This window comes from Micromonospora sp. NPDC050417 (assembly GCF_044458865.1).
Lineage (GTDB): Bacteria > Actinomycetota > Actinomycetes > Mycobacteriales > Micromonosporaceae > Micromonospora_G.
Window position 1 is genome coordinate 1 of the sequence record NZ_JBITIH010000037.1, and the last position, 42745, is coordinate 42745.

The following is a 42745-nucleotide window of genomic DNA, read 5'->3' on the forward strand; positions in this document are numbered from 1 at the left end:
GGCTAGCTCTTCCCGGTGGTGGGGGGGGGCGGGGGGGGGGCCCCCCCCCCCCCCCCCCCCCCGGGGGGGGGGGCCCCCCCCCCCCCCCCGGGGGGGGGGGGGGGGGGCCCCCCCCCCCCCCCCCCCGCTGTGTTGTCGCCGGATTTGTTGTTTCTCCAGGTGAAACGCTAATGGTCGGGCGCGTCGGGCGAGATGTTTGACTACAGTACGCAGTCATGCGAACACAACTTTCCGTGGTCGGTTCGGCCTGCACAGTTCTGCTCATGGCGGCGGGGCTGGCCGTTGCCGCGCCGGTGTTCGCAGCCCTACCCCGCGAGGCCGTGCCACGGGATGCCGTACCGCATCCGGCGGTAGCGGTCGCCGCCGATGTGGACCTCGCGATCACCCTCGACGGGACGACCCTCACCAACCAGAGCCAGCGCAAGACCGCCACCGCGACCGTGACCAACCACGGCACCGCGACCGCGTACGGCGTACGGCTGCGCTTTTCCGGTCGGGTCGACGGCGAGGTGGTCAATCCCAGCAGCGTCGCCTTCTGCCCGACGGCGGCGACACCCACCCCCGCCCCGCCGACCACCGCACCGTCCCTGGAGGTGACGGTCGGCGGCGAGTGCGGGCTGCCGGACCTCGCGCCCGGGCAGACACTCCGGCTCACCAGCACGATCGTCCGAACGGCACACGGCACCGGTCAGGTCGGCGAGGTCACCGTACGGGTATCACACGCCGGGACCGACCGGGCGGCGGCGAACGACTCCGCGACCGCCTCGATCGGTTTCGCCGAGGGTGCCGGACCCGACCTCTATGCCCGTGCCTGGGACGGACCGGCGGACCGGAGCGGGACGCTCACACCGGTGCCGCCGGGTGGCAGTGCCGACCTTCGCTTCGAGATCGGCAACCACGGCGTCGAATCGGTCAGCGGCATGGTGGTGACCATCGGACTGCCGAACCACGTCATGTTCGCCGAGGAGAGCGCCGGGTGCGCGTACGACGCCGGTCGGCGCAACGCCACCTGTACCTATCCGGACCTCTCCCTGGTGCCCGCGCGGGCGGATCGGGGCAGTGGCGATCGGAGCTTCTCGGCGGTCCGGTTCCGGCACCCGGTCCTGATCTCCCGGTCCGCTCCGGCCCCCGCCCGGCTGGACGGTGGGCGGGTCGAGGTCGAACCGCTGCTCGCCGGGCAGTTGCCGCCCACCGAACGGCTGCCCGAGGGGGCAACCGGGTTGGCGGCGACCGAGACGGTCGGTGTCGCCGACAGCGACCGGTTCTCCATGTCGACCGTGACCCGTGCCGGTGCGGCGGCCGGCCTGCCGTTGACCGGTACGCCGACCGGGCTGCTCGGCGGTCTCGGGCTCGGCGTACTCGTCGTCGGAGGCGGGCTGGTACTGCTGGCCCGCCAGCGTCGACTGGTCCCGGTGCTCCCGGCCACGTGACCGCCGCTGGCGGCGGCTCCAACCGGTGGTCATCCGGTGGGGATCCCGCTGGTGTGCCGCCCCGGTCCGGACGCGACGGCGGCGGCTGGCAGAGTGGTACGGCGTGACCGGTACCCCACACGGACAGCGCGCCAGCCTGGACAAGCAGCCGCACGAGGTGGCGGCGATGTTCGATGGCGTCGCCTCCCGGTATGACCTGACGAACACGATCGTCTCCTTCGGCCAGGACCGGGGATGGCGGCGGGCGACCCGGGCCGCGCTCGGGCTGCGCCCCGGTGAGCGGGTTCTCGACGTCGGCGCCGGCACCGGTGTATCGACCGAGGAACTGGCGCACTCCGGTGCGTACGCGGTGGGGCTCGACCTCTCCATCGGCATGCTCCGGGCCGGCCGCCGGAGCCGACCGGACGTGCCGTTGCTCGCCGGTGACGCGTTGCGGTTGCCGTTCCCGGACGCCTCCTTCGACGCGGTGACCATCTCACTGGCGCTGCGCAACGTGGTGGACAGCGAGGCGGCGCTGCGGGAGATGGCGCGGGTGACCCGGCCGGGTGGCCGGCTGGTGGTCTGCGAGTTCAGTACGCCGACCAACCCGGTCTTCCGTACCGTCTACCTCTCCTATCTGATGCGGTCGCTGCCGGCGGTGGCGCGGACGGTGTCGAGCAACCCCGACGCCTACGTCTACCTGGCCGAGTCGATCCGGGCCTGGCCGGACCAGGCCAGGCTGGCCGAGCGGATTGCGGCCTCGGGCTGGGGTTCGGTCGGTTGGCGGAATCTGACCGGCGGCATCGTGGCGTTGCACCGGGCCGTCCGCGAATAACTCCGCACGTCCGTGAAAGACCGGCACGTCCGCGAACAGGCCGACGCGTCCGCACTCGGGCTCCGGATACATAGAGCCGGTTTTCGTGTTTCGTCCCATTAGTACGGTCTGGGCCAGTAGGCTGCCCGCATGGCGGGTGCATATCGGCAGCCGGACCGCGACGACTGGTCGGCGGCGGCGGAGAACGGCGCGCCGGCCGACACGGACGCGGCTGAGCTGATCGCGCAGATCCGGCAGTTGGCCGCGGACGCCGACCCTGCCGGTGTACGGCAGGTGGTCGCGGAGGTGCTCTCCGCACTCGACCGCGCCGCCGGGGGTGCGTTACGCGAACAGTTGCCGAACGGACTGCCCGGCGTGGACGGTTACCCCGAGTCTTCCTCGGGTCACGCCGTGCCGAAGCGCGGTGTTCCCGATCCGGATCAGAGTGGAAACGGTGGGGAACCGTCCGGGGACGGGTGGAACTCCGCCACGGCGGAGCCCTCGGCCGGTTTCGCACAGCCGCCGGTCGACCTGCCGGCCGGGTACGAAAACGCCCCGGTCGATCTGCCGGCCGGAGGCGAATACCCGGAGCTTGGCCGAGCGGCGGAGTCGGACGGACCACCCGCCAACCGGCTGACCGGGGACGACGAGCCACCGGTGGGACTGTCCGATCTGGAGGCTGCCGGGTCGGAGGAGCGCCCGACCGGAGGGGCTTGACGGAATTCGTACGCGGTCGCACGCTCCTGACCGTGTCCACCTCGGTAACTTAGGTTCACCTAACCCGCTGGCGACCTCGTGGCGGTCTTAGACTCCTCACCGGATTCGCTTGTGAAGCATTTCACGAGCACTCGGGAAGGAGGCGCTGATGGCCACGGTCGAGTACGACGCGGACGTCATCGTCGTCGGTGCCGGACCGGGTGGTTCCACCACGGCCTATCACCTGGCCCGCAACGGCCTGCGTGTGCTCCTTCTGGAGAAGACCGAGTTCCCGCGCGAGAAGGTGTGCGGCGACGGCCTCACCCCGCGCGCGGTCAAGCAGCTCGTCAAGCTCGGCGTCGACACCTCGCCGGAAGCCGGTTGGCTGCACAACCGGGGACTGCGGGTGATCGGTGGCGGCATGCGGCTGGAGCTCGACTGGCCGGAACTCGCCAGCTTCCCCAACTACGGTCTGGTCCGGACCCGACTCGACTTCGACGACCTTCTCGCGAAGCAGGCGGTGGGCGCTGGCGCAGAGCTGCGTACCGGAGTCAACGTCGTCGGTCCCGTCCTCGACGACACCGGCCGGGCGATCGGGGTCCACGCGGAGTCCGGCCCGGGCAAGGAGCCGGTGACCTTCCGGGCTCCCCTGATCGTCGCCGGCGACGGCGTCTCCGGGCGTCTTCCGCTCGCACTCGGCCTGGCCAAGCGGGAGGACCGGCCGATCGGCGTCGCGGTCCGCCGCTACTACCAGTCACCGGCGAAGACGAACGACAACTACCTTGAGTCATGGCTTGAGCTGCGCAGCCGCGACTCGGGCGACAATCTGCTCCCCGGCTACGGCTGGATCTTCGGCATGGGCGACGGCCGGGTCAACGTCGGGCTCGGCGTGCTCAACTCCTCGTCCGCGTTCGGTAAGACCAACTACCGCCGGATGCTCACCGACTGGCTGGCGAACACGCCGCCGGAGTGGGGCATGACCGACGAGACCAATGCGGAGGGACCGATCCTCGGCGCCGCGCTCCCGATGGGCTTCAACCGGGTGCCGCACTACACCCGGGGCGTGCTGCTCGTCGGCGACTCCGGCGGCATGGTCAACCCGTTCAACGGCGAGGGCATCGCGTACGCGATGGAGTCCGGTGAACTCGCCGCCGAGGTGATCGTGCAGGCACTGGCCCGCGCCGAGGGCGCGGACCGGGAACGTGCGCTCGCCGGCTACCCGGCCGAACTCAAGGCTCGCTACGGCGGTTACTACCGGCTCGGCGGGATCTTCGTGAAGCTCATCGGCAATCCGCAGATCATGCGGATCGCCACCAAGCACGGCATGCCGCATCCGACCCTGATGCGGTTCGTACTGAAGCTGCTGGCCAACCTGACCGACCCCCGTGGTGGGGACGCGATGGACCGGGTGATCAATGCGATGACCAAGGTGGCACCAGCGGTGTGAGCAGCGGCCCCCGGGCGAAGGTGCCCAGGGGACTGTGAATAGTGTGAATTTCGTTAATCACCGAGGGCAGGGAAGGACGAGCAGGAGAAGAGATGTCGCTCTCGCCTTACGTACCCATCATCGGGCTCCTCGCCCTCGCCGCGGCGTTCGCGCTGTTCTCCGTCGGCGCCGCGCGGTTCGCCGGTCCGCTGCGTTACAACAAGGCCAAGCTCGAGGCGTACGAGTGCGGCATCGAGCCGAGCCCCCAGCCGCCAGGTGGTGGTCGGTTCCCGATCAAGTTCTACCTGACCGCGATGCTCTTCATCATCTTCGACATCGAGATCATCTTCCTCTATCCGTGGGCGGTGTCGTTCGACGCGCTGCCCATCTTCGGTTTCGTGGAGATGGTGCTGTTCATCGTCGCGGTCTTCGTCGCGTACGCCTATATCTGGCGGCGCGGCGGCCTGGACTGGGACTGAGGGAGGACGTCAGATGGGTATCGAGGAGAAACTCCCGGCCGGTGTCCTGCTCACCTCGGTGGAGAAGCTGGTCAACTGGTCCCGCAAGTCGTCCGTCTGGGGTGCGACCTTCGGTCTGGCCTGCTGCGCCATCGAGATGATGGCCGCCGGTGGCCCGCACTACGACATGGGCCGCTGGGGCATGGAGGTCTTCCGCGCCTCGCCGCGCCAGGCCGACCTGATGATCGTGGCCGGCCGGGTCAGCCAGAAGATGGCCCCGGTGCTGCGCCAGATCTACGACCAGATGGCCGAGCCCCGTTGGGTGCTCTCGATGGGCGTCTGCGCCAGCAGCGGCGGCATGTTCAACAACTACGCCATCGTGCAGGGCGTCGACCACATCGTTCCGGTCGACATGTACCTGCCCGGCTGCCCGCCCCGGCCGGAGATGCTGATCGACGCGGTGCTGAAGCTCCGCGAGAAGATCGGGCACGAGCCGCTCGGTCCGAACGGGCGCAAGATGCTTGAGGCCCGCAAGACTCGCGGTGACGTGCCGGTGGTGCCGTACGGCTCGATGCCGTCGTCGTACCGGAACGACAAGGCCCGGCGGGCGGAGTGGACACAGGCGGTGCGCGAAGGCCGCGAGGAACAGCTCCGGATCGAGAACTGGATGAAAGCACAGAACCACATCGGTGGGGGTGTCAAGCCGTGACCACGCCCAGTGACAAGCCCGGTGAGGGCGTACCGGTGGACGCCCCGCCGGTCGGCGCGACCAGCGGGGCACCCGCCGAGTACCCGCCGGCCAGCCCGGCCGGGCGCGGCATGTTCGGCATCCACGGTTCCGGCGACACCTCCGGCTTCGGCGGACTGGTCCGCCGCCGGGTCGGCCTGGTGGACAGCCCCCGGCCGTACGGCGGGTACTTCGACGAGGTCCGGGACGCGCTGGAGGAGGCGTACCCCGCCTTCGCCGACGCGATCGAGAAGATCGTGGTCGACCGCGGCGAGCTGACCCTGCACGTACGCCCGGAGCGGATCGCCGAGGTGTGCCAGGTGCTCCGCGACGACCGGGCGCTGCGGTTCGAGCTCTGCTCCTCGGTCTCCGGGGCGGACTACCTCGGCAGCGACGAGCGCCGGCTGCACGTGATCTACCTGCTGACCTCGATGACCTACCGGCGGCGGATCCGCCTGGAGGCCGCCGTCACCCCCGAGGAACCGCACCTGCCGAGTGTCACCGCGATCTACCCGACCGCCGACTGGCAGGAGCGGGAGGCGTACGACATGTTCGGGGTCGTCTTCGACGGCCACCCCGGTCTGACCCGGATCCTGATGCCGGACGACTGGGAGGGACACCCGCAGCGCAAGGACTACCCGCTCGGCGGCGTGCCGGTCGAGTACAAGGGCGCGGAGATCCCACCGCCGGACAAGCGGAGGAGCTACCAGTAATGACTACTCCTGGATACGCGGCGCAGCGCGAGACGACCGAGGGTCGGGTCTTCACCGTCACCGGTGGCGACTGGGACACCGTCGTCGCCGGCCACGACCCGATCGCGGACGAGCGGATCGTCGTCAACATGGGTCCGCAGCACCCCTCCACCCACGGCGTGCTGCGGCTGATCCTCGAACTTGAGGGCGAGACGGTCCGCGAGGCGCGCAGCGTCGTCGGCTACCTGCACACCGGCATCGAGAAGAACCTCGAATACCGCAACTGGGTGCAGGGCTCGACCTTCGTGACCCGGATGGACTACCTGGCGCCGATCTTCAACGAGACGGCGTACAGCCTGGCCGTGGAGAAGCTGCTCGGCATCACCGACGAGGTCACCGAGCGGGCGACCACGATCCGGGTGCTGATGATGGAGCTGAACCGAATCGCCTCGCACCTGGTCTGGCTCGCCACCACGGGCATGGAACTCGGCGCGATCTCGATCATGCTGTACGGCTTCCGTGAGCGTGAGTACATCCTCGACATCTTCGAGATGATCACCGGCCTGCGGATGAACATGGCGTACGTCCGCCCCGGCGGTGTCGCGCAGGACGTACCGGACGCCGCGATCGTCAAGATCCGTGAGTTCCTCGCCATGATGCCGAAGCGGCTCAAGGAGTACGAGGACCTCCTCTCCGGGCAGCCGATCTGGATCGAGCGGACCAAGAACGTGGCCGTGCTCGACGTGACCGGCTGTGTCGCGCTCGGCATCACCGGCCCGGTGCTCCGTTCGGCGGGGCTTCCCTGGGACCTGCGCAAGACGATGCCGTACTGCGGTTACGAGACGTACGAATTCGACGTACCGACCTCGGAGGACGCCGACGTCTGGGGACGCTACCAGGTTCGGCTCGGCGAGATCCGCGAGTCGCTCAAGCTGGTGGAGCAGGCGCTCGACCGGCTCCGCCCTGGCCCGATCATGGTGGCCGACAAGAAGATCGCCTGGCCGGCGCAGTTGGCCATCGGCGTCGACGGCATGGGCAACTCCCTCGAACACGTCGCGAAGATCATGGGTCAGTCGATGGAGTCGCTGATCCACCACTTCAAGCTCGTCACCGAGGGCTTCCGGGTGCCGCCCGGCCAGGTCTACGTCGCGATCGAAGCTCCCCGTGGCGAGTTGGGCGTACACGCCGTCTCCGACGGTGGCACCCGGCCGTACCGGGTGCACTACCGCGAACCGAGTTTCGTCAACCTGCAGGCCATCCCGGCGATGGCCGAGGGTGGTCTGATCGCGGACGTGATCGCGGGCGGTGCCTCTCTGGATCCGGTGATGGGTGGGTGTGATCGCTGATGGGCTTCAGTGAAGAGACGTACGGACGCGCGCGGGAGATCATCGCGCGTTACCCGGCTGACCGGTCCCGCTCGGCACTGTTGCCGCTGCTGCACCTGGTCCAGTCCGAGGAGGGCTATGTCTCCCCGGCCGGCGTCACGTTCTGCGCCGAGGTCCTCGGACTGAACAAGGCGCAGGTCGGCGCGGTCGCGACCTTCTACACCATGTACAAGCGCCGGCCCACCGGCGACTACCTGGTCAGCGTCTGCACCAACACCATGTGCAACGTCCTCGGCGGGCAGCAGGTCTACGACACCCTCTCCGAGCACCTCGGCGTCGGGCACGACGAGACCACCGCCGACGGCAGCATCACGCTGGAACACGCCGAGTGCCTGGCCGCGTGTGACTACGGCCCGGTGATGACCGTCAACTACGACTTCTTCGACCAGGTGGACCCGGACAGCGCGGTCGGCGTGGTCAACGAGCTGCGGGCCGGCAACCGGCCCACGCCGAGCCGGGGCGCCCGGCTCTGCACGCTCAAGGAGATGTCGCTCCAGCTCGCCGGTTTCTCCGACGAGCGCGAGGGCGCGGTCGCCGACGGGGTGCCCGGCGAGCCGACGCTGCGCGGTCTGCGCCTGGCCGAACAGCACGGCATCTCGGTGAAGGGCTTCGACCCGAACACCCCGATCAAGCGCAAGCAGGACGCCGCACCGGCACCGGCCACCACCCGACCGGCCGCCGCGACCGGCAGCACCGCGCCGGACGTACCGGCGCCGGACCAGAAGTCGCCGCAGTTGCGTACCGCGGAGACCCGCGCGCCGGACGCGAAGACGCCGGCACCGGACGCGCCGGGGGTAGCCACCCCGGTCGACGGCGAACCGCCGGTACCGGCGGACGCCCAGGCCGCCGCCGCCGCAGGCACCGCCACCAACCCGCCCGCCAGCGATGGCAAGCCGGCCGGTGACGACGCTGAGCAGCAGCAGCGTTCGTTGAAGGAGGCTCAATCATGAGTACGCCTCGGCCGGAGACGCTGGCGAAGCTGACCCCGGTGCTGACCAAGCGCTGGCTCTCCCCGGACGCCTGGAAACTCGACGTCTACCAGCGGCTCGACGGATACGCCGCGCTGCGTAAGGCGATCGCCGCCGACCCGGACGACCTGATCCAGCTGATCAAGGACTCTGGGCTGCGTGGTCGTGGTGGCGCGGGATTCCCGACCGGGCTCAAGTGGGGCTTCATCCCCCAGGGCGACGGCAAGCCGCACTACCTGGTGGTCAACGCCGACGAGGGCGAGCCGGGCACCTGCAAGGACCTTCCGTTGATGACGCACGACCCGCACTCGCTGGTCGAGGGCGTGATCATCGCGTCGTACGCGATCCGGGCCAGCCGGGCGTACATCTACATCCGGGGTGAGGCGGTCTACGCCGCCCGGCGGCTGCGGCACGCGGTCGACGAGGCGTACCGGGCCGGTTACCTCGGCAAGAACATCCTCGGCTCCGGGTTCGATCTGGACCTGGTCGTGCACAGCGGCGCCGGGGCGTACATCTGCGGTGAGGAAACCGCGCTGCTCGACTCGCTGGAGGGCTTCCGGGGGCAGCCCCGGCTGCGCCCGCCGTTCCCCGCGACGCACGGCCTCTACGCCTCGCCGACCGTGGTCAACAACGTCGGCACCATCGCCAGCGTGCCGTACATCGTGCTCGGCGGTGCCGACTGGTGGAAGAGCATGGGTACGGAGAAGTCCTCCGGCCCGATGATCTACTCGCTCTCCGGTCGGGTGAACAACCCGGGTCAGTTCGAGGCTGGCCTCGGCATCACGCTGCGCGAGCTGATCGAGCTGGCGGGCGGCATGCAGCCCGGGCACAACCTGCGGTTCTGGACCCCGGGTGGCTCGTCGACCCCGCTGCTCACGGCCGACCACCTGGACGTGCCGCTCGACTTCGAGGGGGTGGCGGCGGCCGGATCGATCCTCGGCACCACCGCGACCCAGATCTTCTCCGACCAGGACTGCCCGGTCTACGCGACCTACCGGTGGCTCGAGTTCTACCACCACGAGTCGTGTGGCAAGTGCACCCCGTGCCGGGAGGGCAACTACTGGATGGTCCGGGTCTACCGCCGGATCCTCTCCGGACAGGGCACCCAGGAGGACCTGGACACCCTGCTCGACACCTGTGACAACATCCTCGGCCGCTCGTTCTGCGGTCTCGGCGACGGCGCGACCAGCTCGGTGACCTCGTCCCTGCAGTACTTCAAGCAGGACTACCTCGACTACATCGAGGGGCGCACCGCGCCGAAGCTGTCGGACAAGCAGTTGGTAGGTGCGCACTAATGACTGATCTGAAGGCCGTCAACCCGGCCGGCGCCGCCGCGCCGGTGGAGACCGTCACGCTCACCATCGACGGCATCGAGGTGACCGCGCCCAAGGGCACGCTGCTCATCCGGGCCGCCGAGACGCTCGGTATCGAGATCCCCCGGTTCTGCGACCACCCGCTGCTCGCCCCCGCCGGGGCCTGCCGGCAGTGTCTGGTCGACGTGGAGGGCCAGCGCAAGCCGGTCGCCTCCTGCACCCAGACGGTGGCCGAGGGCATGGTGGTCAAGACCCAGCTCACCTCCCCGGTTGCCAAGAAGGCGCAGGAGGGGGTCATGGAGCTGCTCCTGCTCAACCACCCGCTCGACTGCCCCATGTGCGACAAGGGCGGCGAGTGCCCACTGCAGAACCAGGCGATGTCCACCGGCCGCCCGGAGTCGCGCTTCCACGAACAGAAGCGCGAGTACGAGAAGCCGATCAACATCTCCTCGCAGGTGTTGCTCGACCGTGAGCGGTGCGTGCTCTGCCAGCGCTGCACCCGGTTCTCTGAGGAGATCGCCGGGGACAAGTTCATCGACCTGATGGACCGCTCCTCCGGTGAGCAGATCAACGTCTACCGGGACGAGGTCTACGGCGGCGAGGGCGACGGCAGCGGACGCGACGCCGGCGGTGCCGGAGACGTCCCGTTCAACTCGTACTTCTCCGGCAACACCGTGCAGATCTGCCCGGTCGGCGCGCTGACCGGTGCCCAGTACCGGTTCCGGGCCCGCCCGTTCGACCTGGTCTCCACCCCGAGCGTCTGCGAGCACTGCTCCGCCGGGTGCGCCCAGCGCACCGACCACCGCCGGGGCAAGGTGCAACGCCGGCTCGCCGGTGACGACGCCGCGGTGAACGAGGAGTGGAACTGCGACAAGGGCCGCTGGGGCTTCCGCTACAGCACCGCCAACGAGCGGCTCACCAACCCGCTGATCCGCGACGCCAAGACCGGTGAGCTGCGGGAGGCTTCCTGGAGCGAGGCGTTCGCCTTCGCCGCCGAGGGGCTGCGTCGGGCCCGGGACGGCGCGTACGGCATCGGTGTGCTCACCGGTGGCCGGCTCACCGTGGAGGACGCGTACGCGTACGCGAAGTTCGCCCGGGTCGCGTTGAACACCAACGACATCGACTTCCGCGCCCGTCCGGTCGCCGCCGAGGAGACCCAGTTCCTGGCGAGCAACGTGGCCGGCGTGACCGACGTGACCTACGCCGACATCGAACAGGCGTCCGCGGTGGTCCTCGCCGGCCTGGAGCCGGAGGAGGAGTGCCCGATCCTCTTCCTGCGCCTGCGCAAGGCGTACCAGAAGAAGGGTCTCAAGGTCTACGCGCTGGCGCCGTTCGCCAGCCGGGGGCTGGAGAAGCTCGGCGCCAAGCTCGCCCGGGTCGTCCCGGGTGAGGAGGCGCGGGTGCTGGCCGAACACGACACGGTCGCCGAGGCGCTCAGCACGCCGGGCGCGATCCTCTTCGTCGGCGAGCGGCTCGCCACCGTACCGGGTGGACTCTCCGCCGCGGCGGCGGTCGCCGAACGTACCGGGGCGAAGCTGGCCTGGGTGCCGCGGCGAGCGGGCGACCGGGGTGCGGTCGACGCGGGCTGCCTGCCCAACCTGCTCCCCGGCGGGCGCCCGGTGAACGACCCCGGTGCGCGGGCCGAACTGGCCGGTGCCTGGGACGTGGCCGCTGGGGTCATCCCGAGCCAGGTGGGTCGGGACACCGACCAGATCATCGCGGCGGTCGCCGACGACCGGATCGGCGCGCTGGTGGTGGCCGGAGTCGACCCGTCCGACCTGGCCGATCCCCGGCTCGCCGAGGAAGCCCTGGAGAAGGTGCAGTTCCTGATCAGCCTGGAGATCAAGGGCGGTGCGGTCACCCGCCGCGCCGACGTGGTCTTCCCCGTCGCCCCGGTGGTCGAGAAGGCCGGTAGCTTCCTCGACTGGGAGGGCCGGCTGCGGACCTTCGAGGCGGTGCTCGACACGACCGCGATGAGCGACGCCCGGGTGCTGGACGCACTCGCCGCGCAGCTCGGAGTCGACCTCGGCACCGCCGACGTGAACAGCATCCGGCGCGAGCTGGGCGGACTGCCGGTGACCCGGGCGGGACGTCCGGCCAGCCCCGCGGTCGCGCCGGCCGAGGCCGCCGCCCCCGGCACGGCCGAGGCGGTCCTCGCCACCTGGCACCACCTGATCGACCTGGGCAGCCTGACCGAGGGTGACGCACAGCTCGGCGGCACCGCCCGCCCGCCGGTGGTCCGGCTCGGCAAGGCCGCCGCGGAGACGCTCGGCGTCGCCGACGGCGACGCGGTCACGGTCGGCACCGACCGGGGCGCGCTCACCCTGCCGCTGGAGATCACCGACATGCCCGACGGTGTGGTCTGGCTGCCGACCAACTCGCCCGGCTCGACGGTCCGGCGCAGCCTCGGCGTCACCTCGGGCGCGATCGTCCGGCTCTCCGCCGGTGCGTCCCACCTGGTCGCCGCCGACGCGGCCGACCGGCCCGGCCCGCTGCTCAACGCGGCAGCAGGAGGTGGAACCGAATGAGTATCGACTATCTGGCCCAGGATCCGACCCTTGCCGACTTCGGCAAGGACACCTGGTGGCTGGTGCTGCTCAAGATTGTCTTTGCCTTCGTCTTCGCGGTGCTGGCCACCCTGCTCGGGGTCTGGTTCGAGCGACGCGTGGTCGGTCGGATGCAGGTCCGTCCCGGACCTAACCAGGTGGGCCCCTTCGGTCTGCTGCAGACCCTCGCTGATGGCCTCAAGATGGCCTTCAAGGAGGACATCCTGCCGAAGGCGTCGGACAAGGTGGTCTTCTTCTTCGCCCCGACCATCTCGGTGATCAGCGCGGTGACCGCCCTCTCGGTGGTCCCGTTCGGCCCGATGGTGAGCATCTTCGGTGAGCGGACGCCGCTGCAGGTCACCGACGTGCCGGTGGCGGTCCTGGTGATCCTCGCCTGCTCCTCGATGGGCGTCTACGGCATCGTGCTCGGTGGCTGGGCTTCCGGCTCGACCTACCCGCTTCTCGGTGGGCTCCGGTCGAGCGCCCAGATGATCTCGTACGAGGTCGCGATGGGTCTCTCCATCGTCGCCGTCTTCATGACCGCCGGCACCATGTCGACCAGCGGGATCGTCGCCGCGCAGTCCGGCAACTCGTCGGCCAGCTGGGACATCTTCGGCTGGCACCCGACCGCACCGGCCTGGTACGCGATCCTGCTGCTGCCGAGCTTCATCATCTTCTTCATCGCGATCGTCGGCGAGACCAACCGGGCGCCGTTCGACCTGCCCGAAGCCGAGTCCGAGCTGGTCGCCGGCTTCATGACCGAGTACAGCTCGCTGAAGTTCGCCCTCTTCATGCTCTCCGAGTACGTCGCCATGGTGACCATGTCGGCGGTGACCGTCACGCTCTTCCTCGGTGGTTGGCGGGCGCCGTGGCCGATCACCTTCTGGGAGGGTGCGAACTCCGGCTGGTGGCCACTGCTCTGGTTCCTCGGCAAGGTGGTCCTGCTCGTCTTCGTCTTCGTCTGGCTCCGCGGCACCCTGCCCCGGCTCCGGTACGACCAGTTCATGAGGTTCGGCTGGAAGGTGCTGCTGCCGATCAACCTGGTCTGGATCCTGGCGCTCTCCGGCATCCGCTCGATCGACGGCTGGCGCGCGACCGACCGGTGGATCGTCATCGGCATCGTGGTCGCGGTCCTGTTGCTGATCGTGCTCTTCTGGCCCAACCGCAAGCCGGAACCGACCGAGACCCTGCAGCAGCAGGTGCGCTCCCGCCCGGCCGGCAGCTTCCCGCTGCCCCCCATGGACCTGGTGGTCCCGCCGAGTCCGCGGCTCAAGCGCGCGGTCGCCGAGCGGGAGCAGGCCGTCATCACCGCTGGCGCGGACGAGAAGGAGGTGTGACGTGGGCATCTCGGGGACCTTCAAGGGTTTCGGGGTCACCTTCTCGCACATGTTCAAGAAGGTGGTCACCACCGACTACCCGTTCAAGCCGCCGACGCCGGCCCCGCGCTACCACGGGCGGCACATCCTCAACCGTCACCCGGACGGGCTGGAGAAGTGCATCGGCTGCGAGCTGTGCGCCTGGGCCTGCCCGGCGGACGCGATCTACGTCGAGGGCGGCGACAACACCGACGAGAAGCGCTTCTCGCCTGGTGAGCGGTACGCCAGCACGTACCAGATCAACTACGCCCGCTGCATCTTCTGCGGACTCTGCATCGAGGCCTGCCCGACCCGCTCGCTGACGATGAGCAACGAGTACGAGCTGGCCCGGGACTCGCGGCAGGACCTGATCTTCACCAAGGAGCAGCTGCTCGCGCCGCTGCTGCCGGGGATGGAGCAGCCGCCGCACCCGATGCGGCTCGGGGACACCGAGAAGGACTACTACGTCGGTGCGCTGACCAATCCGGGCACCTCGGCCGGCGCCGAGCGGGCGCCCTGGTCGGAGACTGGTACGGCGGACGCCGCCGGGTCGACTGGAGACAAGTGATGACGACGCAGACGGTGCTCGCCGCAGCCGGCGACGTCTCCACCGGCGAGGCGGTGACCTTCTGGATCCTCGCCCCGCTCGCCCTGATCGGCGGGCTCGGCATGGTCCTGGCCCGCAACGCGGTGCACTCGGCGCTCTGGCTGGTGCTGACCATGCTCTGCCTGGGCGTGTTCTACGTACTGCAGGCCGGGCCGTTCATCGGCATGGTGCAGATCATCGTCTACACCGGCGCGATCATGATGCTCTTCCTGTTCGTTCTGATGCTGGTCGGTCGGGACGCCTCCGACTCGCTGATCGAGACACTGCGCGGCCAGCGGGTCGCCGCGATCGTCCTGGGCCTCGGCTTCGCCGCACTGGTGGCGAGCGGGGTCTACCGGGCGGTCGAGGGCACCACGGCGGTGGGGCTGGACGAGGCGAACCGGGACGGCAACGTCCAGGGCATCGCGTCGCTCCTCTTCACCAAGTACGTCTTCGCCTTCGAGGTGACCTCGGCGCTGCTGATCACCGCGGCCGTCGGCGCGATGGTGCTGGCGCACGTGGAGCGGCGTAAGGAGGAGCGGATGGACCAGGTGGCGACGATGAAGGCGCGCTTCGCCCCGGGTAACTACCCCGGCCCGAAGCCCGGCCCGGGTGTCTTCGCCACGTCGAGTTCGGTCGCCACCCCCGGCCGGCTCCCGGACGGCTCGCTCAGTGAGCGCAGCGTGCCCGAGATCCTGCCGACCCGGGAGATGACCGAGTCGGAGACCGCGCTGAAGGGGACCGAGAAATGAGACCGGAGTACTACCTCGTCCTCGCCTCGGTGCTCTTCACCATCGGCGCGGTCGGGGTCCTCGTCCGCCGTAACGCGATCGTGCTCTTCATGTGCGTCGAGCTGATGCTCAACGCGGCCAACCTGGCGCTGGTCACCTTCAGCCGGATCAACGGCGACCTGAACGGCCAGATCATGGCGTTCTTCGTGATGGTGGTCGCTGCGGCCGAGGTCGTGGTCGGACTCGCGATCATCATGTCGATCTTCCGGACTCGGCGCTCGGCGAGCGTCGACGACGCCAACCTGCTGAAGTACTAAAGGGGCCCTCGAGTGGAAGAGACTGTGGAGTACGCCCAGGCCACGGGGCTACTGAGCAGCGTGTGGCTGCTGGTGGCCATCCCCCTGGCCGGCGCGGCGATCCTCCTGCTGCTCGGCCGTCGGGCCGACCGGTGGGGTCACTGGCTGGGCGTGGCGAGTATCGGCGCCGCATTCGTGCTTGGCCTGACCTATTTCTTCCAGCTGCGCGGCCTGGACAACAAGTCCGTCGAGAGCAGCCTCTGGGAGTTCATCTCGGTCGGCAACTTCAAGGTCGACTTCGGCCTGCTCTTCGACCCGCTGTCCGGGGTCTTCGTGCTGCTGATCACCGGCGTGGGTTTCCTCATCCACGTCTACGCGGTCGGCTACATGGAGCACGACCCGGGCCGGCGTCGATTCTTCGCGTACTTCAACCTGTTCGTCGCCGCGATGCTGATGCTCGTGCTCGGCAACAACTACGTGATGCTCTACTTCGGCTGGGAGGGCGTCGGTCTGGCGTCGTACCTGCTGATCTCCTTCTGGTACGGGCGCCCGTCGGCGGCCACCGCCGGCAAGAAGGCGTTCCTGATGAACCGGGTCGGTGACGCCGGTCTGGCCATCGCCATCTTCATCATGTTCGCCACCTTCGGCACCACCCAGTACAACGAGGTCTTCAACGGGGTGATCGGCGGCGTCGACGCCGGCACCCTGGCCGGCGGCACCGTGCTGGCGATCGGACTGCTGTTGCTGCTGGGCGCGGCCGGCAAGTCCGGTCAGTTCCCGTTGCAGGCCTGGTTGCCGGACGCGATGGAGGGTCCGACCCCGGTCTCCGCGCTGATCCACGCCGCCACCATGGTCACCGCCGGTGTCTACCTGATCGCCCGGTCCAACCCGATCTTCTCGGCGGACCACACGCTCCAGACCGTGGTGGTCAGCGTCGGTGCGCTGACGCTGCTGATGGGCTGCATCATCGGCGCGGCCAAGGACGACATCAAGCGGGTCCTCGCCTGGTCGACGGTGAGCCAGATCGGCTACATGTTCCTCGGCGTCGGACTTGGCGGCGGCGCGTACGCGCTGGCCATCATCCACCTGCTGGCGCACGGCTTCTTCAAGGCCAACATGTTCCTCGGCGCCGGTTCGGTCATGCACGGCATGAAGGACCAGGTCGACATCCGCCGCTTCGGTGGGCTCGCCAAGTACATGCGAATCACCTGGCTCACCTTCGGCGCCGGCTGGTTGGCGATCATCGGCATGTGGCCGTTCTCCGGCTACTTCTCCAAGGAGCCGATCATCGCCGCCGCCTTCGAGCGGCACGGCTGGACCGCCTGGCTCTACGGCGGAGCGGCCCTGCTCGGTGCCGGCCTCACCGCCTTCTACATGACCCGGCTCTTCGTGCTCACGTTCCACGGGCCGAAGCGCTGGACCGACGACATCGAGCACCCGCACGAGTCGCCAGCGATCATGACCATCCCGCTCATCCTGCTCGGGATCGGTTCGCTCGGCGCCGGCGCGCTGCTCGCCACGTCGGTGCCGGACTGGCTCGCCCCGGCGGTGCTGCCGGAGGCCGAGGAGGGAGCACACGGCGTGCTCTCGCACGGTGTGATCACCACGCTCTCGCTGGTGCTGACCGTGCTCGGTGCCGCGCTCGCCTGGCTGCTGTTCCGTAACGGCACCGCCCTGCAACAGCAGCCGGTCGGGCCGGTGGTGCAGGCCGCGCGGCGCAACCTGTACACGGACGCGTTCAACGAGGCCGTCTTCGAAAAGCCCGGCATCTTCCTCACCCGGGCCCTGGTCTACCTCGACAACCGCGGCATCGACGGGCTGGTCAACGGACTGGCCGCGGCGGTAGGCGGCGGCTCCGGCCGGCTGCGCCGGCTGCAGACCGGATTCGTCCGGTCGTACGCGATGTCGATGCTCACCGGCGCCCTGCTGGTGGTGGCGGCGTTCCTGGCCCTGCAGATGGGATGGCTGGCCTGATGGAGGATTTTCCCTTCCTCTCCGTACTGACGCTGGCGCCGCTGGTCGGCGCCCTGGTCGTGGTGTTCCTGCCACGCAGCCAGCCGGAGCTGGCCAAGCGGGTCGCGCTCGTCTGGTCGGTCGCCGTACTGGTGCTCTCGATCTTCATGTGGGTGGCGTTCCAGGCCGGCGGTGACCGACTCCAGTTCCGTGAGTCGTACTCCTGGATCCCGCGCTGGGGGGTCAACTTCACCTTCGCGGCCGACGGCATCGCGCTGGTGATGCTGATGCTGATCGCGATCCTGGTGCCGCTGGTGATCCTGGCGAGCTGGCACGACGCGGACAAGTCCAAGCGGTCGGTGCCGGTCTACTTCGCGCTGCTGCTGCTCCTCGAATGCACGATGATCGGCGTCTTCGCCGCCGCCGACGTCTTCCTGTTCTACGTGTTCTTCGAGGTCATGCTGGTCCCGATGTACTTCCTGATCGGAAGCTACGGCGGACACCAGCGCCAGTACGCGGCGGTGAAGTTCTTCCTCTACTCGCTTGTCGGCGGGCTCTTCATGCTCGCCGCGGTGATCGGCCTCTGGGTCGTCGGCGGCAAGACCTTCGACTGGCAGACGCTGCTCCAGACGCTGCCGCAGATGGACATCTCCACCGGTACGGAACGCTGGCTCTTCCTCGGCTTCTTCATCGCCTTCGCGATCAAGGCACCGTTCTTCCCCTTCCACACCTGGCTGCCAGACGCCGGTGGTGCCGCCCCGGCGGGTGCCGCCGCGCTGCTGGTCGGCGTGATGGACAAGGTCGGAACGTTCGGCATCCTCCGCTACTGCCTGCCGCTCTTCCCCGAGGCGTCCCGCTGGTTCGCCCCCTGGGCACTTGCCCTCGGAGTGATCGGCATCATCTACGCGGCGCTGCTCGCGGTCGGCCAGAACGACCTCAAGCGGCTGGTGTCGTACACCTCGATCGCCCACTTCGGCTTCATCGGCGTCGGCATCTTCGCCTTCACCACCCAGGCCGGCACCGGCGCGGTGCTCTACATGCTCAACCACGGTCTCGCCACCGGCATGCTCTTCCTGGTGGTCGGCATGTTCGTGGCCCGCCGCAACTCGGCGCTGATCAGCGACTTCGGTGGGGCCGGCAAGATGGTCCCGGTGCTGGCCGGGATCCTCTTCTTCGCCGGTCTGGCCTCGCTGGCGCTGCCCGGCACGGCACCGTTCATCTCCGAGTTCCTGGTGCTGATCGGCACCTACACGGTGAACAAGCCGGTCGCCATCATCGCCACGGCCGGCATCATCCTGGCCGCCGCGTACGTGCTGTGGATGGTGCAGCGCACCACGCAGGGCACCCTGAACCCGGCTCTGGCCGAGGTCGAGGGGATGCGGCACGACATGAACCTCCGGGAGAAGGTCGTGGTCGCGCCCCTGATTGCGCTCATCCTGGTACTCGGCTTCTACCCGAAGCCGGTCACCGACGTCATCAACCCCGCCGTCAAGGCCACGATGGAGAACGTCGGCAAGTCCGACCCCGCTCCGACGGTCGGGCACCTTCCGGAGGCCGCGAAATGAACACGCTGCAGTTGCCCTCCATCAACTACGCGGCCCTCGCGCCGATCCTGATCCTGCTCGGTACGGCCTGCGTCGGGATCCTGGTCGAGGCGTTCGTCCCTCGGCGCCTCCGGCACCTGGTGCAGCTCCTCCTCGGTCTCGCCGCCCTGGTCGCCGCCCTGATCGTGGTGGTGGTGGAACGGACCACCCAGACGGTCACCGCCGGTGAGGCGATCGCGGTCGACGGTCCCACCCTCTTCCTCCAGGGTGCGATCCTCGTGCTCGCCGTGATGGCGCTGCTGATGATCGGTGAGCGGACGCTGGAGCACGGCGGTGCCTTCGTCGCCCACGCCGCGGTCACCGTCGGCTCCGAGGAGGACCGGCGGCAGGCGAAGGAGGAGGGCGGCTCCACCGAGGTCTTCCCGTTGACCATGTTCGCGGTCGCCGGCATGCTGCTCTTCGTCGCCGCCAACGACCTGCTCACCATGTTCATCGCACTTGAGGTCTTCTCGCTGCCGCTCTACCTGCTCTGCGCGCTGGCCCGCCGCCGGCGGCTGCTCAGCCAGGAGGCCGCGCTCAAGTACTTCATGCTCGGCGCGTACGCCTCCGCGTTCTTCCTCTTCGGCATCGCGCTCACCTACGGCTTCACCGCCGGTGTGACCAATGGCCAGCCGGGCGACGAGCCGGGCGGCGTCGACTTCGCCACCATCAGCAACGCCGTCGCCGACTCGTCGAACAACCGGATCCTGCTGGTCGCCGGCATCGCCATGATCAGCATCGGGTTGCTCTTCAAGGCCGCCGCCGCACCGTTCCACGTCTGGACCCCGGACGTCTACCAGGGCGCCCCGACCCCGGTGACCGCATTCATGGCCGCCTGCACCAAGGTCGCTGCTTTCGGAGGTCTGCTGCGGGTGCTCTACGTGGCGTTCGCCGGAGCCGCCTGGGACTTCACCCCGATCCTCGGCGCCGTCGCGGTGCTGACCATGCTGGTCGGCGCGGTCCTCGCGGTCACCCAGACCGACATGAAGCGACTGCTCGCGTACTCGTCCGTGGCGAACGCCGGTTACCTGCTCGTCGGCGTACTCGCGCTGACCCGCGACGGCCTCTCCAGCACGATGTTCTACCTCGTCGCGTACGGCTTCACCGTGATCGCCGCATTCGGCGTGGTGAGCCTGGTCCGGGACGCTGACGGGGAGGCCACCCACCTGTCCCGCTGGGCCGGCCTCGGCCGCCGCTCGCCGCTCTTCGCCGGGATCTTCACGTTCCTCCTGCTGGCCTTCGCCGGCATCCCGCTCACCAGCGGCTTCACCAGCAAGTTCGCGGTCTTCGGGGCGGCACTGGACGGCGGAAACACCTGGATGGTCATCGCCGGTGTGCTGACCAGCATGATCCTGGCCTTCCCGTACCTCCGGGTCGTGGTCATGATGTGGCTCTCCGAGCCGAGCGAGTCCACCCCGACCGTCTCGATCCCGGGCGGCCTCACCTCCGCCGCGTTGACGATCGGCGTGGTGGCGACGCTTGCCCTCGGAGTGGTTCCGGCGCCGCTGCTGGACCTCGCCAACGGCGCCGCAGAATTCGTCAAGTGACCGGAATCACGACCCGGCACATGGCTCCGCGCACGATGGATCCCGACCGCCCCCAGCCAGGGGTGGTCGGGCCGGTGTGGCATGGTTGAGAGCGTGGGGAGACCGGCTGACGGCCTGACGGGAATTGGGCTCGACTTCATCGACGAGAAGGTCGAGGCTTCGGCTCTGGCGGTCCTCGCCTCGGTCGAAATCGAACTGCTGGAGAGCGTGGCGAGCGCCGACCCGCTCGTGACGGAGGCGGCCCGGCATCTTGTCGAGGCTGGCGGCAAGCGTTTCCGTCCGCTACTCGTCGCCCTCGGCGCCCAGTTCGGCGACCCGACTTCCGAACTCGTGGTGCCCGCGGCCGTGGTGATGGAGTTGACCCACCTCGCCACGCTCTACCACGACGACGTCATGGACGAGGCCCCCGTCCGGCGCGGCGCCCCGAGCGCCAACTCGCGCTGGACCAACTCGGTGGCCATCCTGGTCGGTGACTATCTTTTCGCCCGCGCCGCCGACATCGCCGCCGACCTCGGCCCTGAAGCCGTACGCCTCCAGGCCCGCACCTTCGCCCGGCTGGTACACGGACAGATCGCCGAAACCGTCGGAGTACGCGAGGGCGAGGACCCCGTCGCCCACTATCTGAACGTCATCGGCGAGAAGACCGGTTCCCTGATCGCCACCTCCATCCGCTTCGGCGGCATGTTCGGCGGCGCCCCCGAGACACACGTCGAGGCGCTGGCCCGCTACGGCGAAACCATCGGTGTGGCATTCCAGCTCACCGACGACCTGCTCGACATCGCCTCGGAGTCGGTCCAGTCCGGCAAGACACCCGGCACTGACCTGCGGGAGGGCGTACCGACCCTCCCCGTGCTGTACGCGCTCGCCTCGGACGACGACGACGCCGCCTCCGTACGGCTCCGCGAGATCCTCTCCGCCGGCCCGGTCACCGACGACGCCCTGCACGCCGAGGCACTGGGGCTGCTCCGCGAATCCCCGGCCCTCAAACGGGCCCGCGAAACCGTCCGCAGCTACGCCGAAGACGCGCGTGAACAACTGGCCCCCCTGCCGAACTGCTCCGCCCGACAGGCCCTCGAATCCCTCTGCGACTTCATCGCCGACCGGACTAGCTAAATTTGCGCCAGCGGAGCTGGCGCGGCTCGCTCCGCTTCGCGCCGCCCAGTGCGGCGTCTTCGCCCTGCGCGCACGACGGCTTCGCCGCGTGTGCTCGGGCTCCAGACGCCGCGGCGGCGCTCGGTCGACTCGCGCCGTGGGTGCGGTTACTGCTGACTGACGTTTTGTTCGCCGTCCGGTTCGGCGTGAGCGGTGGGCGATGCCGCGAGGAGATCTGGAGCATCGGTACGGCCAGCAGGTGATCGCCGCTGTTGGCCTTTTCCGCGATTGATCGGAGCCGGACCCGCACCCCACCTGACGGTGACCGGGGCGGCGTCCCGTGCAGGTGCGTTCAGACCCGTAGGTTGGCCGCTGCGCCCCTCTCGGCGTACCCCAGGCCCCCGGGACCAGGCCCACCGACCAGAGAGAGCGGTCGGCGAAGAAAGTGGCAGTCCGTCCCGACCGCGACCAACGTCGCGAGTCGACCGAGCGCCGCCGCGGCGTCTGGAGCCGAGGACGACGAGGCGAAGCCTTCGTCGCCCGCAGGCGAAGACGCCGCACTGGGCGGCGCGAAGCGGAGCGAGCCGCGCCAGCTCCGCTGGCGCCAACTAACGCGGTATCGGGTCGTTGTACTGGCCGGACCTGCCGGCGTAGAACTTGCCGTTCTGGAGGGGCCAGGAGTTGGCGGTGCAGCCGTGCATGCCGAGGGTCTGTTGCTGCATCACGGGTGCGACCTTGCCCTGGCCGGGGCAGAGCTGGTGGCCGTGGCCGAGCCGGTGGCCGACCTCGTGGTTGATGACGTACTGCTGGTAGTCGGCGAGAGGTGCACCGTAGTCGGGTACGCCGTGGGCCCAGCGGGCGACGTTGATGACGACGGAGTTGCCGTTGCGGCAGGAGGTGTAGCGGTCGTACCCGTCCTGGCAGAGCTGGTCGCGGGTCGCCGGGCTGGCGAGGTAGATGGTGAAGTTCGTTGTTTCGTTCGGTCCCACTCGTTGTAGTCGCCATTGCCCGTTCCCGGTCCAGCTCCGGGGGTCTCCCAGCGTGGTGACGACCGCGTCGGCGAACTCGTCGGCGGCGATGCCCTCGATCTTGTTTTCCACGGCCACGCGGAACCGCAGCAGTTGGCCCGAGGTGCCATAGACCTTGCTGCGGCCGTCCGCGACCTGCCAGGTCCGGGGGCCGGTCTCGGGGTACGTCACCGGCTTCGGGGGAGCGACGGCCTCCTGTGACGGGGTGACGATGGGCTTCGGGGCCTGTCCGGACGGCGACGGGCTGCCGCTGCCGGTGGGGCTGGCGGCGGTGCTGGCGGGTGAGTCGGCACGGGAGGGGTTGGGGTGACGGCCGGCTCCGGTCAGGCCGACCACGGCGATCGCCACGCCGACCACCACGGCCGCTGCGGCGGGCGGCAGCAGGCGTCGCATGGCGGAGGGCCGGCGGCGCTTTCCGGTGCGGCGGGCGGGCATGGAGGGCTCCTCGTGGTTCGGGCGGATGGCGCCGGTGCGGTTTGGGTGGATCGGGGGGTCGCCGATCCGGCCGTGGGGCGTACGGCGCCGACCGGCCCGGTCGTGTCGGGTCGGTGCGGGGCGGTTCGGGAGTGGGATGGGGCGACGGGTCCGGTCTGTGAGGAAGGCGCGCAGGGGACTGTGCGGGTGCCTAGGGGAGCAGGGCCGGGTCGGTGACCAGGTCGGCGAGCTGTTGATCGGGGAGGACAGAACGGCCGAGCGCGTACACGCCGGGGCGGGGACGGCCCGCCTGTTGCACCGTAACGAGTAGGTTTTTGGTGATGTACACGGCCTCGTCCACCGGGCCGGTCACCGGGTGCCAGCTCGCGATGCGTACGGCTGACCCGTTGCTCGCCGTGACCATCCGGCAGGTCTGTTCTTCGGCGTTCATCGGGGTGTCGCAGGGATCGGCGGACAGTCCGCCGGACGCGGTCCAGGCGGGCAGCACTCGTACGGTGAGGACGGCGGCGCGACCGTCGAGTTGGACCTCCAGCGTCGCCGTGTACAGCTCCTTCGGCTTCAGCTCGTTGGTCGACGCCGGGGCGCCGGAGCGCCAGGTGGTTTCACGGGTGGCGTAGCTGCCGCCGCCGGGGGCGGGGGCGAAGTCCGACTCCGGCAGGGTGTAACCGTCCGGGACGGCGGCCGTGAGCCGGTCCATGGCCGCCAGCGCGACGCTGCGGTAGTCCGGTGGTGGGCCGGTGGTGGACGGGGTTGGCGTCTCCGACGGGGTCACCGCGTTGGGCAGGGGTGCGGCTGGTGTGCTGGACAGTGCCGACCGTGGCCAACCAGGCAGAAGTGCGGCGATTCCGGCGGCGACGGCGACCAGCACGGTGGTGGCGACGGTCTGGCCGATCCGGCGGCGGCGGAGCAGTTGCCGGTTGCGGGCGAGGACGTCGTCGACGGGTAGTTGGATTCCGGGTGGCGGGCCGGCCTCGACGGCCCGCGAGAGCAGCTCCCGGATCGAGGGCTCGGTCATCGGATCTCCTTTTTCGGAACCAGGCTCAGCGTGTCGGTGTGGTTCACGATCAACGAACCGAGTTTTGACCGTAATGCGGCTAATGCCCGATGTGTATGTGTCTTGACCGCCCCCTGGGTGATCCCGAGCAGGTCCGCGGTCTGCTCGACCGACATGTCCTCGAAGAAACGCAGAACCAGGGTGGCGCGCTGTCGGACGGGGAGACCCGCCAGCGCGTCGAGCAGGACCATCCGGTCCTCGGTACGGCTGGCGGTGCTGCTGGTCGAGGCCCTGTCCTCCGGCAGTTCCCGTACCGGGTCCTCCCGCCGCCAGGCGCGACGGCGCTCGCTGATGAACGTGTGAAGCAACGTGCGGTGGGCGTACTGGTCGAGGTGCTCGTACCGATAGATCCGTGGCCAGGCCAGATAGAGCTTGGTGAAGGCGGCCTGCACCAGATCCTCGGCCAGGTGCCAGTCACCGCACAGGAGGTATGCGGTAGCGCGCAGCCGGGTGCCGCGAGCCACGTAGAAGTCACGGAAGCCCTGGTCACGCGCGGCGGCCGGATCCTTGGCCCTCGCCATCCCGCTCCCTCCTGCCGTACGGGGGATAAAACGCGGATGAGCTACGAACCGGTTGACGTGATACAGCCCACTTCGGGGCAACCCGCTCGGCAAGGACGGCACATGGGCCGGGTGGAGGAACTTACCGTGTCTGTCGCTGCACGCAGTGTCGCCGTAGATCTGGCATCCTCGATCCGAACGGGCATTTCGTAGTCGGCGGATTTTTCATATGGTGTAAGCCCCAGCGGCGGAGGTGGTTGTGCGCGACCCTCTGGCGGAACCTTCGGACCTGATCCGTAGCGTGTCCCGTGCGCTACGTGTCCTCGAAGCGGTCGGCCGCGCCCCGAAGGGCTTGACCGTGAAGCAGATCGCGCGACGGTGTGAGCTGACCGTCGCCACCACCTACCACCTGGTGCGGACACTCGCGTACGAGGGCTACGTGATCCGGCGCGAGGACGGCACGTACATCGTCGGCCTGGAGGTGGCGGACCGCTACCGCGAGTTGGTGACCGCCTTCCGGGGGCCGCCGGTGGTGGGTGAGTCGCTCCGGCGGGCCGCGGTCGACACCGGCTACAGCCACTTCCTCGGCCGGTTCGTCGGCGGCCAGGTGGCGATCACCGCCGTTGCGGAGGGGCCACGATCGCCGTACCTGGAAGATCTGGTGCCGGGTTTCGACGAGGGAGCCCACGCGACCGCCCTCGGCAAGGCCCTGCTCGCCACGCTCACGCCTGAACAGCGCTTCCGCTATCTGCGGGAGTACGGCATGCGTCCGTTCACCACGGCGACGCTGACCGCGACCGACACCTTCGAGGCCGACCTGACCGCTGGCGACCGGCGCGGAATGCACCTGGAACTGGGGCAGTACCGCCAGGGGGTCGCGTGTGCCGCGGTGTTGGCGACGCCGGACAAGGACATGGAACGCAGGGTGGTGCTGGCCTGCGCGCTGCCGGCCGCGGAGATGATGACATCGGCGCGGGTGGTCCGGGCGAAACTGCTGGCCGTGGCCCGTGCCGTCGCCGACGGGCTCGCCACCGAGGTCTGACCGGCAGAGACGGAGCGGCCCGCCCCTACCGGCGTGTGGTTGCCGGTAGGGGCGGGCCGTCACAGAGGGGTCAGCTCCCCACCGGGCCGCCGTCCAGGCGCCAGGCGACGACCACGCCCGGCTTGGCGAAGTCACCGTCCGGCCAGTTCGACGCCGGCTTCTCGATCGACGCGCCGCTGATCTCGCCGGGGTGCTGTACGGCGACGAAGACCGAGCGGTTGTCCGTGCTGATGAACGGGCCGCAGGTCTCGGCGCCGATCGGCACGGTCAGGAACTGCTTCAGGTGACCCTTCTCCGGACCCTCGATGGGGGTGGCGAACAGGCCGTCGTTGCTGCCCAGCGCGTTGCCGTCGGTCGAGATCCAGAGGTTGCCGGCACCGTCGAAGGCGACGTTGTCCGGGCAGGAGATCGGCGACACCTGGGTTTTGTCGTACCCGGCGAAGAAGGTCGACGGGTCGGTCGGGTCACCGCAGACGATCGGCAGCGACCAGGCGAAGCTCTCGCCGGTGTGGTCGCCCTTGTTCTCGACGATCTCCAGGATCTGCCCGTGCTTGTTGCCGATGCGCGGGTTCGCCTCGTCGACCCCGGGGTTGGTGCCGACGCCCCGGTTGGTGTTGTTGGTCAACGCCACGTAGATCTTGCCGGTGAGCAACGACGGCTCGACGTCCTCCGGCCGGTCCATCTTCGTCGCGCCGACCGCGTCACCGGCGAGCCGGGTGAAGGTCAGTACGTCGGCGGCGGTCATCCCGGGCACGTACGAGGTGTTGCCCCGGACCAGCTTGATCCACTTGCCTCGGCCGTTGAACGCCCCGTCGGTCGGGAGCTTCCCGGAACCGTCGATCTCGTCGGCGCTCGTGTAGTCGAGCTTGGCGACGTACAGGGTGCCGGACTCCAGCAGGGTGAGGTTGTGCTGCCGGGCGGTCCACGAGTTGCCCTTGAGGTACTTCTTGTCCGAGACGAACTTGTACATGTAGTCGAACCGCTCGTCGTCACCCATGTACGCGACCACGTGGCCGGACTTGGCGATGATGACGTTCGCGCCCTCGTGCTTGAGCCGGCCGAGCGCGGTGTGCTTGCGCGGCTTCGCCTCCGGGTCGAGCGGGTCGACCTCGACCACCCAGCCGAACCGGTGCACCTCGTTCGGGTTCTTGGCCAGGTCGAAGCGCTCGTCGGCGCGGTCCCACTTGCGGCTGCCGCTCGGGTAGCGGGCGGTGGTCGGGATGCCGTAACGGGCCAGCTTCGGCTTGAGTGCCTCTGGCGCCCCGTCGCCGCCGACGAAGTACTGGTTGAAGTTCTCCTCGCCGGAGAGCACTGTGCCCCACGGGGTCACGCCACCGGCGCAGTTGTTGAGCGTACCGATGGCGACCATGCCACGCGGGTCCGCCGCCGTCTTCAGCCAGGCCGAGCCGGCCGCCGGGCCGGTGAAGTCGAACCGGGTGTTCAGGGCGGTGATCCGCCGGTTGTACGGCCGCTTGCCGTTGCGGACCAGTTGCCATTCGCCGGTGTCGCCGACCCGCTCCACCTCCACCACGGAGAGGCCGTGGGCGGCAATGGTGGCGCGTACCTGTTCGACGGTGAGCGCGTCCAGCGAGGTGAAGCCCGGGAACATCAGCTCCTCGTTGGTGTACTCGTGGTTCACCACGAGCAGCGCCTTCTCACCCTTGCGGTCCAGCGGCAGTACGGCGACGAAGTCGTTGTTGTAGCCGAACTGCTTCGACTGCCGGGCCGCGGTCTGGTGGTGGACGTCCAGTTCGGGCGCGTCCGGCACCACCGGGTCGCCCCAGCGGATCACCACGGAGTGGTCGTACCCGTTCGGCACGACCAGCGTGTCCAGCTTGTTCGGCGGGATCGACTTGAAGGTCAGGGCGCCGTTGCCGGGCGGGGTCTTCCGCGCGGTGAACGACTCGACGTCCGGCAGGGCCGGGGTCGAACCCTCACCGGGGGCCGCGAGCGCGGGGGCCGCACCGGCGAGCGCACCGGCGGCGGCACCGCCGAAGCCGAGTACGAGGGCGCCGACCGCGCCGGCCCGGACCACTCCACGACGGGTGACCTCGGCCTTGACCACGTCGCCGAAGTACTCGTTCTCCGACTCGTTCGGCACCGGGTGGTCGCAGGCGTTACCGCAGCGGTAGAGGCAGGTCATGGCGCTGCGGCCACCATGACCGGTCGAGCCGAGCAGGGGGAGCAGCCGGGGACGGTCGTTCATGTGGGATGGCCTCCTTGGCTGGATCAAACAGCGTGTCGGTTCGTCGGAACGCCCCCGGAGGCACCGCGCTCGGAGGGAGAGCGGTGGGCGGGGGTGAGCCGCACGCTAGGAGCGCGTCGTGAGCGCCTTTCGGCGCTGTGGTGAACCCCACATGAACAGCCGCAGTTCCGAGCATCGATGGGCCGGATGGCGGTGATCCCTCGGACAGCCGGCCAAGGGTGAATGGACCGCACGGACAGTAGTCGATGGACCTCTCGGGTGCCGGCGGCCGGACCAGCGGGCCCACCCGACCGTGAACCGATCGGTTCCGGATCGCGTGTAACAGTGGCGAGAGTGTCGGGACCACCGACGTCGGTGCGGCAGCGAGGAGGTTGCCATCAGCGACCGGGACGCCGAGTTGCTGCGCGCGCTGCACGACGAGCACGCGGAGGCGCTCTTCGCGCACTCGTTGCGCCTGGTCAACGGTGACCGCCAGCGGGCCGAGGACCTGGTCCAGGAGACCCTGCTGCGGGCCTGGCGCCATCCGGAGGCGCTGGACCCGGCACGCGGCTCGGTCCGGGCCTGGCTCTTCACCACGGCCCGGAACCTGGCGATCGACGCGTGGCGGCGGCGCAGCACCCGGGTCGGTGAGGTGATCACCGACGACCTGCCGGAGCCGCCGCAACTGTCGGACGAGGCGGACCGGGCGGTGGAGGCGTGGATGGTCGCCGAGGCGCTCGCCCGTCTCTCCGCGACCCACCGCGAGGTCCTGGTGGAGTGCTTCTACCAGGGGCGGTCGGTGGCCGAGGCGGCGTCGCGGCTCGGCGTACCGCCGGGCACGGTGAAGTCGCGGACGCACTACGCTCTGCGATCCCTGCGGTTGGTGCTGGCGGAGATGGGGGTGACCCAATAGATGAGCGAGCGCGACGAGCGGTGTGAGTTTGCTCTTGACGACGGCGCGTACGTGTTGGGTGCACTCGCCCCCTCCGAACGTGCCGCGTACGAGCGTCACCTCGCCAACTGTCCGACCTGCCCGGCGGCGGTCGCCGAGGTCGCCGCCCTGCCGGGCCTGCTCGGCCGTCTCGACGTCGAGGGGCTGGCCCGGATCAGCGGACCGTCGCCGACCGTCGAGTCCCGGCTGCCGACCCTGCTCGACGCCGCCCGGTCGGTGCGGCGCCGGGAGCGGTCGGTGAAGCGCTGGCGGTACGCCGGCGCGGTGCTCGCCGCAGCCTGCCTGGCGCTGGTGGTGGGGCTGGGCTCGGTCTGGCTCACCGACCCGGGGACACCGCCCCGGACCGACCTGCAGGTACGGATGGTCGCCATGCAACCGGTCGCCGGTGCGGTGCCGGTGACCGCCGAGATCGGGCTCAACGGCACCCAGTGGGGCACCGAAGTGACCATGCAGTGCGCGTACGGCGCCCGGACCGGTTACCAGAAGGCGTACACGTTCCGGCTGGTGGCGTACGGCCCGGACGGCGCGAGCGAGCAGGTGGGGTCGTGGCTGGCGGCCCCCGGTGACGAGGTCCACTTCACCGGGGCGACCCGGTTCTCCGGCGCGGACCTGGTCCGGCTGGAGGTGCACCGGGTCGACGGCACCCCGCTGCTCGGCTACGACGTGCGCTGACGTCGACTCCCCGGTGCTTCGGCACGGTCGCCGGGCACCGGGCCGTCCGGGGAACTAGACCGGCTCGGCCACCCGGACGGCGTGGACGGTGGCGCGTGCGGACCGGCGGGCGTGCCGGATCGCGTCGGCGGTGAAGACGATCAGGGCCAGCCAGACCAGGGCGAAGCCGGCCAGCCGGGCCGGCGGCATCGGCTCGTGGAAGACCAGCACGCCGAGGACCAGTTGCAGGCTGGGCGTGAGGTACTGGAGCATGCCGAGGTTGGTCAGCGGCAGCCGGTTGGCGGCACCGGCGAAGAGCAGCAACGGGATCGCGGTGGCGGCGCCGGCCAACACCAGCAGGGTGGTGTGGGTGGCCGAGCTGTGGCCGAAGCTCAGCTCGGAGTGCCAGGTCAGCCAGGCGAGGTAGCCGAGCGCGGGGAGTGCGAGCAGCGCCGACTCGACGAAGAGCCCCTCGGTGGCGGGCAGCCCGAGCCGCTTTTTCAGCAGGCCGTACCCGCCGAAGCTCAGCGCCAGGGTGAGCGCGATGTACGGCGGCTGGCCGTAGTCGATGGCGATGACCACGACCGCCAGGCCGCCGATGCCGAGTGCGGTCCACTGCGTCGCGCGGAGCCGTTCGCGCAGCACGGTGACGCCGAGCAGCACCACGACGAGCGGGTTGATGAAGTAGCCGAGGGCGGTCTCCACCACCCGGTCGGCGTTGACCCCGTAGATGTAGACGCCCCAGTTCACCCCGATCAGCACGGCGGCTGCGGCGATGCCGGCCAGTAGCCGGGGCTGGCGGACCAGCGTACGCAGGAACGCCCAGTGCCGGGTGACGGCCAGGATCAGCGCGACGAACGCCACCGACCAGATCACCCGGTGGGCGAGGATCTCGACCGCACCGGTGGGCCGGAGCACCTTGATGTAGAGCGGGAAGAAACCCCAGAGGACGTACGCGCCGAGTCCGTAGAGATATCCCAGGCGAAGCTGGTTCACTCCGCTACCGTAAGGGGCGGATCTGGGAAGTGTTCCTTATCGGTGACCGGCGTCACCCACGGTTGGGGACGCATCAGCTCCATCAGGTTCTGCGGCTTCGACGGCGAACTGAAGCCGACCTTCGCATAGACCCCGTGCGCGTCGTCGGTGGCGAGCAGCATTCGGTACACGCCGAGCTCCGTCACCGCGTCCCGGGCGGTGGCGGCCAGCCAGCCACCGAGCCCCCGCCCCCGCTCGGCCGGGTCCACGAAGACGTCGGAAAGCCAGGCGAAGGTCGCCCGGTCGGTCACCACCCGGGCGAACGCGACCTGGATCCCGTCGCCCGGCCGGTACACCCCGAACACCATCGAGCTGGCGATCGCGCGGGCCGTCACCGCGTACGGGCGGTCGCGCGCCCAGTAGGAGTCGGTCGACAACCAGCGGTGCACCCGCTCGACGTCGATCCGGTCGGGGTCGGTGCAGAGTTCGTAACCGTCAGCGCGGGTGAACGTGATCACCGGGCGACGGTAGTCCCGCCGCCCGGCCCCCGCGCCAGTCCAATTCCCGAACTCTGGTCAGTCGCGGTTGGTGACCATGCCGAGCACCCAGGTGACGACGCTGACGAAGAGCGCCCCGAGTACGGCTGCCGGCCAGAAGCCGTCGACCGCGAACGGAAGCTCCAACTGGCCGGCGATCCAGCTCGTCAGCAGGAAGAGCAACCCGTTCACCACGATCGCGATCAGACCGAGGGTGAGCAGGTAGAAGCCGCAGCCGAGGGTCTTGATGACGGGCTGGAGCACCCCGTTCACGACCCCGAAGATCACCGCCACCAGGAGCAGGGTGAGCACCGCCTCGCCGATCGAGTCCGTACCCAGGGTGATGCCGGGGATGACGAGTGTCGCCAGCCAGAACGCGAGCGCGGTGGTGGCGAGCCGCAGCAGCAGGCCGGTGAGGAAATTCATGCCGGGGATCGTGCCACGGCACGCCTGGCAGCGCTGCCCCGGGACCTGCTCGGCTCCGACCCGCCGGGCCGGTCAGCTCCGGGTCGGCGGGCCGATCAGCTGGACCTCGATCGGGGTCGCGGAGAGCAGCGCCCACCGCAGCACCCGACGACTCACCACGCCGACCATGTCGCCCCGGATCCGGGTCAGCCACTCCGCCGAGTCACCGAGCCCGAGCGCCACCCCGGCCAGTGCGGCCTCGTCGGCGTGCAGCGGTTGCAGGATCACCAGGTCGGCCCGGGAGATGGCGTCCGTGTCCGCCGGGGTCAGCCCGTCCCGGACCACCAGGCTCGCCTGCCAGCCCGGACCGGTCTGGGCCTCCGCGCCGACGGGTCCGATGTCCACCACGACCAGCAGCGGGTGCAGCAGGGTGCCGGGTGGACCGCCGACCTGACGGCCGGGCGGAATGAGCGCAATGGTCTCGCCCGGTGCGCTCACCGCCCGGACGAACGGTTCCCAGACCCGGGGTCGGGCGGTCTGCACCACCACACGAGAGCCGAGGGCCATCGCCCGCAGCGCCACCAGTTGCGCGGCGGCGACCCCGCCGACCAGCAGCACCCGGGTCGCCTCGGCGCGGAAGAGCCGGACGGTGACCGGGGCCCCGTGCCGGTTCGCGCCGATCATCAGACCGGCCGCGCCGAAGGGCAGGTCGAGCAGGTCCACCATGGCCGACGCCGACCGCTGGTCGAGGGCGGTGGAGGGTGTACCGACCGGCAGGGTGGCCGTGAGGCCGTCCAACTGTTCCCCGTCGAGCCGCCGCCCGGTCGCGTTCTCGGCGGCGAGCAGCCGACGTAGGGCCTGGGTGGTGTCCGAGAGTCCCGCCGCTTTCTCGGCCACCAGCCGTACGGTGAGATCCACCGGCACCGGCTCGCCGGCCGTGCCACGCGGGCCGGCGGCGAGCGACACCGTGGTCGCGGTGGCCGGTAACGCGAGCAGCCGGGGCACCAGCCGTCGGGCCGTTTCCGAGCTCGGGTCGGGCCAGCGACGCAGCCGGAAGGTCGTTTGCAGTAGACCGCCCATCCGCACCGCCTGCCAGCTTTCCTGGGCCGGTTGCGCGCCGTCGTGGTGCGCCAGTTCCGCGAGTACGCCGAGCGTGGCGCGTTCGCCGAGCGGACGCGCCGGCACCGGGGCGAGCCGTCGGCGTACCTTCCGGACGGTGCTGGAGAGCGCCCGACACAGGTCCAACTCGGACCAGCCCTCGGTCCGCACCACCCGAACCGCCAGCAGGGCCCGTTCGTGCCCGAGGAGCCGCCCGTCGGTGAGCTGCCGGTACGAGGTGGCGGGGGTGCCGCCACCGGCGCGCAGAGTCGGCGCGGGGGCGCCGGCGAGGACGAGTTGGATCCGGACCGGCGGAGTCTGGGGGCCGGTGGCAGGCAGCAGGCTCGCGGGGCTTGGCAGTGACTGCGCGGCGTCGGCGAGCAGACCGGTCGGGTCCCCGAGTTCGAGGACGGCGGTCAGCCCGTACGCGTCGCTGATCACCGCGGCGGCGTCGCCGGCCAGGTCGACCGAGAACACCCCCGCGCCGGGGGTGAGGAGGTCCAGCAGGGCGGCTGGGTCGGCGTTCGGCGCGAGGGTGCGCCGACGGAGCAGGTAGCGCGTGCCGACCGCGATCCACTCGAAGAGCCACCGGCGACGCAGCCGAAGCCAGGCGGTGAGCACCAGTACGGTGGCGCCGAGTCCGGCGGCGGTCAGCACCAGCGGCCCGCGCCCGGCGGCGGCCAGCAGCAGCGCGACTCCGCTCTGCGCGGCCACGATCTGCCCGGCGCGTAGACCGAGCGAGGTGCGGCGGACCGGGCCGACGGCGGTGGCGCGACCGGAACCTGGGTCGTCGTCCCCGCCGTCCCCGCTCGACTCGCCGGTCCGGGCCGAGTCCCCCGCCACACTCACCGTCACCGCGATAGCCTCCCGTGCGTGGATGGCCCTCGGGCGTCCCCCCGTGACTCGCCGAGGGGCCTATCGTAGGGGCCGGACTCACCGGGGAGGGGCCCGTATGCCGTCTCGGCAGGACCAGTTGCACTCCTACCAGTTCATGGTCCAACGTGTCGTGGCCGCACTGGTGATGCGGGAGACCGATCCGGCGCAGTCGCCGTTTCGACGGGCGGCCGGGGCGACCCTGGCCAGTGTTCTGATCGCGGCGATCACCCTCGGCGGGGTCGGTGTCTATGGCGCGGTCGTGGGCGGTGGCGGCAAGAGTTGGCGCGACCCCAACGCGGTGATTGTGGAGAAGGAGTCCGGTGCCCGTTACGTCTTCCGTGACGAGAAGCTGCACCTGGTGCTCAACTACGCGTCCGCGCTGCTGATCGTCGGTGGCGCGCAGCCGAAGACGGTGCTCGTGTCGCGCACGTCGATCGACGGGGTGCCACGCGGCATCACCCTCGGCATCAGTGGTGCCCCCGACTCGCTCCCGGCCGCCGGCCGGCTTTCGTCGGCGCCGTGGACGGTCTGCTCGACCGTGCTCACCGTGGACGGTACGGCGGTGCCGCGTTCGGTGCTGCTGGTCGGCGCCGAGATCGGTGGTGGTACGCCGCTGGGCGACCGCGCGGCGCTGGTCCGGCACCCGGACGGCGGGCTGTACCTGATCTGGCACGACCGTCGGCACCTGATTCGCGACGCGGACCTGGTGCTGTCGGCGCTCACCTGGAACAGCGAACGGCCGACCCCGGTCGCTCCGGCGTTGCTGAACGCGCTGCCCGCCGGTGCCGACCTGGGGCGGGTGCCCATGGCCGACCAGGGCAAGCGGTCGGTGAAGGTGGAGGGTGCACGGATCGGCGAGGTGTTCGTGGTGGAGAGCCAGGGCGGCGGCCGGCAGTACGCGGTGGCCAAGCGGGACGGCTTGGCCGGGATCACCCAGGTGCAGGCCGACCTGCTGCTCACCGCCGCCACTCAGGACGATCCGACGCCGATGTCCCAGGGCGAGTACGCCCGGGTGCCGAAGGTGGGTCCGCTGGTCTCCGAGGATCCCGGCGCGCCCCCGGCGAACCGTCCGGAGCTGGTCCCGGCCGACGACGGTGGGATCTGCGGCGCGGTACGGGACGACGGCGGCGTGCACCAGGTGACGATCGGGTCGACCCTGCCGGATCTCAGCGACGCGGCACGGACCGCCGCCCGGTCCGAACAGGGTGCGACGCTCGCCGACCACATCCTGGTGGAGCCGGGCCGGGGTGCGGTCGTCGAGGCCGCCGCGGCGCCGGGGCTGAGTGGCGGGGCGATCTCGGTCGTCACCGACCAGGGCCGGCGGCACGCGGTGACGAGCGCCGACGTGCTCACGATGCTCGGTTACGGCAGCATCAAACCGCTTCGCCTGCCGGCCGCTCTGGTCTCCCTGGTGCCAGCCGGCGAGGCACTTGACCCGACCGCCGCCCGCGCTCCGGCCACTGCGGACTGAGCGGCCCGTCAGGGCGGGAGTTATCCACAGGGCGCGGTCAGGGGGTACCGGATAGGGGCTCGGCCCGTTACGGTCAGCGACGGAGTCGACCCGTACGGCGTCTGTCGTACCGGCGAATACCAGTGCGGCGTCCACCGTGGTCGCCGTGCGCGCGACGATCGAGAAAGCGGGGTGACGTCCGGGTGTCCCAGACGCAGGCAGAAGCCGCGGTGATGCAACAGACCGCGAAGAAGTTCGAAGATGTGGACCAGTCGCTGCAGTCGATGCTCAACAGCCTGATGAACGAACTGGAAGGGCTCCAGCAGGCGTGGCGCGGCGCGGGCGGTCGCTCGTTCGAGCAGGTCAAGCAGGAGTGGGCAGCCGACCAGACGAAGCTGGGGCGGGCGCTGCGCGAGACGGCGGGTGCGATCCGCACCTCCGGCCAGCACTACGACGCGTCGGACAGCGAGGCGGCCAGTCGGGTCGCCAACACCAACCGCGGCATCCGGCTGCCGCTCTGATTCTCGGGGGAGGACCCAACCGATGAACGATGGCGTGCTTGTTGTCAGTTTCACCGCGTTGCAGCAGGCCAGCGCGGACATCCAGCGGGCACTGAACACGCTCGACTCGCAGCTCGGACAGATCGAGCGCGACGCGGCTCCGCTGGTCGCCACCTGGTCCGGTGAGGCGAAGGAGGCGTACGAGCAGCGGCAGGCGAGCTGGCGCTCGGCCTCGCTCGACCTGAAGAACATGCTCCGAGACATCAAGGTCGCCGTGGACGACTCCGCAGCCGACTACCAGAACACCGAGAAGCGGAACACCAGCCTGTTCCAGTGACACCGCGCCCACCGAAGGCGCTGTCGGCCGCGCGCGGCGGGCGGGCCGGGGGAGAGGGCACAGGCTGGTCTGGCGGTCCGGCCGGCGTCGCTACGCCGGCCCGGCCGGCTGCCAACCCCGTCGGGCGCCCCGAGGCAGCACCACCGCCAGGATGAGCGCCAGCGCGGCCAACCCGCCGGCCACCCCGGCCAGCCAGAGCGCTCGAACGCCTGCCTGCTCACGCCGGTGCTGCTGGGCTACCGCCATCGGATCCGTCTGGTCGGCCGGAAGCGCCGCAGCGGTGGGAGCCGCGCCAGCGGGCCGGGTGTCGGTCAACGCCCGATAGGGGTTGAGCACCCCGCCGCCGTACGCGTCGCTGCGACCGTCGTCCGGGGCCGGATCGGCGCTCGCCACGATCCGGGCGACCACTTCGGTGGCGGGTAGTTTTGGCTGGTACTGCCGGAGCAGGGCGGCGGTGGCCGCCACGAAGGGTGCCGCGTAGCTGGTGCCGTCGTGTCGGCTGTGTCCCGGACCAGCGGTGGCGGCCAGCACCCCGACCCCGGGGGCGACCAGGTCCACCCACGGCCCGGTCTGGGAGAACGAGGCCCGTGCGCCGTTCTCGTGGATCGCCCCCACGCCGAGCACACCGTCGTAGGAGGCGGGGTAGGGGCGTGGGTTTCCGGTCGTGTAGCGGTTGCCGACCGCCGCGACCACCACCACGTTCCGTTCGATCGCGTACTCGATCGCGGCCCGGACCGCGCGGTTGTCCTCGTACAGCACGACGGAGAGGTTGAGTACGTCCGCGTCGTGGTCGACCGCCCAGCGGATGGCCTCGGCGAAGCCCGCCTCGTTGACCGTCCGGCCCTGCTGCTCCCCGCCGATGTCCTGCTGCTCGCTGATCCGTACCGGCATGATCTTCGCCTGCGGTGCGAGCCCGTGGAACCGGACACCGTCGCGTGCGCTCGCGGCGATGATGCTCGCGACGGCGGTGCCGTGGTAGACGCAGTCGTCGGTCCCGTCGCCGCCCGAGTCGAGCAGGTCGGTCCCGTCGGTCACCTGCCCGCGCAGTTGGGGGTGCTTCTCGTCGACCCCGGAGTCGATCACCGCCACGGTGACGCCCGCGCCGGTGGCGAGCGGGGCGAGTCGGTCCGGCAGGTAGCGGCGCTGGGCCCACGGTTCCTCGTCGACGAACTTCCCCGGCGTGGCCCGGGTGGTGCAGTCCGGGGCGACACGCCGTGCGGCGCCCACCGGTGCGGGTGCCGCCCCGGCCGGTCCGGCGGGTAGCACGAGCGCCGCCAGAAAGGCATAGGTGAGGGCGAGACCTAATACCCGGCCCGGCATCGTCCGCCTCCGAAATTGTGTCGGGTTCGCGACCGGATGTTATCTGTGTGCTATCAGCCACGGCACCCACCGCCGGGCTGACATCGTGATCTCGTGCCAACCTTGTAGGTTGTACGCGGTACCTGTGGCCTCTTCGTGGAAAGGAAGGTGGCCGTGACGGAATGGGAGCCGGCCACCGAGGCCGAAGCCGCTATGCGGGACGCGCTACGCGCGAATGATCAGGAACGGTACTTCAGGATTCTGGCCCGTACCGAACTGTTGCTGCCGGTCTCCGCACACGCGCTCGCCGGGCACGCGCCGATGGGCTGGGGGACCTGGACCACCGGCGGGCGGACCCACGTACTCGCGTTCACCTCCGTGAACGCCATGCAGGCATGCCTCGGCGACAGTGCCGGCCCCACCCGGCGTACGGGTTATCACGAGTTGGCCGGTAACTGGCCGAACCTGGAGTGGTGGCTCGCGGTCAACCCCGGTCTGCCGGTCGAGGGCTACCTGCCGGCCTGGTTCGTTTCGCAGCTCGCCCGGGGTGACGTGCGGTTGCCGGGTCGGACCATCGGTGCTCGGGCCCGGCTGGAGCGGGCCGAGAGCGCCGCCCGCGCGCGGGCCACCGCAGTCGTACCGGGGCGTCCGCAGACCCAGGACTCGGCCCCGGAGCCGGCCGCACCGCCACTGCCGACACGACCGTCGCTCGCGGCTGCCGTTGATCCGCTCGTCGGCGCGAACGGCGGCTACCCGGCGAACGGGGCAGCACCGGAAAGCGGCTACCCGCCGCCCGGTGGGCAGGCCCCACCCAGCCAACTCGGCGCTGGACACCCCGGTCGCGACCGGAACGGCAATGGTGGCGACGGCACGGCGAACTTCTTCACCTCGATACCGCGCTCGGCGCGACCCGCTCCCGCCCAGACCGGGGCGGTGACGCAGGAACTCTCCGGCTGGTACGCCGCAGCGGCGAAGTCCGCCGAGCCGCCGTCGGTGCCGGCGCCGGAATCCACGGCACCGTGGCTGAGTGGGGCCACCGCCGGCGCGGACACCGTTCCGGCCGCCCCGACCAGGTCTGGGTGGACTCCGGGGGCAACAGCCGGGGCGGATCTGACCATGGCGATGCGTCGTCCGGGGTTGTCCGGGGATGCGGAGTTGACGACGGCGATGCCGCGTCCGGGGTTGTCCGGGGATGCGGAGTTGACGACGGCGATGCCGCGTCCGGGGATGCCCGCCGAGGCGGAGCTGACCATGGCGATGCCCCGTCCACCGGTTGGCGACCGCGCGCCGGGCGACCCGACCCCGCTGCCCATTCCGCGGCCACCGGCGGAGCTGGCGCCGGAGGGCTACGGGTCGACCGACTCCAGCCTCACCGAGCTGGCTCCGGTCGACCCGGCGTTCGCGGACTACGCCCCGGCCGAGCCGGCGTTCGCGGACTACGCCCCGGCCGAGCCTGCCTACCCGGACCATGCTCCGGCCACGACCGCCCACGACGAGGTCGGTCCGGCCGATCCGGTGCCGGCGGCGCCCGCGTTGCCGCCGGACTTCGTACCCGCCAACGACGTCGAGGAGAGCCTGCTCAGCGCAGCCGGTGACGGCAGCACCGACACGTTCCTTTCGACCTTGCTGCTGGCCACGGTGCTGTTGCCGGTGTCGGCCGCGGCGACGCCCGGGAGCCGCCCCGGGGACGACGGTTTCGTCTGGAACACCGAACGGATGGACGGCGAGACGTACGTGGTGGTGTTCACCTCCCCGGAACGGCTGGCCGACCACCTGACCACGTCGACCGAGACGGTCAGCGTGAAGTTTGTCCAGGTGATCCGCAGATGGCCCGACACCGAGTGGTCGTTCGCGGTGAACCCCGGCACGCCGGTCGGCGCGAAACTGCCCGGATCCCAGATCGTCGCGCTCGCCAACTGGGCTGCCGAGGTCGGGCTCGGCGACGATACCGGGCCGATCGAGCAGATCGAGTCGGCGACCGCGGAGGAAACACCACGGTCGACGTACGCGCCGGCACGGGAAGACCCGGGCCGACCGACGATGATGCAGAAGACCATCGCGCCGAGCCAGGTCATCTACTACCTTGAACGCGGCTACGACCGGGTCTCCGGTTTCGTCCACCGGGCTCCCGAGGTGGCGCACCTGAACACCCCGGCGAAGCTGCACGCCGCGCTCGGGCTCGGCTACGCGAACTCGCCCTTCGCCCGGGACGCCGACGAGATCTACGTGCTGCGCTGGCCGGCGTACCGACCGAGTCTCTACCGCATCCCGTACGGGGGGCAGTCCGAGTCCGCGATGCGGGCGATGGAGGGCTGGGTCATCGAGCGGCCACCGTTCCGGGGCAACGGCTTCGCCCCCGGCGAGAGCAGCGACGTGGTGGCGGAGTTCAAGGTGGACAGTGCCCGGCTGCCGCACGGTGCCGAACTGTGGCGGATCGGCTCGGACGGCACCGAAGTGCTGATCGCCACCTTCGACGCGGACGCGCCGAGCTGGCAGCGGGTGGAGACGCCGTGATGCGGGACGGTTACGTTGCCCGTTGGCGCGGCAAGGAGTACGAGGTCAGCCCGGACGGCGACGAGGTCCGGCTCTACCAGGTCCGCCCCGACGAGGGCTTCACCGAGGTACGTTCCGGCCGGTTCGTCCGGGTGGTGCCGGCGGCCGAGGTTGACGAGCTGGCGTACGTGCGTACCACCTGCCGGTGGAAGGGCGAGCCGTTCATCGTGCTCGCCGAACACGACACCTGGCTGCGGGTGGAGTACACCGGTGGGCGGTGGCCGATCGCCGAGGCGATGGGGCTGGAGGCGTTCGACTTCGGGGTCTACCAGGGCTGGGCGCCCTCCGCCGAGGTCACCGACCTGCGCGAACAGCGGGCCTGACCGCGACCATGGCGGACGCGGTGCGCCAACTCGCCGGGGTGTTGCTGGTCGACCCGTCCGGTGCGGTGTTGATGCAGCTCCGCGACGAGCACGCCCCGAACCATCCCCATCTCTGGGGCACCCCCGGTGGCCACATTGAGCCCGGTGAAACCGCCGAGGAAGCGGCCCGGCGGGAGTTGTGGGAGGAGACCGGCCTGCGCGTCGACGGTCCGTTGGCGCTGTTCTGGAGCGGGCGAACGGACGACACGAGCTATTCGTCCCTCTTCTACGCGCCGACCCTCGCCCGACAGGACGAGGTCGTTCTCGGTGAGGGGGCGGCGATGGTGTTCCTCTCCCCGGCGGAGATTCTCGACCTGCCGATGACACCGGTCACCGATCCTGTCGTACGCCGTTTCCTCGCCTCGCCGCAGTACCGCGCACTCGCCCCGGCGGGCGGCCAGCGTGACGTCCCGGAGGCGTGACGTGGGTGTGTCGGTCCAGCGCAGCGGAGTCGGTCGCCGGTAGCGCGGGTCCCGTACCGGTCAGGACTTCGCCCAGCGCAGGATCTCGCCGAGCACCAGGTCCGGCGTCTCCAGGTGCGGAAAGTGCCCCACCCCGTCCAGCAGCCGCCACTCGTACGGCGCGGTCACGTACCGCCCCGAACCCTGGGCGGTACGCGGCAACACCCCCCGGTCCTCTGCTCCGTGCAACTGGAGCGTCGGGGTGACCAGCGGATTCTGCATCAGCTTCACGAACCGGTAGCCCTGCAACCGCAGCACCGACCGGAACGCCCAGCGGTACCCCTCCATCGCGCAGAACGATGCCTGGGGGATCTGCATCGCCTCCCGGCACCGGGCCGAGTATGCCTCGAACGACTCGCTGCCCACCCACCGCTCGCCACCCCAGGTGGCCAGGAAGTGCCCGACCAGGGCGGCGTCGTCCCTGGTCAGGATGTGTTCGTAGCGCGGGATCTGGAACTTGAGGGTGGGTGTGGCGGCAAGGAACTGCCCACGCGGGTCGGCGAAGATCGCCGTACGCAGCCGGAGCGGATGCGGTGCGCCGAGCACCACCAGCCGTCGGACCAGACCCGGGTGGAAGGCGGCCGTGGTCCAGCCGACCATGCCGCCGAAACCGGAGCCGACCAGGACCGCGGAACGCTCGCCGAGCCCTCGGATCAGCCCGGCGACGTCGGCGGCGAGCGTGTAGCCGTCGTACCCCCGGGGTGGCTTGTCGCTCGCGCCGTAACCGCGCATGTCCACCGCGACCGCCCGGTAGCCGGCGTCCGCGACGGCGGGCAGCATGTCGTGCCAGGCCCACCAGAACTCGGGAAAACCGTGCAGGAAGAGCACCAGCGGTCCGCTGCCCGCCTCGACCACGTGGAATCTGCTGCCGTTCGCGCCGACGAAGCGATGCGTCCAGGGGCCGTCCACCAGCACGCGGGATTCGTCGACGGCAGGCCGCCGGCCACCGCCTCGCTGATCGCTCATGCAGCACAGCCTAGGCCCAGGACCAGCGTCGTCGTCCCTTACGGCAGCACAGTTACGGGTATCGTCAGGGTTGTCACCAGAAACCATGGCGGAATCTCCGATGAACCTCTTCGACGGATACGGATATGGTGCGGAACATGATTTCCGCCGATGACGGGACCTTCGCCCATCTGCCGGTGCCGGTGATCCGGGTGGAGGGCACACCGGAGCGCTGCGGGTTTGACTACGGGATCGCCGCCCGTCAGCCCATTGCCACCAACCTGGACCTCTACCTGCGCCGGTTCCGGGTCGAGGCGGGACTCGACCTCGCCGCCGTACGCGCCGCCGGTGAGGCGTTCCGGCGTACCACGGCCACACACCACCCCCGGGTGGCCCAGATGCTCGACGGTGTGGCCGAGGGGGCGGGGGTCGGGGTGGGCGAGATCTACGCGCTCAACGCCCGGACCGAACTCCTCTTCGGCGCCACCCCCACCGGTGCCCTGGCCACCCCGACCGGCGGCCACGGGTCGGCGGCGACCGTGCCGGACGGCAGGGACGGCGGCTGCACCGCCGCCGGCGTCCTCGGTACCCACACGGCCAGCGGCAACCTGCTGCTCGGGCAGAACTGGGACTGGCATCCCGACCAGCGGGAGGCGATGGTCCTGCTCGCCACCCGGGACGAGCGGGGGTTGACCGTACTCGCCCTGGCCGAGGCGGGAATGCTTGCCAAGACCGGCCTCAACTCCGCCGGTGTCGGTGTCTGCGTCAACATGCTCGGCTGCGACCGGGACGGGCTGCCCGCCGACGGTACGCCGCCCGGAGTCCCGTACCACGTGCTGCTGCGGGCGGCACTGGAGGCGGACAGCCTGGCCGGTGCGCTGAAGGCGGCCTGCCGGGGCAGCCGGAACAGCTCCATCAACCTGCTGCTCGGGCAGGCCGGCGAGGCCGGTGGTGAGCTGATCGACCTCGAACTCGTGCCCGGCGACGCGGGCTGGTTGCACCCGGTCGACGGGGTGCTGACGCACGCCAACCACCTGGAGTCCAGGCTGCCGGTTCACGACACGATGAAGGACTACGGCGGTTCGTCGATGTTCCGCTCGGCCCGTGCCCGCCGGCTGCTCGACCCGGCTGCCCAGGCGCGGAAGGTCACCGAGAGCGACCTGGCCGACCTCTTCGGCGACCACGCCAGCTTCCCGCACGCGATCTGCCGGCACGTGGACGAGCGGGACGCGCTGGCGGACCGGTCGGAGACCGTCTTCTCGGTCCTGCTCGACCTCGACGACCTGCGCTTCGGTATCGCCTCCGGCCCGCCCTGCGGTCACGAGTACGACTGGCTCGTGCTCGCCCGCTGACCACAGCGACGCAAGGGCCGCACCGATGGGAGGGGCCGCACCGATGGGAGGGGCCGGGGGGGGGGGGGCGGGGCCCCCCCCCCGCCCCCCCCCCGGCCGGGTGGGGGCCCCGGCGGGGGGGCCCAGTTAATGGGGGGGGCGCGGAGGGCGGCCCCGTGCCACCCCCCACACC

At 70.3% G+C, this 42745-nt stretch carries 39 protein-coding genes; 29 read left to right on the forward strand and 10 right to left on the reverse strand.

The features are described 5' to 3' along the window. The first annotated feature begins 215 nt into the window (after positions 1 to 215). The 19 genes from ACIBF5_RS30700 to ACIBF5_RS30790 all read left to right on the forward strand — a co-directional run bounded on the left by ACIBF5_RS30700 (position 216) and on the right by ACIBF5_RS30790 (position 21598). Positions 216 to 1430 (forward strand): hypothetical protein, encoded by a 1215-nt coding sequence (locus ACIBF5_RS30700; protein WP_396816422.1) that lies wholly within the window; start codon positions 216 to 218, stop codon positions 1428 to 1430. 103 nt (positions 1431 to 1533) lie between these two features. Further along, a complete protein-coding gene (locus ACIBF5_RS30705) occupies positions 1534 to 2244 on the forward strand; it encodes a demethylmenaquinone methyltransferase (protein ID WP_396816424.1) in 711 nt (236 codons plus the stop codon). Between the two features lie 129 nt (positions 2245 to 2373). Further along, positions 2374 to 2940, forward strand: a complete 567-nt coding sequence (locus ACIBF5_RS30710) for a hypothetical protein (RefSeq protein WP_396816426.1) — start codon at positions 2374 to 2376, stop codon at positions 2938 to 2940. Between the two features lie 118 nt (positions 2941 to 3058). Continuing rightward, positions 3059 to 4366 (forward strand): geranylgeranyl reductase family protein, encoded by a 1308-nt coding sequence (locus tag ACIBF5_RS30715; protein ID WP_396816456.1) that lies wholly within the window; start codon positions 3059 to 3061, stop codon positions 4364 to 4366. Between the two features lie 92 nt (positions 4367 to 4458). Further along, positions 4459 to 4824, forward strand: coding sequence for an NADH-quinone oxidoreductase subunit A (locus ACIBF5_RS30720; RefSeq protein ID WP_121158142.1), 366 nt, complete (start codon positions 4459 to 4461; stop codon positions 4822 to 4824). A gap of 13 nt (positions 4825 to 4837) precedes the next feature. Then, complete coding sequence (locus tag ACIBF5_RS30725; RefSeq protein ID WP_396816427.1) at positions 4838 to 5512, forward strand: NuoB/complex I 20 kDa subunit family protein; 675 nt, start codon at positions 4838 to 4840, stop codon at positions 5510 to 5512. Beyond that, positions 5509 to 6243, forward strand: a complete 735-nt coding sequence (locus tag ACIBF5_RS30730; RefSeq protein ID WP_396816428.1) for an NADH-quinone oxidoreductase subunit C — start codon at positions 5509 to 5511, stop codon at positions 6241 to 6243. The genes ACIBF5_RS30725 and ACIBF5_RS30730 overlap by 4 nt, the downstream gene beginning before the upstream one ends. After that, positions 6243 to 7568: an NADH-quinone oxidoreductase subunit D gene (locus ACIBF5_RS30735; RefSeq protein ID WP_396816429.1), complete on the forward strand. Its 1326-nt coding sequence runs from the start codon at positions 6243 to 6245 to the stop codon at positions 7566 to 7568. The genes ACIBF5_RS30730 and ACIBF5_RS30735 overlap by 1 nt, the downstream gene beginning before the upstream one ends. Then, positions 7565 to 8557, forward strand: coding sequence for an NADH-quinone oxidoreductase subunit NuoE (gene nuoE, locus ACIBF5_RS30740; protein WP_396816457.1), 993 nt, complete (start codon positions 7565 to 7567; stop codon positions 8555 to 8557). Before ACIBF5_RS30735 ends, nuoE begins: the two co-directional genes overlap by 4 nt. Further along, on the forward strand, positions 8554 to 9870 hold the full coding sequence (gene nuoF, locus ACIBF5_RS30745; RefSeq protein ID WP_396816430.1) for an NADH-quinone oxidoreductase subunit NuoF: 1317 nt from the start codon (positions 8554 to 8556) through the stop codon (positions 9868 to 9870). The genes nuoE and nuoF overlap by 4 nt, the downstream gene beginning before the upstream one ends. Beyond that, entirely contained in the window at positions 9870 to 12416 is a 2547-nt protein-coding gene (locus ACIBF5_RS30750; RefSeq protein ID WP_396816431.1) for an NADH-quinone oxidoreductase subunit G, read from the forward strand. Before nuoF ends, ACIBF5_RS30750 begins: the two co-directional genes overlap by 1 nt. 2 nt (positions 12417 to 12418) lie before the next feature. Beyond that, positions 12419 to 13771, forward strand: coding sequence for an NADH-quinone oxidoreductase subunit NuoH (gene nuoH, locus ACIBF5_RS30755; protein ID WP_121162419.1), 1353 nt, complete (start codon positions 12419 to 12421; stop codon positions 13769 to 13771). A gap of 1 nt (position 13772) precedes the next feature. After that, positions 13773 to 14357 (forward strand): NADH-quinone oxidoreductase subunit NuoI, encoded by a 585-nt coding sequence (nuoI, locus tag ACIBF5_RS30760; RefSeq protein WP_121158149.1) that lies wholly within the window; start codon positions 13773 to 13775, stop codon positions 14355 to 14357. Further along, entirely contained in the window at positions 14357 to 15127 is a 771-nt protein-coding gene (locus ACIBF5_RS30765; protein WP_396816432.1) for an NADH-quinone oxidoreductase subunit J, read from the forward strand. Before nuoI ends, ACIBF5_RS30765 begins: the two co-directional genes overlap by 1 nt. Further along, positions 15124 to 15423, forward strand: coding sequence for an NADH-quinone oxidoreductase subunit NuoK (gene nuoK / locus ACIBF5_RS30770; protein WP_121158151.1), 300 nt, complete (start codon positions 15124 to 15126; stop codon positions 15421 to 15423). The genes ACIBF5_RS30765 and nuoK overlap by 4 nt, the downstream gene beginning before the upstream one ends. A gap of 12 nt (positions 15424 to 15435) precedes the next feature. Next, the gene (gene nuoL, locus ACIBF5_RS30775; RefSeq protein ID WP_396816433.1) at positions 15436 to 17376 is read left to right on the forward strand and encodes an NADH-quinone oxidoreductase subunit L; all 1941 of its coding nucleotides are present in this window, start codon (positions 15436 to 15438) and stop codon (positions 17374 to 17376) included. Continuing rightward, complete coding sequence (locus ACIBF5_RS30780; protein WP_396816434.1) at positions 17376 to 18920, forward strand: NADH-quinone oxidoreductase subunit M; 1545 nt, start codon at positions 17376 to 17378, stop codon at positions 18918 to 18920. The genes nuoL and ACIBF5_RS30780 overlap by 1 nt, the downstream gene beginning before the upstream one ends. Beyond that, on the forward strand, positions 18917 to 20485 hold the full coding sequence (nuoN, locus tag ACIBF5_RS30785) for an NADH-quinone oxidoreductase subunit NuoN (RefSeq protein ID WP_396816435.1): 1569 nt from the start codon (positions 18917 to 18919) through the stop codon (positions 20483 to 20485). Before ACIBF5_RS30780 ends, nuoN begins: the two co-directional genes overlap by 4 nt. A gap of 81 nt (positions 20486 to 20566) precedes the next feature. Next, entirely contained in the window at positions 20567 to 21598 is a 1032-nt protein-coding gene (locus ACIBF5_RS30790) for a polyprenyl synthetase family protein (RefSeq protein WP_396816436.1), read from the forward strand. Positions 21599 to 22185: 587 nt separating this feature from the next. On the opposite strand, the gene ACIBF5_RS30795 is transcribed toward ACIBF5_RS30790, so the two are convergent. The 3 genes from ACIBF5_RS30795 to ACIBF5_RS30805 form a co-directional block, all read right to left on the reverse strand. Next, entirely contained in the window at positions 22186 to 23040 is an 855-nt protein-coding gene (locus ACIBF5_RS30795) for a DUF3152 domain-containing protein (RefSeq protein ID WP_396816437.1), read from the reverse strand. Between the two features lie 190 nt (positions 23041 to 23230). Further along, positions 23231 to 24055: a hypothetical protein gene (locus ACIBF5_RS30800; protein WP_396816439.1), complete on the reverse strand. Its 825-nt coding sequence runs from the start codon at positions 24053 to 24055 to the stop codon at positions 23231 to 23233. Continuing rightward, the gene (locus ACIBF5_RS30805; protein ID WP_396816440.1) at positions 24052 to 24615 is read right to left on the reverse strand and encodes a SigE family RNA polymerase sigma factor; all 564 of its coding nucleotides are present in this window, start codon (positions 24613 to 24615) and stop codon (positions 24052 to 24054) included. Before ACIBF5_RS30805 ends, ACIBF5_RS30800 begins: the two co-directional genes overlap by 4 nt. 238 nt (positions 24616 to 24853) lie before the next feature. Between ACIBF5_RS30805 and ACIBF5_RS30810 the strand changes: the two genes are divergently transcribed. After that, positions 24854 to 25636, forward strand: coding sequence for an IclR family transcriptional regulator (locus ACIBF5_RS30810; RefSeq protein ID WP_396816441.1), 783 nt, complete (start codon positions 24854 to 24856; stop codon positions 25634 to 25636). Between the two features lie 70 nt (positions 25637 to 25706). Here ACIBF5_RS30810 and ACIBF5_RS30815 read toward each other — a convergent pair whose 3' ends face one another. Further along, positions 25707 to 27842, reverse strand: coding sequence for a PhoX family protein (locus ACIBF5_RS30815; protein ID WP_396816442.1), 2136 nt, complete (start codon positions 27840 to 27842; stop codon positions 25707 to 25709). 376 nt (positions 27843 to 28218) lie between these two features. Between ACIBF5_RS30815 and ACIBF5_RS30820 the strand changes: the two genes are divergently transcribed. Together ACIBF5_RS30820 and ACIBF5_RS30825 are read left to right on the forward strand one after the other, a co-directional pair. Next, entirely contained in the window at positions 28219 to 28734 is a 516-nt protein-coding gene (locus ACIBF5_RS30820; RefSeq protein WP_396816458.1) for a sigma-70 family RNA polymerase sigma factor, read from the forward strand. Continuing rightward, on the forward strand, positions 28735 to 29445 hold the full coding sequence (locus ACIBF5_RS30825; protein ID WP_396816443.1) for an anti-sigma factor family protein: 711 nt from the start codon (positions 28735 to 28737) through the stop codon (positions 29443 to 29445). Between the two features lie 54 nt (positions 29446 to 29499). Here the strand turns inward: ACIBF5_RS30825 and rarD are convergent, their stop codons facing one another. The 4 genes from rarD to eccE all read right to left on the reverse strand — a co-directional run bounded on the left by rarD (position 29500) and on the right by eccE (position 33293). Next, positions 29500 to 30420 (reverse strand): EamA family transporter RarD, encoded by a 921-nt coding sequence (gene rarD / locus ACIBF5_RS30830; RefSeq protein WP_396816444.1) that lies wholly within the window; start codon positions 30418 to 30420, stop codon positions 29500 to 29502. Further along, positions 30417 to 30917 (reverse strand): GNAT family N-acetyltransferase, encoded by a 501-nt coding sequence (locus ACIBF5_RS30835; protein WP_396816445.1) that lies wholly within the window; start codon positions 30915 to 30917, stop codon positions 30417 to 30419. Before ACIBF5_RS30835 ends, rarD begins: the two co-directional genes overlap by 4 nt. A 57-nt stretch (positions 30918 to 30974) precedes the next feature. Continuing rightward, positions 30975 to 31361 (reverse strand): phage holin family protein, encoded by a 387-nt coding sequence (locus ACIBF5_RS30840; protein WP_121158166.1) that lies wholly within the window; start codon positions 31359 to 31361, stop codon positions 30975 to 30977. Between the two features lie 72 nt (positions 31362 to 31433). Continuing rightward, positions 31434 to 33293, reverse strand: coding sequence for a type VII secretion protein EccE (eccE, locus tag ACIBF5_RS30845; protein ID WP_396816446.1), 1860 nt, complete (start codon positions 33291 to 33293; stop codon positions 31434 to 31436). A gap of 97 nt (positions 33294 to 33390) precedes the next feature. On the opposite strand from eccE, the gene eccB reads away from it, so the two are divergent. The 3 genes from eccB to ACIBF5_RS30860 all read left to right on the forward strand — a co-directional run bounded on the left by eccB (position 33391) and on the right by ACIBF5_RS30860 (position 35601). Beyond that, positions 33391 to 34785 (forward strand): type VII secretion protein EccB, encoded by a 1395-nt coding sequence (gene eccB / locus ACIBF5_RS30850; protein ID WP_396816447.1) that lies wholly within the window; start codon positions 33391 to 33393, stop codon positions 34783 to 34785. Positions 34786 to 34967: 182 nt separating this feature from the next. Continuing rightward, complete coding sequence (locus ACIBF5_RS30855) at positions 34968 to 35285, forward strand: WXG100 family type VII secretion target (protein WP_396816448.1); 318 nt, start codon at positions 34968 to 34970, stop codon at positions 35283 to 35285. Positions 35286 to 35307: 22 nt separating this feature from the next. Further along, a complete protein-coding gene (locus ACIBF5_RS30860; protein WP_396816449.1) occupies positions 35308 to 35601 on the forward strand; it encodes a WXG100 family type VII secretion target in 294 nt (97 codons plus the stop codon). A 90-nt stretch (positions 35602 to 35691) separates the two neighbouring features. On the opposite strand, the gene mycP is transcribed toward ACIBF5_RS30860, so the two are convergent. Then, positions 35692 to 36921 (reverse strand): type VII secretion-associated serine protease mycosin, encoded by a 1230-nt coding sequence (gene mycP / locus ACIBF5_RS30865; protein WP_396816450.1) that lies wholly within the window; start codon positions 36919 to 36921, stop codon positions 35692 to 35694. A gap of 153 nt (positions 36922 to 37074) precedes the next feature. Here mycP and ACIBF5_RS30870 point away from each other — a divergent pair, with 153 nt between their 5' ends. The 3 genes from ACIBF5_RS30870 to ACIBF5_RS30880 are packed head-to-tail and all read left to right on the forward strand — an operon-like array spanning position 37075 to position 40237. Next, positions 37075 to 39414 carry an SseB family protein gene (locus tag ACIBF5_RS30870; RefSeq protein WP_396816451.1) on the forward strand — a complete coding sequence of 780 codons (2340 nt, stop codon included), beginning with the start codon at positions 37075 to 37077 and terminating at the stop codon, positions 39412 to 39414. Next, positions 39411 to 39776, forward strand: coding sequence for a hypothetical protein (locus ACIBF5_RS30875; protein ID WP_396816452.1), 366 nt, complete (start codon positions 39411 to 39413; stop codon positions 39774 to 39776). The genes ACIBF5_RS30870 and ACIBF5_RS30875 overlap by 4 nt, the downstream gene beginning before the upstream one ends. A gap of 8 nt (positions 39777 to 39784) precedes the next feature. Next, a complete protein-coding gene (locus ACIBF5_RS30880) occupies positions 39785 to 40237 on the forward strand; it encodes an NUDIX hydrolase (protein ID WP_396816453.1) in 453 nt (150 codons plus the stop codon). A gap of 60 nt (positions 40238 to 40297) precedes the next feature. On the opposite strand, the gene ACIBF5_RS30885 is transcribed toward ACIBF5_RS30880, so the two are convergent. After that, the gene (locus tag ACIBF5_RS30885; protein ID WP_396816454.1) at positions 40298 to 41242 is read right to left on the reverse strand and encodes an alpha/beta fold hydrolase; all 945 of its coding nucleotides are present in this window, start codon (positions 41240 to 41242) and stop codon (positions 40298 to 40300) included. Between the two features lie 137 nt (positions 41243 to 41379). Here ACIBF5_RS30885 and ACIBF5_RS30890 point away from each other — a divergent pair, with 137 nt between their 5' ends. Beyond that, positions 41380 to 42573: a C45 family autoproteolytic acyltransferase/hydolase gene (locus tag ACIBF5_RS30890; RefSeq protein ID WP_396816455.1), complete on the forward strand. Its 1194-nt coding sequence runs from the start codon at positions 41380 to 41382 to the stop codon at positions 42571 to 42573. Positions 42574 to 42745 lie beyond the last annotated feature (172 nt).

What these genes read in the sequence shown, in the direction of transcription:
- nuoK (WP_121158151.1), top strand. Translation starts at nt 15,124, where the DNA reads ATGAGACCGGAGTACTACCTCGTCCTCGCCTCGGTGCTCTTCACCATC.
- nuoN (WP_396816435.1), top strand. Translation starts at nt 18,917, where the DNA reads ATGAACACGCTGCAGTTGCCCTCCATCAACTACGCGGCCCTCGCGCCG.
- ACIBF5_RS30720 (WP_121158142.1), top strand. Translation starts at nt 4,459, where the DNA reads ATGTCGCTCTCGCCTTACGTACCCATCATCGGGCTCCTCGCCCTCGCC.
- ACIBF5_RS30885 (WP_396816454.1), bottom strand. Translation starts at nt 41,242, where the DNA reads ATGAGCGATCAGCGAGGCGGTGGCCGGCGGCCTGCCGTCGACGAATCC.
- ACIBF5_RS30710 (WP_396816426.1), top strand. Translation starts at nt 2,374, where the DNA reads ATGGCGGGTGCATATCGGCAGCCGGACCGCGACGACTGGTCGGCGGCG.
- ACIBF5_RS30790 (WP_396816436.1), top strand. Translation starts at nt 20,567, where the DNA reads ATGGTTGAGAGCGTGGGGAGACCGGCTGACGGCCTGACGGGAATTGGG.
- ACIBF5_RS30805 (WP_396816440.1), bottom strand. Translation starts at nt 24,615, where the DNA reads ATGGCGAGGGCCAAGGATCCGGCCGCCGCGCGTGACCAGGGCTTCCGT.
- ACIBF5_RS30815 (WP_396816442.1), bottom strand. Translation starts at nt 27,842, where the DNA reads ATGAACGACCGTCCCCGGCTGCTCCCCCTGCTCGGCTCGACCGGTCAT.
- ACIBF5_RS30795 (WP_396816437.1), bottom strand. Translation starts at nt 23,040, where the DNA reads ATGCCCGCCCGCCGCACCGGAAAGCGCCGCCGGCCCTCCGCCATGCGA.
- mycP (WP_396816450.1), bottom strand. Translation starts at nt 36,921, where the DNA reads ATGCCGGGCCGGGTATTAGGTCTCGCCCTCACCTATGCCTTTCTGGCG.
- ACIBF5_RS30880 (WP_396816453.1), top strand. Translation starts at nt 39,785, where the DNA reads ATGGCGGACGCGGTGCGCCAACTCGCCGGGGTGTTGCTGGTCGACCCG.
- eccB (WP_396816447.1), top strand. Translation starts at nt 33,391, where the DNA reads ATGCCGTCTCGGCAGGACCAGTTGCACTCCTACCAGTTCATGGTCCAA.
- ACIBF5_RS30840 (WP_121158166.1), bottom strand. Translation starts at nt 31,361, where the DNA reads ATGAATTTCCTCACCGGCCTGCTGCTGCGGCTCGCCACCACCGCGCTC.
- ACIBF5_RS30750 (WP_396816431.1), top strand. Translation starts at nt 9,870, where the DNA reads ATGACTGATCTGAAGGCCGTCAACCCGGCCGGCGCCGCCGCGCCGGTG.
- ACIBF5_RS30700 (WP_396816422.1), top strand. Translation starts at nt 216, where the DNA reads ATGCGAACACAACTTTCCGTGGTCGGTTCGGCCTGCACAGTTCTGCTC.
- ACIBF5_RS30725 (WP_396816427.1), top strand. Translation starts at nt 4,838, where the DNA reads ATGGGTATCGAGGAGAAACTCCCGGCCGGTGTCCTGCTCACCTCGGTG.
- ACIBF5_RS30860 (WP_396816449.1), top strand. Translation starts at nt 35,308, where the DNA reads ATGAACGATGGCGTGCTTGTTGTCAGTTTCACCGCGTTGCAGCAGGCC.
- ACIBF5_RS30800 (WP_396816439.1), bottom strand. Translation starts at nt 24,055, where the DNA reads ATGACCGAGCCCTCGATCCGGGAGCTGCTCTCGCGGGCCGTCGAGGCC.
- ACIBF5_RS30735 (WP_396816429.1), top strand. Translation starts at nt 6,243, where the DNA reads ATGACTACTCCTGGATACGCGGCGCAGCGCGAGACGACCGAGGGTCGG.
- ACIBF5_RS30825 (WP_396816443.1), top strand. Translation starts at nt 28,735, where the DNA reads ATGAGCGAGCGCGACGAGCGGTGTGAGTTTGCTCTTGACGACGGCGCG.
- nuoF (WP_396816430.1), top strand. Translation starts at nt 8,554, where the DNA reads ATGAGTACGCCTCGGCCGGAGACGCTGGCGAAGCTGACCCCGGTGCTG.
- ACIBF5_RS30780 (WP_396816434.1), top strand. Translation starts at nt 17,376, where the DNA reads ATGGAGGATTTTCCCTTCCTCTCCGTACTGACGCTGGCGCCGCTGGTC.
- ACIBF5_RS30890 (WP_396816455.1), top strand. Translation starts at nt 41,380, where the DNA reads ATGATTTCCGCCGATGACGGGACCTTCGCCCATCTGCCGGTGCCGGTG.
- ACIBF5_RS30765 (WP_396816432.1), top strand. Translation starts at nt 14,357, where the DNA reads ATGACGACGCAGACGGTGCTCGCCGCAGCCGGCGACGTCTCCACCGGC.